The sequence below is a fragment of the Edaphobacter lichenicola genome, assembly GCF_014201315.1.
Taxonomy (GTDB): Bacteria; Acidobacteriota; Terriglobia; order Terriglobales; family Acidobacteriaceae; genus Edaphobacter; species Edaphobacter lichenicola_B.
This window is the reverse complement of sequence record NZ_JACHDY010000005.1, coordinates 173,014-230,684: the sequence shown is the minus strand read 5'-3', so window position 1 is coordinate 230,684 and position 57,671 is coordinate 173,014. Positions and strand designations below refer to the sequence as shown.

Here is a 57,671-nt window from a genome sequence, read left to right as displayed (position 1 = left end):
AGGCAGATCGCGAACCCACCGAGCTCCGTCTCGACGCCCTGGACAAACAGGCCCGCGCCGAGGGCAAGCCCACCACGCCCAACCGCGACTGGCACCCGAAATTCGACTCCTGGCGCCCCGCCGCACTCTACAACGCAATGGTCGCCCCCTTCACCCCGCTCCCCATCAAAGGCATCATCTGGTATCAGGGCGAGGCCAACTCCGCCCTCAACCGCGCCAGCCTCTACGACAAGGTCTTCCCTACCCTCATCGAGGACTGGCGCCAGCACTGGGCTCAGGGCAACTTCCCCTTCCTCTACGTGCAGATCTCCGCCTTCGCCAGCACGCCAAAGGAAGACTGGGGCGAACTCCGCGACGCCCAGCGCAAGACCCTCTCCCTGGTCAATACGGGCATGGCCGTCACCATCGACATCGGCAACGAACACAACGTCCACCCCGCCAACAAGCAGGCCGTCGGCGAGCGCCTCTCCCTGCTTGCCCGCCGCCTCGTCTACAACGAAGACCTCGCTGCCTCCGGCCCGCTCTTCCGCCTCGCCTACCCCGACAAGGGCGCGATGCACGTCTGGTTCGACAACGCCGCCGGCCTCCACACCAAAAACGGCGCACCCGAGGGCTTCGAGGTCGCCGGCGCTGACCGCATCTTCCTCCGCGCCAACGCCAAAATCAATCACGAGCCGAGCGGCGACAGCATCACCGTCTCCAACCCCTCCATCCCCAACCCGCAGTACGTCCGCTATGCGTGGCCCAACTTCCCCCAGGCCAACGTCTTCAACGGCGCGAATCTGCCCGCCTCTACCTTCACCTCGCTCGAACCACCCACTCACTAGCTGATCGTTCCTAACTGGTCATTGCGGCTGACCCAACACTCAGGATAAAGATCAGCACCCACCAGCCCACTACCACGGCCGCGGCCTTCCCACGGCTCACCTTCGCCACGATCGAGGTCCCAATCACCAGCAGAATCACATTCCAGATTCCGATCACATCGAAAAAACTAAGCGCGGTCTTCAGCCACGGAGCCGCGTCCGGCATAAAGTAGGCGGGATTCGTCCCCACAGCATTCTTCAGATTGAAGCTCTCCGTATTCCCGCCAAAGATAACCGTCACAATCGTCAGCAGCCCGCTCAACAGCCTCGGCAGCGAGGCGTACATCCATACACAGAACATCTGCCCAAACGTAGTCCGCGCTCCCAGCCCAAAGTTAAAGCTGGCCCAATTAATCAGGGCGCCAACCGCTGAGAGGAGCAGGATAATGACCGGCGTCGCATACGAGATATTTTTGGTAAACGACGCGATGCCGTGCATCCTGGCCGCACGCTGATCCTCGGGGAGGCTCTGCATCTGCTCCTCCTGCTTCGGGCTGTCGAGAATCATGTTCTCCGCCACGCGGCCGAAGCCTACCTGCCTGTCGATCGTGAAGGTCACCCCAATCGACACGATTACCGCCAGCAGAAACGGCAGCCACCAGCTCGTGCTCCGCAGAATATCGGTGAATGTCTTCGAGGGCGCGACAAACGTGTCCACCACGCGCTCCACCTGGCTCAACCCCGGCTGTCCCGACTGCGTCTCCACCGCCACCACGTCGTTCATAGACTCTCCTCGAACAAGTCTTCCGTCTGGCACAGCAAAATCAACTCTTGCAAACAATCTTCGGATTGTAGACCAGATTACAGGACCATCTGTCAGAAAACTTCAGCCCACACCGATCCATCACCGGTGCTTAGTTTCCAGTCCCCATAAGTTGAATATTGTCCGGTGAACTTGCAGCGTTCGTCATAATCTGTAGAGTCGCACTTCGCGCCCCGGAGGCGGTAGGGTCGAATGAGATCGTCAGTGTGCAGTTCGCACCGGCTGCCAGACTGCTTCCGCAACTGTTAGCTTCAATCGGGAAGTCGCCCACATTCGCACCCGAGAACGTCTCTCCAGAGATCGTGAGAATGGCGTCGCCTGAGTTGGTCAACGTCACCGTCTGAGGGATCGAGGTCGTGCCGATATCTCGCGCCGCAAACGTAAGCGAAGAACTCGACAATGAGACCGATCCGACACCCCCCGTTCCTTGGAGACTCATCGAGCTTTGTTCGTCGGTGACAAGATCTCTCACAGTGTAATTGGCCGATTCTGGACCCGTCTGGGAGGGCGTGAAGGTGACGGTCACCTGACATGGCGTCTGAGTAGCACATGTCCCGAACGATACGGCAAAATCGGTGCCCGGATAGGGAGAGCCAGAGGTATAGACAAAGGAAACTGGGTCGCCGTTTGGGGCAGATATTGCAATCGTCCGAGGCGCGCTCTGCACCCCTAATTTTGCAGGACTAAAGGTGATGCTGCCTGGAGTAACCGTGGGCGCCTGCGGATAGCCATAAATACTCGGCGGAATGGAGTTCGAGAATCCGGACGTAGCGTCTGTCACCGTAAGCGTGGCGCTATTGAAACCGAGGCGCGCAGGGGTGCCGGTAATGTTGAAGGTAGTTGTCCCAGTCGGACTGACTGTGACGCTCCCGGTAGAGTTCAAGACGAACGCACTCGCGTCTGGCCCGGTTATCGCTCCGGATAACGTCAGAACCGTACTCCCATTGTTAGTCACCACGTTGCGCCTCTCTCGGTTGCACGGTTGGGCAGGCATAGTCTCGACCGTCAAGATGCGAACAAGCCTGACCGCGCGGCCCAGAGCGGCAGCTATGCTCTGGTCTTAACATCCACCAAACCTGTCCCAAACCAGCAAATCACCGTGCCAATCCAGCGCCTTCGCGTGGTGTATCAGTTATCCTCCAACCGCTATACTGGAGAAGACTTCACAAAAGCTCAGCACCATGAGGGTTTTTCTTTTTCAACGCCCCCACCCCTATGGCTGGGAAAATTTAGCCGGCTCCGTTACCTCCCCACCGCCAGCTTGCCACCCGCGATCTGCACCATCTACGCTAGCCTCGAGAAGAATCAAGACAAACCATGACGATCCAACAAGAAGTCGAATCCATCCTCGCCGCCCTCGGCGTCCCCGCTGCCGCAACCACAAAAGGCGAGCTCACCGTCCGCACCCCCATCACCGGCGAGGTCATCGCGCAGGTCCCCACCATCACCGCCGAGGCTGCCCAAAAGGCCATCGCCCAGGCGCACGCCGCCTATCTCGAGTGGCGCAACGTCCCGGCCCCGCGGCGCGGCGAACTCATCCGCATTCTCGGCGAAGAACTCCGCGCCAACATCGAGCCCCTGGGCCGCCTCGTCACCATCGAAACCGGCAAGCTCCTCTCCGAAGGCCACGGCGAGGTCCAGGAGATGATCGACATCTGCACCTTCGCGGCTGGCCTCTCCCGTCAGCTCGCCGGACTCACCGTTCCCTCCGAACGCAGCAAGCATCGCATGATGGAGACCTGGCACCCACTCGGCGTCGTCGGCGTCATCTCCGCCTTCAACTTCCCCGTCGCCGTCTGGAGCTGGAACGCCGCCCTCGCGCTCGTCTGCGGGGACGCCGTCGTCTGGAAGCCCAGCGAAAAGACTCCCCTCACCGCCCTCGCCACGCAGGCCATCTTCGAGCGAGCTGCAAAGAAGTTTGGCAATATTCCGGCCGGCCTGGCGACCCTCCTCATCGGCGATGCAAAGGTCGGCGAACAACTGGTCGACAGCCCTCTCATCCCGCTCGTCTCCGCGACCGGATCGACCGCGATGGGCCGCGCCGTAGCCCCGAAGCTCGCCGCGCGCTTCGCCAAGGCCATCCTCGAACTGGGCGGCAACAACGCAGCCATCGTCGCCCCCACCGCGGATCTCGACCTTACCCTTCGCGCCATCGCCTTCTCCGCGATGGGCACCGCCGGCCAGCGCTGCACCACACTGCGTCGCCTCATCGTCCACGAGAGCGTCTACGACAAACTCGTCCCCCAGCTCAAGAAGGTCTACGGCTCGGTTGTCATCGGCGACCCCGGAGCGCAAGGCACCTTGGTGGGCCCACTCATCGACGAACGATCCTTCAACGCTATGCAGAAGTCGCTCGAAGAGGCCCGCAGCGCTGGCGCGACCATCACGGGAGGAGAACGCATCTTCACAGCGAACCCCGAGACAGCGAACCCCGAGGCCTTCTACGTTCGTCCCGCCCTCGTCGAGATCTCGTCACAGGCCGAGGTCGTAAAGCGCGAGACCTTCGCCCCCATCCTCTACGTCCTCAAGTACAGCGGCTTCGGCGACGCACTCGCCCTGCACAACGACGTGCCCCAGGGGCTCTCCTCGTCGATCTTCACGATGAACCTCCGCGAAGCTGAGCTCTTCCTCTCCGCCACGGGCTCCGACTGCGGCATCGCCAACGTCAACATCGGCACCTCCGGCGCGGAGATCGGCGGAGCCTTCGGCGGCGAGAAAGAAACCGGCGGCGGCCGCGAGTCAGGCTCCGACGCGTGGAAGCAGTACATGCGCCGCGCTACCAACACCATCAACTACGGAACAGATCTGCCCCTGGCGCAGGGAGTCAGCTTCGACATCAGCTAGCCGTTTGCGAATCGAGCTCAGGCCGCAAGTCCCAGCGTCGAGTTGATCGTCGCCAGTGCCGCCTTCTCCTCATCCGAGACCAGGGTGCCGCCGAAGCCGAGAAATCCGCCCTCCTTCGTAGCCTCCGCGGTCGCTTTGGCGACACCTGCCAGCCACTGCTTCACCTCGGTTGCTTCTTCAGGTGTGGCCTTCTGTGCCAGCAGATCGGAGGTCCGCTTCAGGATCTCGGTCGCCGCCGCCTGCACCTGAACGGGAGTTGCCCCAGCGGGCGGCTTCGGAATCGACATCTTCTGGGTCAGGTCTTGCGCAAGATCCTTCAACAACGGTGTCTGCGCGCTTCCTGCTGCCTGCAGAATCATCTTGCCTGCTGCGGTGGACTCCTGAACAAGGCCAATGGGGCCGCTGGGGCTGGCCGCCACAACCAGAATGCTCGCCATAAACGGAGAGGAACGCAAGAGGTCCCACTCATCAACGCTGAAATCCGCTCTAGTGCTCATAGAAAGTCCAGCTTTCCGCCCCTCGCATTACGCGGGATCTACCGCAAGGGGCTCATGGATTCCGACAGCAAAAAGATTGGCCCACCAATCGCTGCCGGACCTTGAGGCTATCGAGCCGTGTGACCCATGTCAATCGGGCAACGGTGAATTTAGGGAGAACAAAGACCGAGTTAGTGACCGGATTCGCCTTATTCCATTACCGCAACGATGTACGATGACTCCGAGGAAGGATTGCAACCAGACTGATGAATCGAAGCAAAAGACCAGCGTTTCTCTTCGCCATCTTCTTAGCCAGCACCCTCGCCGTTTCGGCTCAAACCGCGCCCGTCCGTCCCCGCATCCTCGGGATCTCGCACGTCGGATTCTTCGTCTCCGATCTTCCCAGGGCGCTCGACTTCTGGCACGGTCTTCTCGGTTACGACGAACCCTACGACCTTAAGAACCCCGACGGCACCATCCACATTGCCTTCATAAAAATCAACGATCATCAGCACGTCGAACTCTTCAACCAGCAGCCACCGGCAGGCTCAGGCCATCTCAGCCACATCGCCTTCGTAGTCTCGAACGCCGAGCAGATGCGTCGATACCTCGCCTCTCGCGGCGTTCCGGTTGGCAACAAGGTCAGCAAAGGCATGACCGGCGACCTGAACTTCGAGATCAAAGATACCGACGGCAATCTCGTCGAGTTCGTCGAACCCCAGCCGGACGGCATGGAAGCCCGTAACGCCGGCAAATTCCTGCCTGCAACACGCATCTCCGACTCTATCTACCACCTCGGCTTTCTCGTCGGCAGCAGCGAAAAGTCCATCAAGTTCTACGGCGACGTACTCGGCTTCCACGAGTTCTGGCGCGGCAGCTCCAACGGCACGCAACTAAGCTGGATCGACATGCAGGTGCCCGACGGCAACGACTACGTCGAGTTCATGCTCTATCGCGATCTTCCCGCACCCGACAAACGCGGTGGCCAGGAACACATCTCGCTTCTCGTGCCTGATGTTCAAAAGTCCATCGCGACCCTCGAGGCTCGCCCTGCCTTCCAGACCTACGGCAAGCCCATCGCTCCACACACCGGCGTCAACGGCAAACGCCAGGTCAACCTCTTCGACCCCGACGGCACCCGCGCCGAACTGATGGAGTCCGAGACCGCCAACGGCAAACCCGTTCCACCCTCCACCGCGCCACCACCGCGCTGACTCGCTGACTCGCTGACTCGCTGACTCGCAAAAAAAATAGCTGCAGCGGAAAGCGAGTCCGCCACAGCCATCTCTCTAACAAAAGCTACTTCGCAGCTGCAGCGACCTTGCCCGCCAACCGGCCATCCATATCCGCCAGCACATAGGCCACGACGGACAACATCGCTGCGTTCTTGCGAAACTCCTTCGGATCGACCTTATCCAGCGTGTCCGCCTCGGTGTGATGCCAGTCGAAGTAATGCAGATCCTCGGTCCGCGGAGCCAGCGCAGGGACGCCGTCGTCGGTGAGCGGCTCAATGTCTGATCCACCGCCGCCTGGCAGTACCCTGTCCGCACCGATCGGCCCCAGCAGCGAAGCGATATCCTGCAACGCCGCAAACGACTGCTGCTGATCCGGAGGCAGCTTGCTCAAATCAAACGGCGGCGCGCCCGGCATCAGCGACTCGAATCCGCCATACCCAATCCCCAGCGGCTTCTCCGCGCCTTCATCCATCTCGATCGCCGCCACCTGTTCGCCGATCTTCGGCCCAATCATCTTGCGATAAGCCTTGCCACCCGCCTCGCCGTTCTCTTCGTTCACCCAGAACACCAGACGGATCGTCCGCTTTGGCTTCAGCCCCAGCTTATGGATCAGCGTCACCGCCTGAAACGTTCCCATAATCCCCGACCCATCATCCTGCGCACCCTGGCCCACATCCCACGAGTCGATGTGTCCGCCAATCACCACTACCTGTTCCGGATGCTCGCTCCCCACAATCTCGCCCATCACATTGCCGGCCTTCACGTCAGCCTCCATATGCGCGTCCATCTGCAGATGCACCTTCACTGGCCCTTCTTTGCACAGCCGCTCGATCATCAACGCATCCTCGATCGAGATCGCCGCCGCCGGAATCTTCGTCACCTTCTCGTCGTAGTAGAGCGACCCCGTATGCGGCGTCTGCATCGCCAGCCCCGTAGCCGACCGCACCAGCACACCCACCGCGCCCTTCGCCGCAGCCTTCGACGGCCCAATCGCGCGATACATCACGTTCACCCCATAGCCATGCCAGCCCGGGTTGAACACGACAATCTTTCCCTTCACCTGCTCCGTCGACATCGCATCCAGCGCCTCAAAGCTCGGCACAAACACTGCCTCAGCCGTAATCCCGCCCTTCGGCGTGCCCACGCTCATGCCGAGCCCCAGCATATGCAGCGGCTTCGTCACCGGCGCAACGATCGCACCCGACTCCTCCCCCCGCACCCAATGCGGAACCATCACCGGCTGCACGGTCACATTCTCGAGGCCGGCCTTGCGCATTAGCTCCGCGCCCCATTCGACCGCCGTGTTCAGCTGCGGCGAACCACTCAACCGTTTGCCAATGTGATCGCACAGGTACGTCAGCGCCACATACCCATCATCGTCGGTCTCGCCAGCCTTCAAAATTCGATCGGCTTCCGCCTTGTACTTCGCCGCGAGTGGCCCATGGACAGCCTGCATCGACACCGGCGGCGGCGTATCCGGCGCGCCCATCTGCGCCACCCCCGACTGAACAAAAAACAGCGCAGCCCCCATACCAAAAGCGGCAAGACCTTTCATGCGAATCTCCTTTTATTTGCAACGGATTCATTGACCATAAAACCTCGCTCCTCCAAACACAAGGAGAGGAGCAACTCTGCAGCCGCCGAAGCCTGCCCAAAGCCGTCCATACACCGTCATCCCCATTCCCCGGCCGTCTCGCGTAGCATCTCAAGTACGAGCGCATGATCAACCTCCCCCGAACTCCCCGACCTCTGCTCTCCTTCTGCCTCGCCTGCACTCTCAGCGCAGCCGCTCCCATCGCCTCATCGCAGACTCTCGCCCGCCCCGGCTGGGTTGGCTCCGGCATCACCACCGACCTCTGGTGGAAGCGCGCCATCATCTATGAGATCAACCCCGCCGACTTCAGCCCCGCCGGAGACAATCCCCTCCACGGCATCGCTCATCGCCTCGACTACATCCACTCCCTCGGCACCGACGCCATCCTTCTCACGCATCTGCAGCCCGATCCCGCTCACGCCGAGACGATCGACCCCACCCTCGGCTCCCTCGACGAGTTCGACGATCTCCTCCGCGAAGCCAGCAGCCGTCATCTCCGTGTCCTGCTCGACCTCGACCCCGCCATACCTGCCGACGATCTGCCCAACGTCGCTCGCTTCTGGCTCAACCGCGGCGTCGCAGGCTTTCATATAAGCGGCACCAGCGAAGCCGCCCGCGAACAGGCTGCGACCCTCCGCACTACGACCGCAAGCTACCTCGGCCAGCGCATCCTGATTGTCGATGCGGACCCCAACTTGACCGCAACTGCCCAGCCTCAACCGCAGCCGCAGCCCGCCACGCGAGGCCGTCATCACGCACACTCCCGCTCGCGACGCCAATCGCACGCAACCACTCAGAACTCCACAGCACTCGACACCCAATCCCCGCAGCTCCTCCTCGACGACCGCCTCGGCGCCATCACCCCACTCAACGCCGCCGCCATCCGCCCCATCATCGATCGCCTCCAAGACATTCAGCAAGCCGGGCACAGTCTCCCGCTCCTGGCCACCGACGGCCCCGCCTTCACCCGCAGCATGAGCCGCTACGCCGACGGCCAACACGATCTCGCCATCGCGAAACTCCTCGCCACCCTCCTCTTCACCACCCGCGCCGAGTCGCTGCTCTACTACGGGCAGGAGCTAGGCGTCCGCGCCTCCTCTTCCTCCGACACAGCCATACCGCTGATCCTGTGGGACGCACCACCCCCTGAGAAACCCGCCCCCGTCACCGAAACCTACGTCCCGTACAAGCCCACCACCAGCGAGACCTACGTCCCCTACAAACCACCCACTAGCGAGACCCATGTCCCGTACAAGCCTCCCACTACCACGACCAGCGCTCCGCTCGACGCCACGCCGAACGCCGCTCTCGAGGACGCCGATCCCAACTCTCTCCTCAACTGGTATCGCCAGCTCAGCGCGCTCCATCACGGCAACTCCACCCTCGCTTTGGGCACCAGCTTCACCATCAACCGCGACGACCAGAACGTCCTGGTCCTGGTTCGCAGACCAAAGGTAGTCTCGGCTACCTCCCCGGTCATGGTTCTGCTCTTCAACCTCACCGCACAGCCTGTCCATCTCTCACTCAAAGACGACACAACAAAACTCGGCCTGCGCGGCAGCTTTCTCCGTACAGTGCTCCGCACAGACGACAGCATCGGCACCATGCATCTCGAGGAGATGACGCTCGCACCCTACGTCGCCTACATCGGCGAACTCCGCTACTAGAGGGTCGTTATGCTGACGTTCCCATCCGAGGCGCGAATGCTGAACGGAACGCCGCCACTATTCAAATGCCCGTGGAGATGATGACCCCTCGACTCCCTGCTGTCGTAGTGATCCATCGTCAGCGGAAGCGTGCAGTTCAGGTGTCCATCCCCTGTTGCCACATCCATATCGGCGGAGAGAGCCTGCGGCAGCCGGATAGAAACCCGCCCATCTGAACTCTTGATCTGTGAAGCGCTCGTAAGCTGCGACCCCGGAGAAAGCGTAAAGTCCAGGTTCCCGTCGCTCGTCTCCACCTGAACCGTCGTGAACTGCCCATCGATCTTCATACTGCCATCCGAACCTCGCGCATCAAGAGTGCCAACCACGTTATGAAGACTGACGCTCCCATCCGAGGCAACCAGGTGCACATCCCCTTTGATATTTTCGAGTTCGACCGATCCGTCGCCGGCATGGACTTGAACCTTGCCCGTCAGATCCTGCGCGGACAGATTACCGTCCACTACCCTCGCATCCAGATCCAGCTTTGCCGGAGTCTCCACCGTCACCTTCGTCCTCCGGCTCGCGTTCCATTGAATGCGAAAGGTGTGCGGCTTTTCTTTGATCGTGAAGGAGACATGATCGCCCTCCTGGTGCTCCTCGATGGAATAGTCGTTCAGATTCTGAGTGGACTCCACATGAACTCGGATCTCCTTGCAGTCACCGCAGGAGCGGATCTCAAGCCCGCTATCGCCCGTCTCCACCGTAAGCGAAGCAGCCCCTCCACCCACGGCATAGACCTTCTGCCAATCGTGCTCTGAGCTCTGAGCAAACACCGCAGAAGATGAGGAAGCAAGAACAATCGCCGCGGCTGTAGCGGCGAATCCGATGGAACGCGTAACGAAAGAGGACATAGTGATCTCCTGGCTGCAAGAAATGGCAAAGAGGAGTACGCGGACGAGGCCAGCACGGTTCCACGCCTGTGTGTTTCCATTTAAGTTAAGTTCTTTTTTGCGCTGTCATGCTGACCCTAATCAGCCGAGGGGGGGAAGAACTGTCACACCTGCCTGGCCTATCGCCTACGCCAACTCCCCAACCGACAGTCCAGCCCGCCGCACCGGCAGCAGCGTCTCGTATCCCGCATAGACCCGGTCAAACACCGCATCCCAGCTGCAACCCAGCGCATACTCTCTCGCCCTCAGCCGCATCCCATCCAGCCGTGCCCTGTCTCTCACCAGATCCGCAACTGCTGCCGCAAAGTGATCATCTTCCGTTACAAATCCCGTCTCGCCATCCCGCACGATAAACTTCGGCCCGCCGTCAGGAGTCACTACTGCAGGCACACCACTCGCCAGCGCCTCCAGCACCACATTCCCGAACGTATCCGTATGCGAAGGAAACACCAGCACATCCATATTCGCGTAAGCGTGTGCCAGCGCGGCCCCGCGCAACACGCCCGCAAACTCAGCCTCCGCCAGCTCCTGCCTCAGCTCCGCCTCGTCGCTGCCATGCCCGACGATCAGAAACTTCACGCCGCCCACTCCCATCGCCGCGAGCTCTCTCCGCACTCGCGCCAACAGCTTCACATTCTTCTCAATCGAGAGCCGCCCCACATATCCCAGCACCACCGTCCTGTCACTCTCCTCGCGCGTGCGGTGCGCCGGCGAAAACCACTCCGTATCCACGCCGCGCTGCATCAGGTAGCAGGGCCTTCCCGTCGTCCTCTCCAGCATGCGGCAGAGCTCTTCATTCGGCGCAAACAAAACCTTTGCCAACTGGTAAAACCGCGAAGTAGCCCACAGCGCACCCGCCTCCACCCCGCGCTCGGTCGTCGCACCCGCCCGCGACGACAGCCTGTCCGTCAACCACCCCATCCTTCGTGCCGCGTACTCATGCACATTCGTGTGCCACGACGCCGCCAGCGGAATCCCCAGCTCCCACGCGAAGTAAGCGCCAAACATCCCCAACTCACTCGGCCCCGTAATGTGAATCACATCCGGCTGAAAGCACTCCAACTGCCGCCGAATCGCTCCACCATGCCGCCAGAACAGCGTGTCGAACTCAAGATCCTTCTCCATTCGAACCGACGTGCGGCTCCGCCCCAGCTCCAGCGTCCTCAGCTCCCCTGCCTGCTCGAAGGCCCCCACCCGCCCGCCGGCGCGAACACAAAGAAACGGCAGCTCATGGCGCTCGGCATACGCCACAAAGTTGCGGCTCGTATGCGCGACCCCATTCACCTCATGGAACGAGTCCGGAAAGTAGGCAACACGCGGCACCCGCATCGCTTTAGACTACCTCTCGCGCTCCGCAGTCCGGAAAAATCTTACACAAGATAGAAAAGAAGAAAGACAACGCCGACCAAAGGGAGGCCCCATACCGATCGCCAATCAAGACCGGTATACAAGTCACGAAGTGACCGCCCTCCGCGTAGGAGGCCCGTCCGGCAGGACAACAACCCCTAGCCTCTAAGCATCCAGCTTAGCCAGCGTAGCCCGCATCTCCCCGCTGTCATTCCAAGCCATCCGAAGCCCGTTCGACACCGGCCCCGCACCCATGATTCGAACCATCACCAACACCGCCCGGAAGAATGCAGGAGCATGGCCTGTCGTCCACAGCCGCGTCATCGGCTGTATCACGCCCTCGGCATCCGGATGGTAGACCCGTTCATCCCACAATCTCGATCCCTCCGGAAACTCAGGGTAGTTCCGAATCGCATCCAGGGTCGACTGCAGAATCCTGTGCTTCCACGGCTCGGCATACTGCGGCATAAACAACACATGGCTCTCGCGCTCGCGCCTCACCTCGTAGACAAACTCATTGAAGCTCGTCGCCCGCGTCAGATTCACATTCGCATTCGGCTCAACGCCATGGCGGTCGCCGCCGCTGATCACCAGCTGATTCCACTTCCCGGCAAGCGTGGAGGTCTCGCGATTCTCCTTCCAGTCGCGCAGCCCATTCAGCTCCAGCGCATGAACGAATTGCCCATTCACCGCCAGAAACTCGTTCACCAGCACCTCATGCTTCTCCTTGCCCACGCGATACAGATCCCACAGCGGGTGGTTGAACACAATCAGTACTCCCGGCTGTTCATCGAGCTCCGCCAGCATCTCGGTCAGCAGCTTCGGCGCTCTCGTTACCACCGGAATCGCGGTAAAAGCAGCCATCCGCTCCATCCACTCCGCCCCAGTCGCGCTCGGCAGATTGTGGATCCCTAGGTGAAAGGCAGTCGCCCCGAACGGCACCGTCCACTCCACCGATACGGGAATATGTCGCGACGAGGGAACCGTCCGCAACAGCATCGGCGCGTTGATGTCGTCGTGATCGGTAATCGACACCAGCCCCTGAATCTGCAGCTTCTCTTCGATCTGCTTCCGCTCCAGATCGAACGCCAGACTCGGAGTCAACGGTGGCGTCCAATATGCCCGCGCATAGTCAGCATCGATTCCAGTCAGCCGCTTGCTCCTCTGCTCGCCCCACCGAATGATCGGCTGCAGAAAGCTCCATTCCTTCGACAGCTCCGAGATGAAATCCAGAGTCTCCTTCGACTGATTGGTATGGCTGTGCAGCGATACGCCCGTCGCAAAGCCCTTCGCCGCCTCCGGTTCCCGCCACAGATACGACACGCTTGACTGGCTCATCGGGTAACCCCCTCGGCTCTAGGCCCTCAGGCTGCTTACGAGTGCAGTATCGGGTCGCTATGTGACGAGGATGTAACTGCACCAACAATGCAGCTTCAAAATCCCTAAGCCCCGTATCTACAATGATTCCCCAAAGGTTGTAGTCTGCTCCTCAAGACGAATTCCGGAGCGTAAATCGCCCGGCTCGTCTGAACGGGGATCTCGCAATGGCCGCAGCCCATCGTTGTCTTTAGCACACGGAGCGCAACCAAAATCTAGTTCGGTTTACCGCTCGAACCTCTGTTCGATTGCGGCCGAGACCCCGACGACGGCTTCCCCGCCGGCCTCGACTGTGGAGCGGGCCGGCTCTGGTTGTTCGGTCGACTCTGTGTCGGCCGAGGCTGCGGCGCCGGTCTGCTCTGATTCGTGGGCCGCGGCTGTGTAGGCCGAGGCTGTGGCGTTGGTCGGTTCTGTTGCGGCGGACGGTTCTGTTGCGGCGGCCTGCCACCCTGCCCCGGCTGGGACGGGCGGCCCACACTCTGACCACCCCCTGGACGGCCTCCATTCCCCGGACGGCTTCCATTCGAACCACCAGGACGATTCCCCGGCGTAGTTCCAGGGCGATTCCCATTCGATCCGCCCGGTCTATATCCCGGAGTTCCAGGACGCGAACCTCCTGGCCGGCTCCCGGAATGCCCAGAGGTTGGGCGTCCCGGACGGTAACCTGGTTGACCATAACCGGGACGGCTGTATCCAGGCCGATTCGCCGACATCGGTGGCCGATAGTTCGACGGACGATATCCCCAGTTCCCGCCGTATCCCGGACGGTTACCGTATGGCACCGGCCGTGGACGATAATACGGCCGCGGCGGACGGTACCCGCCACGCCATCCACCCCACGGGCCATGGTTGTAGTAGATGCTGCGCCCGCCCCAGTTCCATCCCCAGCCACCCCAGCCCCATGGCTGGTTGTTCACCAGCAACGCACCAATCCCGATCCCCACCCCAAAGCCAATGAGCGATGCCGCCACCACAGTGCCAGTACTCGGCCCCACGTAAACCACCGTCGGGTCATACTGCGGGATATAGACCGTTTGCGGATTTGTCGGTTGAATCACATAAACCGGTTGCCCTGAATTCTGCTGCACCTCAACCTGCTGCTGTGGCGTGCTGCGCAACGCACCCGACGTGTAAGCCTGCGAACGCAACCGTTGAATCGATGCCGACACCTCCGCCTGATTCGACGAGACGGCACTCCCGATCGCAGCGTAGTCGTCGATGTTCTCGGCCATCATCTCGATCACCGAAGGAAAGCTGGTGAGAGCAATAAAGGCAGGGTCGAAACCGTTTTTCTGCGCCGCGTCCGTCAGCTCCGTTCCGCTCAGGTTCTTATTCAACGCCAGCCAGTTATCGACATCCAAGATCTCCTGAGGATTCGTTGAAGCCGTCGTAATCTGCGCCAGCAGCGAGTCAGGATAGAGCGCTATCGGCGCCAGCAACTGATCCAGTTCCGCAGGCGTAGGAGGTGGTGGCGGGGCCGCAGTCGCTTGAGCCAGAAGGGTCGCCCCGAAGCTCTGGAACATCAACACTGCGACGAGAAAAAGAGCGGCAGGAACACTTGGTTTCCGTTGCATGCATGACCTCGAGCAAAGATAGGTGCCGCGAACGATCGAACGAACTTCTTCCAGCTTCAGCCAGAACAAGATCCTATCAGAGCAGAGCAGCAGCCTCTCCTGACTCCCCTCCCGCACGTCGACCACACGCTGTCGTCAACCTCTGACGATCGGTGTGCAAGCATCCATCAGCGATCTGCCTTACCGCGTCTTCGCGATATCCGGCCCCATCAGCTCCTGCACGCTCGGCGCAGGATCGTCTGAATTCTGCTGCTTCTCCAGCCTCGCCTGCTCCCGTTCGTAGTCCGACTCGAGATGATTCTCCGTCAGCCCCGTCTTCAGCAGCTCGAACGCCTGCTCCGGCGTATCCGCAAACTCAAACAGCTCCAGGTCCGCCGTCGCAATCGCGCCCTTCTCCGCCAGCAGCTCCAGGTTGATCACATTCTTCCAGTAGCTCGACCCATAAATCACCACCGTGATCTTCTTCGCCAGCTTCCTGGTCTGCGCCAGCGTCAGCAGTTCGAACATCTCATCCAGCGTCCCAAAGCCGCCCGGAAAGACCACCAGCGCCTTCGCCAGATACGCGAACCAGTACTTCCTCATGAAGAAATAATGAAAGTCGAAGCTGAGTGCCGGCGTAATGTAAGGGTTCGGATGCTGCTCAAACGGCAGCTTGATATTCAACCCGATCGTCTTGCATCCAGCCTCATACGCCCCGCGATTGGCCGCCTCCATAATCCCCGAGCCACCGCCCGAGGTCACCACAAATCTGTGACGCCGCCCGGGCAGCGTCTTCGACCACGACGCGACCAACCCCGCCAGCCGCCGCGCGTCCTCATAGTAACGAGCCATCTCCACCGCAGCCTCAGCCAGCCGCAGCTTCTGCGCACTCGCCTCGCCGCTCGCTATCTCCTCAGGACTCGCCGGCTGAGCATCTTTAGGAGCTGGCTCGCTCGAACCCGTATTCGCCAGCAGCTCAAGCTCCGAGCTCGCCACATCCAGCGCGCGAAACCGCGCCGAGCCAAAGAACACCACCGTATCCTGAATCCGCTCCCGGCGAAATCGCGCCATCGGCTCCTGATACTCCGCCAGGATCCGCAGCATCCGCCCATCCGGCGAACTCAAAAACTCCGCATTCTCATACGCCAGCGGAGCCTGTTCCTGCGTCTCGGGCACCTTAGGGTTCATACTCTCTCACTCATTTTGAAGTCGCTCATCCCCGGTAGTCGCGGTAGTGCACCGCCTCGGAGATACCGATCCAGACATCCAACAGCCCCAGCCCGGAGATCATCCCCCGCACCGCGCCATTATGCAACACCGCCGCAAGCCACGGCCGCGCCAGAATAAACTCGTTCCGGTCCCATATCCGCGTCCACCACGGCAGCACCATCACCAGCACGCCCAGGTACACGCAGAACAGCACGAGCACAAACAGCGACAGCCGCTGCAGCCAAACCGGCGCTGATCTCTTTGCAGGCTCTCCCTGATTCACCGGCCGCTCTTCCACCGTCGGCTCAGGGTTCGGAAATAGTTGTGGCTGTCCGGACATCAAACTCCGCATCAAACGTTCTGCGCAAAAACCTCTTCTGCTCGAATAACTCTCAAGTCTGACACTAGCAGAGCGCTTCGTCCTTGTCTCTCCAACCGAAGCATCATCCCAGGCTCCCCCCAACCCACGTCGCTCATTTTGCGGGAGTTGGCAGCCCAGCCGGAGCCCGCGTATCGTGCGGAAAATCCAGCCGCAGATCATACGTCGAACGCGTTCCCGTCACCTTGATCGGCAGCTCCAACCCCGCACCATTCTTCTTCAGCAGCTTGTCGAACGGAGCCAGCAGCATACTCTTCCACCCTGTCGTCATCTGCGAGGCCGTCGCCTGCGTCCTCACCTTCCCATGAAACTCAAACGTGCTCGGAACCAGCAGCATCTGCCCGTCGGCCAGCATCTCCGCCCCAGGCATCTTGTAGTCCAGGTCCGTCACATCCAGCACCGCATTCGCAATCGAAAACTTTCCGCTCAGCGCCGACCCCACCACCTCCGCCTCCTGCGCATTCGCCTGCTTCGGCCTCCCCTGCGCTCTCATGCTCAGCGAGTCCATCTTCGCCTGCATCTCCGGATTGTTCAGCATCCCCTCCTTGATCGCGAACGTGCCCTGCGCCCTCATCTTGCGCGAAACACTCACCGGCCCCGCAGGATCGACGAAATGCACGTTCGCCGCAAGCGCCCCTCGCATCAGCGGCGGGTTCGACTTCAACGCAAGGCTCAAAATATCCTCAAGCCGCCCCCTCTCAATCACCACACTCAGGTCGGTATTATGACCCGGCACCCCCACCGCCCGCGTCACCGCCCCACGCGCCGTAATCTCGGTCCTGCCCAGCCGCGCCCGCACCGGATCCAGCCACGTATCCCCCGTCGTCCCATCCACCACCGCATGAAACTCCGTATGCAGCGGCACCGCATGATCGCTGATGTCCAGTCGAAAGTCCGGCGTCTCCGTCGTCCCATCCGCAGTCAAGTTCCCCAGCGTCCCGCCAAACTTCCCCGTCGAAGACAGTATCCCGCCCAGTCCATGAATCGAGGACAGGTCCGCATGAGTGAACTCGTAGTCCCCATCCAGTGGCGTATCCCGCGGATTGTCCCCCTGCCACGGCCCAAAGTGCCCCGTCGACCGCACCTCTCCCACCGGCTTCGGATTCACCAGCACCGCCGTATAGTTCAGCGGCTTCTTCGCACCCACGTCGGTCAACACCACGCTGCTGATGGCAAACTCCAGCGGCTTCTTCCCCGGCTTGCTCGTCTCCAGCGTCACCTTCGCGTCCGTGCACTCAATCCTGTCCACCACAATCCCCAGCGCCGACTGCCCCGACCGCTTCGGATCATCCGGCTCCCGGACACCGCGCTCTCCCTTCGGCGGAATATTCACCCGCAGCCCCTGGACCTTCACAGTCACCAGCCGCGTCGTAGGCCGCAGCAACTCGCGCCATCCCGCCCTGAACTCAAAGCGATCGACCTCCAGCATCGGCGGCGCATCGGGCCTCGCATCCGGCTTCGTCGGTCCCGCCAGGTAGAGAATCCGCAACCCTCCACCGGTCACAATCATCTCCCTGGTCATCGAAAGCTCAAGCCGATCCAGCTCCACCGGGCTGTGAAACCGCGCCGAGAGCGTCTCCACTACCTTCTTCCGCAGCATCGGCTGCATCTGCCTCAGCCCCCACTCCACCGCCAGCGCACCCGCAACCACCAGCACCGCAAAGCTCACTCCCACCCAGACGATCCACCGGCTCCGCCACCATCTCCGGCGCTCCGTCGATGCCGTCTCCATCACCTCATCCTTCAATACTCTCTCCTGACGCTTCCATGCTACCCGTCTCGCACCTTTTCCATTACGACACTGTCCTGCCGGACGGGCCGCTGCGCTAGGGTCCCCACAAACGAAGATCTGTTTGTGGGGACCCCAGTTCGGGCGATCACTTCGTGATGGGTATACCCCTTCGGTTGGCGCTCCCGTTGGTCGCGAGGGAAGATTGTGCCGACCAACGGGAGGACCACGCGAAGCTCTAAAAAGGCGTGTGAACGCCCGCCGCCCGCGCAGGGCGCCCGTCCGGCAGGACAGCTTCTTACTTCTTAGACGTTAGCCGAGTAACGTCCGTCTTGCTTAAGGGCACGGCTTCAGCCGTGCCGCAACAGCTTCGCTCGCATTGCGGCTTTAGCCGCTGAGGTCCGCATTTCATTTCGAAGTCATCACCCGCTAAATCCCCTCCGTGGTCCTCCATTGCGTCAACCGCTTCTCCCGCCCCTTCCACTCCTCGGACGAAAACAGCCTCGGCCCCACCTCGATCAGCCGCGGCATCATCTTGAACACCGCCACCCGGTTCCACGGCCCGCCATTGCGCATCCGAAAGCCCTTCTCATTCAGGTCGCTGACGATGCTTGCATACGAAAAGTCCTGCCCCAGCAGATCCATCATCAACATCAGCGTCTGGTTCTCCCTCGGTTCTACCTCCAGCCGCATGCAGTCCTCCGAGATCCGCAGCCCATAAGGAATCTCTTCCCCAAACGCGCCCTCCGTCGGAGCCTCCTGATCCGGCAACTCCCGCCTCCACTCCATCGACACCAGTTGCCATCCGGCAGCCGTCCGCTGCCTCATCATCTCCGGGCTAAACGGCCCCGAGACCACATCGCGAACCCTTTCGAAATAAGCCATCCCAGCCTCCGCAATCGAGAACTCTACCCAACAGAACCTGCAATTCCCCTACCAAAACTGACGCCAGGCGAGAAAACGGCAACTGTTGTGCCGACGGGACATAACTAAACCCCGACCCAAAAACCTCGCGCCCTCTGCTGTCCGGTCCCGCAAATCGCTGTTCGCTTTCGGACGACACCGTCTGTTCCCGAGGCGGTCATGCTATCGCTCTCAACGCACCCCCTGAAGCTGCGCCCGTTGAATCTTCGCCCGAACATCCTCCCCACGAAAGATCGGCGACGAGCAAGCCTGCGCCGTACAAAGAAAAAGCGCAGCCCGCTTCAACGGAGGATACGTTACGCTGGTCGGCAGCGGCGCCGGGTCTGCCGGATCGCGTATCTCAATCAACTCATGCGACGTAATCGAGCGCAGCGCAGCCGCATGCAGCGCCATCACCTCCGCACTCGCAGCCGCACCCACCACCGTGACGTGAATCGGAGCCTCCGTCATATCCTCATTCGCAAGCAACACCCCAGCCGACAGCGGCTGCAGCGCAACCGACTCCGCCGCCAGAAACCGCATCGCCTCCGCAGCAGTAGCTCGAAACCGCTCATCCCCCGAAGCAACCGCAAGCGCCGAAGCAAACCTGACCAGCGCAACATTCTCGTCCCGATCAGGATGCGGCCGATACGCAGCATCCGTAGCCTTCTGTGCCGTAACAAATCCCCCACCCGCCACAGCCGGCGCAAAGTGTGCCGCAACATACTGCGCCGCCGCAGCCGCAGCCTTCAAATCCCCGCGATCCCCCGTAACGTTATAGAGCGCCAGAAAAGCCTGCCCCATCGCCAGCGTATCGCCAAGATAAGGGCCCGCAGCATCAACGTCATCGTGCCGAAAACCATCCCCGGGCAAACTGCGATGCACAACGATCCAGGCCGCCGCACGCTGAGCCTGCGCCAACGCCGACCCATCCCCGCTCGCAGCATAGTAGTCGCACAGCGCCGCGATCATCCACCCATTCTCGCGAGCGTACACATGCGTATCCACCCGCGGAATCCCCTGCGCCCTCCGCCCTGCATCCGAAAGTTTGAAGTAAGCCTCATTCTCCTGCCCATCATGCAGATCCGCATCCTGCGAAACAAAAAACACACCCGCCGAAGGAGCCATCAGAAAGTTTGTAACGTAACCATGCACAGACTGCGCCGCACTCAAATCCTCCGGACTCTGCGTCTGTGCAAAGGCGAGCGAGTACTCCCGCAGCGCGTCCGCCTGAATCGAGATCAGCTTCTCGAAGTGCGGCTCCGTCCAATGCCGCCCAACAGAGTACTGATACATCCCACCCCACACCGGGTCCAGCAGGTTCGTCGCATCATGCAGCGTATCCGCCGCCCGCTTCGCATACTCCGCATTCCCCCGCCCACCCTGCCGCATCGCATACTCCACCGACTCTTCATCCAGATACTTATGAACAAACCCCCACCCGCCAATCGGCTTGTCATACTGCTTCTCATACTGCGCCTCAATCCGCGCCAGCAGCGCCGGCCTGATCGCCGAATCCGAAGCCGGCCGAAACACAGCCTCCCTCTCGATGCTCGGCCCCGGCGAAGGATCATCAATAATCGCCTGCAGCATCGACGACATCAGCCGCGGCGGCAGATATCCCTGCCGCTTCACAATCTCCGACCCATTCGCTGCAAACACCACCGTAGCGGGCCATCCATAGTCCTGATACCGATTCGAGATGTCCGGCCGCGAGTCCTGATCCACCTTCACCAGCACATACTTCTGATTCAGCAGCCGCACCACCGCAGGATCGCGATACGTCACCTCATCCATCACATGGCACCAGTGGCACCAAACCGCCTCCAGGTCCAGCAGCACAAACTTATGCTCCGCCCGCGCCTGCGCAAACGCCGCATCCGACCACGGCTGCCAATGCAAAGCTACCGGCGCCGCAGGAGCCGAAGCCCAACCCGAACCAGTAAGCGCCATCAATGAGAGTAGGACCGCCGAGCGTAATCGCATAGTCACTCCAAGTACGCACCACAGCCCTCAAGCGGATTCTTCGGGCGCCCTGCGCGGCAGGACACACGCGTTTCCCCACACAATGAGAAAATAGAAACAAATGCTCCAACTCTCAGCAGCCGGCAAACGCTTCGGCCAAAAACTCCTCTTCGAAGACGCGAACTGGCTCATCAATCCAGACGAGCGCACCGGTCTGGTCGGCGGCAACGGCACCGGCAAATCCACCCTCCTCAAGATCATCGGCGGCATCGAGTCCCTCGACTACGGCACCATCACCCGCAACAAAGGCGTCACCCTCGGCTACCTCCCGCAGGACGGCCTCGCCCTCCGCGGCCGCACCGTCTTCAGCGAGTGCCTCTCCGTCTTCGACCACCTCCACGAGCTCGAACGCGAGTCCATCGCCCTCACCACCACACTCTCCGAGGCCGACCCAAAATCGAAAGAGTACGCCACCGCAGCCGAACGCTACTCCGACATCGCCGACCAGCTCCACGTCCACGACATCTACAACCTCGACTCGCAAGTTGGCGCAGTCCTCGGCGGCCTCGGCTTCTCCAAAGAAGACTGGGACCGCAACACCGAAGAGTTCTCCGGCGGCTGGCAGATGCGTATCGCACTAGCCAAGCTCCTCCTGCAAAAACCGTCTCTGCTCTTACTCGACGAGCCCACCAACCACCTCGACATCGAATCCCGCAACTGGCTCGAAACCTACCTCCACGACTACCCCAACGCCTACATCCTCATCTCGCACGACCGCTACTTCCTCGACGTCACCGTCAACAAGACCGTCGAACTCTGGAACAAGCGCATGCACACCTACCACGGCAACTACGAGAAGTACGTCGCGCAAAAAGAAGAGCGACGCACCCAGCTCATGAACGCGTACAAAAATCAGCGCGACCGCATCGACGCCCTCGAAGCCTTCATCAGCCGCTTCCGCTACCAGGCCACCAAGGCCAAGCAGGTCCAGTCCCGCATCAAAGAACTCGAAAAGATCGAGCGCATCGAGGTTCCCGAAGATGAGTCCACCATCCACTTCTCCATCCCGCAGCCCCCGGCCAGCGGCCGCACCGTCCTCGAAGTCAACAACCTCAAAAAGATCTACCCCACCCCAACCGGCGGCGAAAAACTAATCCTCGACGACCTCAGCTTTACCATCGAACGCGGCGACCGCATCGCCCTCGTCGGCGCGAACGGCGCAGGAAAATCCACCCTCATCCGCCTCCTCAGCCGTCAGGAAGCCGCCACCGCAGGCACCATCCGCGAAGGCCACAACGTCCTCTCAGACTTCTTCGCGCAGGACCAGTACAAAGTCCTCGACCCCGCCGCCGGCATGCTCGACGACATCAGCGGAGCCGCCCCCAAGGTCCCCGTCGTCGAACTCCGCTCCCTCCTCGGCTGCTTCATGTTCTCCGGCGACGACGTCTTCAAAAAACTCGGCGTCCTCTCGGGCGGCGAACGCAACCGCTACGCCATGGCCAAGATGCTCGTATCGCCCTCGAACTTCCTACTCTTGGACGAGCCCACCAACCACCTCGACCTCCGCGCCAAAGACGTTTTGCTGGACGCCATTCGAAACTTTACCGGCACCGTCCTCTTCGTCTCGCACGACCGCTACTTCATCGACGGCCTCGCCACCCGCGTCTTCGAAGTAGAAGACCGCCGCCTCCACATCTACCCCGGCAACTACGAGGACTACCTCTGGCGCAAACAGGGAGGCCCCGAAAAAGTAACCGAACAGATTACAAACTCCATCGCCCCAACCCGACCCGGCACAAATCCGGGTGCCCCATCCTTCACGTCTTTTGTGAAGGGTGGGTTATCGAGCGAAGCTCGACCGCTCTCTCCCGAACCCGGCACAGAACCGGGTGCCCCAGGTCTCGATTCTGAGACCTGGGATTCCGCAGCGGCCACAACGCCCGCCGTCCCCGCCATCCCAATCAAGCGCCTCAACCCCATCAAGCTCAAGCAGCTCGAAGACCGCCTCCACCACGCCGAAGAAGAGATCCCACGCCTCGAATCCCTCATCGCCGCCGCCGAAGCCCGTCTCGGCAGCTTCACCTCCGCCGATCAATCCCAACGAGACGCCGCCGAACTGGACGCACTCCGCGCAAAGCGCGCAACCCTCCTGGCCGAGTGGGAAGAACTCTCCCTGACCCTCGAGGAGCAGCAAACTGCCTAACCCAGGTCATCGGGGCGAGCAAGCATACAATTGCAGGACGGGGAGACCGATATGATTTATCGAAAGATCAACATGGAACTGATCGTCATCGAAGATGAAGCCGAGGCGGTAGTCGAACAGTTGAACGCGGCCCTCGATCGCCTTGAAGAACGGCACGCGATCTTCGGCGGGGAGATCGAAACAGCTGCTATCGAGCACCCCGGGACGCGAAGGAGATCGGCATTCACACACACTATGGCTGCGGGTGAGACGGCGGCTTCCGCCGTCAGGATGGCAGGTGGAAAGGTCGTCGACGCGCTCCGGAAAGTGATCTGACCGAAGTTCCAGCCAACTCCGCACAGCTCGCACAGCCCGCCTCGTACCTCCTCAAAAATTGGGTCACCTTCTCCATCAAGCTCATTAGGCTCCAGGATTCGTTCAGAAGGCCCTGAATACAGGCTTGAGTGGTCCTTCAGTCTGTAACGCGGGCGTCCTTCAACTCACCATTGTTTAGTGACCTGGAGCCGGAGCGTACGCGGCCAATATCCGGCCTCCGAGCGAACACACCCAACGGAACTACAAGGAGCGATATATGGCATGGCTAACGGAGCAGCAGTTACTCGCATTGACACCAGCCCAGCTAAAGACGTACGCGGGCACTCTGCAAACGGCTCTCAAAGCTAAAGAGAGCGTGATTGATGGCCTTATCGACCTGACGAGCACAGAATTCGCGAATCCGAATTCAGTACCTCCAAACATCGCACGAGGCCAAATTCAACTCGGTCAGGATATTGCCGCTGTAAGGGACGACTTCACAATCCCGGTGCTGGCGCTCTCTCATGTTGTTGGTAGCGCGACGATTCCTCCATTTCCCGAGAAAATCGGAAACCCTTTCGACGCAACCTTCCTCAGAGAAACCCTGATCGGTCTTCAAAGCTTTACTGCGTGACCTACGATCTGAGTTGCTAATGCGATCTCGGGCCTTCGCCTTATCGGGAACACCTTCCGCGGAAACCCGTAAGGAAACCATCCGGTATATGCTTCTCTAGTTCCCGGAGGCAAAGAATGGTTCTTCGCAAAGCACTTTTAATTCCATTCGTTCTTCTCTGTATCGGCGAGTCTTCAACCCTGCGCGCCCAGTCCACTCTCGCCGCAACCCCTCCCATGGGCTGGAACAGTTGGAACCACTTCGCGGAACACGTCACCGACGCCGACGTGCGCACCGCAGCCGATCTCATGGTCTCCACCGGCATGCGTGACGCCGGCTACGTCTACGTCAACGTGGACGACACCTGGCAGGGCACCCGCGACGCCAACGGCGAGCTCCATCCCAACAGTCGCTTCCCCGACATGAAGAAGCTCGGCGACTACATCCACTCCAAGGGTCTCAAGTTCGGGATCTACTCGTCGCCCGGGCCGAAGACCTGCGGAGGCTACGAAGGCAGTCTCGGACACGAGGTTCAGGACGCACAGATGTATGCTCGCTGGGGCGTCGACTTCCTCAAGTACGACCTCTGCTCCATGCAGGATCCCATGCGCGAGCTCACCGCAAAGAACAACGGCAATACCGACGCAGCCTTCAAAATGATGATCGACGCCTTTCGCAAGATGGGTGACGCCCTCAAAGCGACCAACCGGCCCATCCTGTACAGCCTCTGCCAGTACGGCATCGCTGAACCCTGGAAGTGGGGGCCTGGCGTTGGCGCACAGATGTGGCGAACCACTGACGACATCAACGACACCTGGGGCCGCATGACCATCATTGGCCTTGAACAAGCTGATCTCGCCCCGTTCGCCGGATCCGGCCACTGGAACGATCCCGACATGCTCGAGGTCGGCAACGGCCACATGACTACAGACGAGTATCGAACCCACATGAGCCTCTGGGCTCTCCTCGCCGCGCCTCTCCTAGCCGGAAACGATCTTAGCAAGATGTCACCGGACGACAAGAGCATCCTCCTCAACAAGGAGGCAATCGCCATCGATCAGGACTCCCTCGGCAAACAAGCCACTCGGCTCTACCAGCGAGGAGACTTCTCTGTCTGGACCAAACCTCTTGCCGACGGAAGAGTTGCTGTCGGCATGTTCAACACTGCTCTCGACTCCCGCGACGTAGCTCTCGATCTCAACCAGATCGGCTTCGCTCAAGGAGCGACTCTCCACGACGTCTGGGAGAACAAGGACCTCGGCAGACGAACGGGCATCTACTCTCGCAACATCTCCAAGCACGGAGTCGCGCTACTCATTCTCAGCAGATAGCATCAACCCTCTGGCGGCGGTCAGTTTTTGAGATCGCCGCACTAGACTTTCTCGTGCAATTCGTCCTCGAAAAATACATTTAGACTTTTCGAAAGAAGTTGGCGCATCTTTCGCCACCACAAAACTGCGTGCTAATTCACCACGTTTACCACGCAGTTCACCACGTTCCCACCACCCAAAAACCACGCTTTGCGCCCACTTTTTCGCAAAACCCCACCAAAAACCACGCCAAAAAAATTATCTCCCCTCGCGCAGACGAGCCGCCAGCCTCTCCGGCAACCCCGCCATCAGGATCCTCCCCTGAGCCGCCGTCAGGTCATACGGCACGCGATGATAAATAATCTCCCGCGCCTCAAGGTCATACACCACAAACGCTGCCCGCCAATCCGAATCCCGCGGCTGGCCCACCGACCCCGGATTAATCAGATGCCGCGTCCCCTCTGGAATCAACATCTTCCAGCTCTCTACCGCGTTCCTCGTGCGGAAGTGCGTCTTGACCTCGTGCCATTCATGCTCCTTCTGCGAGAACCCACCCTGCAGATGCGTATGCCCAAAGAACGTAATCGCCGTAGCCGCCTGCTGCAGCGGAGCCCACGCATCCCGCATGCTCAAGATGTACTGATCCTCATTCAGCGGCGACCCATGCACGCAAGTCACATCCGGCTGCTCAGGAACCACTGGCCCCTGCGGCATCGCCTTCAGCCACGCCAGATTTTCTCCAGTCAATTCAGCCTTAGTCCACTCCGCAGCCGCTCTAGCCACAGGATTAAACCCCACCGCCGACGTCAACCCACAGCACACCCGGTCATGGTTTCCGCGCACATTCACCTGTGCCTTCGCCCGCATCAGCGCTACAACCTCATTCGGACTTCCCCCATATCCCACCACATCGCCCAGGTTCCACAGCACGTCATACGGCTCTGCCGCGGCAAGAACTGCGTTCAATGCTTCGAGGTTCCCGTGAATATCTGACATAACCAGCGCGCGCATACGGTCAAAAGGGCCCTAAACGACATAAGGCACAATTCTCAAGTCTATAGACATTCACTCGTTCAGGGAAATCACCCGGCTCCCGCGCGACCAATCACCGCTCAAACCGAAGCCAGTGGCTGTGACCGGTCCGTCTTCATCGTCGGAGCCGAAGCCAGCAGTCTGCGCGTATAAGCATGCTGTGGCTCCAGAAAAAGCCTCCTCGCCTCCGCCTGCTCCACAATCACGCCATGCTGCATTACCGCCACACGATCGGCCACCTGCGACACCACCGCCAGATCGTGTGAGATGAACAACATCGCCAGTCGATGCTCCTGCCTCAACGCCTTCAACAGCTCCAGAATCTGCGCCTGCACCGTCACATCCAACGCCGTCGTCGGCTCATCCGCGATCAGCAACCGTGGCCGATTCACAATCGCCATCGCGATCAAAATCCTCTGCCGCTGGCCCCCGGAAAACTGGTGCGGATAGTCCTTGGCCCTCAGCTCAACCTCCAGTAGACCAACCTCGTCCATCGCTTCCAAAACCCGCGCCCTCACCGCTCTCCGCCCGATCTCCGGATGATGCGCCGCGACCGCCTCTGCAATCTGCGCCCCCACCGGCATCACCGGATTCAGCGCCGTCATCGGCTCCTGAAAGATCATCGCGATCTCGCGACCCCGCCGCCGCCGCATCGCCTCCTCAGGCAGCGCAAGCAGCTCCTCCTCATCGAACCGAATCGCCCCACTCACTCGCGCGCTCTCCGGCAACAGCCGCAGCACCGCCAGCGAAGTCGCCGACTTTCCCGACCCCGACTCCCCCACCAACCCGAGTGTTTCGCCGGCATTGATCTCGAACGAGATACCTTTTACAGCCTCATGCCGCCCAAAGCCGACCGTAAGATCCTTCACGTCAAGCAGCATCGCAGAACCCATACCCTGCATGGTATCCAACATCCTCATCAACCGTGCCTCAACCCTCAAAAAGCCAGCCGCGCAACCGGGGTAGGACTTTGAGCCACAAATAGCGTCTAATCTCGATGACAGCCCTATGAGATTCAACCCCCATCGCGTCCTCCTCTTCACCGCTTTGCTCCTTTGCGGCCCCGCTTCCTGGGCCCAGATGCACAAGGTCGCCAAGCCCGAACAGGTCGTCCGCGCGGTCGGCGTCTACGAGTGGACCGGCGACTTCGCCAAGCCAAACGCCAGCCGCCTCATCCCCGTCTCTCTCTTCATCGACGGCAAGCTTGAAGACGCCGGCATCTACGTCGCCCGCCCCGTACCCTTCGCCCTCCTCAGCGGAAACGTCTACGAACTCCAAACTGCAGGCATCGACAAGGGTTATCTCGATCTCGCCTACGCAAAGCATCTGCAGGCCGTCGAGGCCACCGGCGATCTCGCCTACGACGACGGCTGGTTCGGCTACGGCAGCGTCAAGCCGCTGGCCGCACCAAAGAAAGCCGCAGCCCTCAAGCCCTCGAAGACACTCCCCGTCCTCACCGGCTCCAAAGGCGACACCAGCCATCACACCGACGCCAAAACCAACACAGACTCAACTACAACGAGCGACGATCCGAATCGCCCAACCATGAAGCGCCGATCCGACAGCTCCACCACCGACACCTCCAGCTCAAGCACTCCCACTTCAACGACCTCTACGACTTCCACGGACGACCCCGATCGTCCCACGATGAAGCGTAGATCCGACAGTGCCGATAGCTCGACCACGGACACCTCGACCGCATCGACCGGCAGCACTCCCGCAGACGACCCGGACCGTCCCACCATGAAGCGCAGATCGGACAGCACTGACGCCTCGGCCACAACATCCACCACGTCAAACACACCTGCCGACGATCCCGACCGCCCAACCATGAGCCGTAGAACCTCTGGGACATCCGACACCACCACCGCAGACACCGGATCGACCACCGCCAGCACCTCAACTCCATCCGACGACCCCGACCGTCCGACCTTGAAGCGCCACTCCGCCGAAGACGCGAGGAGAGCGCACGACACCAACTCCGTTATCGGCACCGGCTCGCTCAACGACGACCCCAACCGTCCCAACCTCCATCGCGGTAAGCCCACCAGCGCCATGACCGAGACCGATCTTCCAAAGCTAGTCGGCATCCCCCAAAATCTGCACCAGATGGTTGCTGTCTCCGATGCAGCCACCCGAGATCCTCACGCCTTCACGCTTGAGTGGGAGGACGCCGCCCAGCATGCAGCCATTCTCTCCAAGATGCAGGCCATGGCCCAGGCCCAACTCGCCTCATACAACGCAATGGGCACCAAACCTGCCGCAACACCTCCGGCCCCAACAGTAAAGAAGACACCAACCACCACGCGGACCCGCCGAGCCACCTCCGCCGCTCCACCATCCGTCCTTCTGTCTGACGAAGAGTTGAAGGCCTACACCCTCAGCTACGGCGGTGCCGCCACCTACGTCTACTCCGCTCATACCGCGGGCACGGGAGCAGCGCTGCGCTACGTCACCATCGTCGCGCAGGACAATGGCCTCGGCGAACTCAGACCCGCCATTCAGAGCGTGACCGACGCAGCCCACCTCGACCGCACGCCGCTCATGCGCTTCGTCGACGTAGTCGATGCCGAGGCCAGCAACCGCGCCAGCCTGCTCTTCGAACTACGCAGCCAGAACGCACGCCAGTTCGGCCTCTACCGCGTCATCGCCTCACACTCCGAGCAGATCTTCCTCACCGGCACAACGCAATAACGCTCTCCCTGCGCCGGTTCGTCTGCTTTGAACTCACCGCCCCCGCGTAGTAGTGTCTTAGACAGCAGCGCCTTTGAAACGCAGGAGGTTCGTATGCACCGTCTCTCCGCCGCCCTCTTTCTTCTAGCAGCAACCGCCTCGCTCGCACAGTCTCCCACCATCTCCGGCAGCAAGCCCGACGCCTCCGCAGTCGTACTCCGAAGCATCCCCGCCGGAACGGACTGCCCCATCAGCTTCCGGGCCAACCGCCAGTCAACCGCTCAAATCCTCTCTGCAAATAACGCTGACAAGAACAGCCCAGCACTGGGCTTGCATCTCACTCTCGATCACCCCGCCGCTCCTGCCATCGAGAGCATTGAAGTCACCGTCTACGGTGTCTCTCCAAGAGGCCGCATCGTTCCCACAGACTTCCAGTCCACCGACACAAACACGCGCGACACCGTCTCAAAGTCATTCCTGCTGCAACGTTCGGCCAATGACAACACCCTAAGCAACGCCGATGTCTGGATGCATCAGGTAGGCGCGCTACGCTGGGTCGACCTCAATGAGGTCCGCTACACCAACGGCACCACCTGGCGTCCATCCGGCTCAGAAAAATGTCGAGCCGTTCCCAGCAACGTGGTCCTCGTGGCCAGCGTTAAAAAAAGTAATTAGCAGTTGTCACAACGGAATGTTGCCATGCTTCTTGGCAGGGTTCTTATCCCGCTTGGTCGCCAGCATGTCCAGAGCGGAGTTCAGCCGTCGACGCGTCTCACTAGGCCTGATCACAGCATCGATGTATCCCCGCTCTGCCGCAACATAGGGATTCGCAAACCGCTCACGAAACTCCTCCACTTTATCCTTGCGAGCCTCAGCGAGAACCGCGAGCTTCTCCTCTTCGGTAAACGCCTTTCCCTGCGGCCACATCGCCTCAGCCCGACGCACGGTCAAATCAAGTTCACGCTTGTAAACTATATTCACCGCACCCTCAGGCCCCATCACCGCGATCTCCGCCGTAGGCCACGCCAGGTTCAAGTCCGTTCGCAGATGCTTCGAGCTCATCACGCAGTACGCCCCGCCATAGGCCTTGCGCGTAATCACCGTAAGCTTCGGAACCGTAGCCTCCGCGAACGCATATAGCAACTTCGCTCCATGACGAATAATGCCGCCATGCTCCTGCTGAATCCCCGGCATAAACCCGGGCACATCTTCAAACGTGATCAGCGGAATATTGAACGCATCGCAGAACCGCACAAACCGCGCGCCCTTCACACTCGCATTGATATCCAACACCCCCGCAAGAAACGCCGGCTGATTCGCAACAATCCCCACTGGCCGCCCAGCCATGCGCGCGAAACCCACCACAAAATTTCTCGCAAAGTGCTCCTGCACCTGAAAGAAGTAGCCATCATCCACCACACGCGAGATCACATCCACCATGTCGTACGGCTGGTTGCTCTCCTCAGGAATAATCGTGTCGAGTGCAGCATCCGCACGCGCCGGATCATCCTGCGTCGGCCTTCTTGGCGCGTCGTCGAGATTGTTCGACGGCAGAAAGCTCAACAGCTCCCGCACCGTAGCCAGGCACTCCTGGTCGTCATGCGCCATAAAGTGCGCCACGCCCGAGATCTCGTTATGCGTCACCGCCCCCCCGAGCGCCTCCTTGGTCACATCCTCGTGCGTCACTGTCTTGATCACGTCCGGCCCGGTCACGAACATGTAGCTCGTCTTCTCGGTCATCACCGTAAAGTCAGTAATCGCCGGCGAGTACACCGCGCCACCCGCACAAGGCCCCAGAATAGCCGAGATCTGCGGCACAACGCCGCTCGCCAGCGTGTTCCGCAAAAAGATATCCGTATACCCGGCCAGCGAAACCACGCCCTCCTGAATGCGCGCGCCACCCGAGTCATTCAGTCCAACCACCGGCGCGCCCACGCGCATCGCCATATCCATAATCTTCACGATCTTCGCGGCATTCGCCTCCGACAGCGACCCACCAAACACCGTAAAGTCCTGCGCAAACACGAACACCACGCGCCCATGCACCCGCCCGTAGCCGGTAATGAATCCATCGCCGGGAACACGCTGCTCGGCCATGCCAAAGTCTGTAGCACGGTGCGTGACGAATTTATCCGTCTCCTCGAACGTGCCCTCATCCAGCAGAAATTCGATCCGCTCCCTCGCCGAAAGCTTGCCTGATTTACGCTCGCGCTCCCGCCGCTCCTCGCCCCCGCCCTCTTCGGCGATGGCGTGGCGAGCGGCAAGCTCTGCCAGTTTGCGTTGATGATTGAGGGACTTCGCCACAGGAACGTCTGCTTGAACGGGATGCTCGGCTGCTGCCATAGAACCGAATTCTAGCAGCGCACCACGGTAACAGTCCTGCCACTTTCATAGCATTCCATGTCTCCGCGCTCCAGCCGCGCCTACAATCAACATCAAACGCTGCAGGAGGTGCCGAAATGTTCCGATCCAACAACTGCGTCGCCATCCATCTTGAAGACATTACGGCAGCCGAAAACTTCTACACCAACGTGATGAAGTTCAAGCTGTTGACCCGGTCCGACGGCTCCCTCGAATACGACACCGGCCACTTCCTCCTGTACGTCAACCGCGACCTGAACACCCAGCCGCCCATCCCCAGCTTCACGGTCGAAGACATCAGCGCCGCAAAGCAATCCCTGCTGGAGAACGGCTGCGAGATCCTCCGCGAAGACCAGAACTCCCTCTACTTCCGCGACCCCTTCGGCATCACCTACGACATCATCCAAGGCAACGCGCGAAAAGCAAATAAAAGGCGAATATAATTTCCAGTACGAGCCGTGTCCGCCCCCCTCCAACCCGACCGCTTTCACTTCCTCCACATCGACCTCAACAGCTTCTTCGCGTCGGTTGAGCAGCAGCTGCACCCCGAATATCGCGGCCGTCCCCTGGCAGTGGTCCCCACTATGGCCGACACCACCTCCTGCATCGCTGCCAGCTACGAGGCCAAAGCCCTCGGCATCAAAACCGGCACCCAGGTAGGCGAAGCAAAAAAAATCTGTCCCGACATCATCCTCATCGCCGGCAACCACGCCGATTACGCGAAGTACTCCCACGAGATCGCCCAGGCCGTCGAACTCGCCTGCCCCGTCTCCCACACCCCCTCCATCGACGAGATGGTCTGCGAGCTCATCGGCCGCGAGCAGGAGCCGCCACGCGCCCGCAAGATCGCCCTCGAGATCAAGCAGTCCATCTACAAGAACGTAGGCGAAGCCCTCCGCTGCTCCATCGGCATGGCGCCCAACCGCTACCTCGCAAAGATCGCCAGCGACATGCAGAAGCCCGACGGGTTGATTGGACTTTTACCATCGCAACTGCCGAGAGCCATCGCGCACCTCGACCTCCGCGATCTCCCCGGCGTAGGCGCACGCACCGAAGTCCGCCTCAACGCCAAGGGCATCACCACCATGGAGCAGCTCCTCGCCCTCGACCGCAACGGCATGCACAAGCTCTGGGACTCCGTCTGGGGCGACCGCCTCTACCACTGGCTCCGTGGTGCCAACACCGGCGACGACGGCGCTCCCGTTTCCACCGGCATCCAGAAGTCTCTTGGCCACTCCCACGTCCTCGCACCCGAATTTCGCTCCCACGAAGGCTCCTGGGCCGTCGCGCACAAACTCCTGCACAAAGCCGCCATGCGCCTGCGAATGGAGAAGTTCTACACCAACTCCCTCACCGTCTCCATCCGCTTCGCCCTCACGAAAGAGCAGACGGCGCACATCAAATCGAAGCGCCACACCAGCGGCATCAAGCACTCCGGATGGGCGATGGAGGCTCGCTTCCGCGAGTGCCAGGACACCCTCACCCTCCTGGAAGCCCTACGAGGCGTCTGGGCCCAGCGCCCCCAAGGCGGGCACTTCACCAAGCCCTTCTTCGTCGGCGTCACCCTCCGCAACCTCATCCCCGAAGACGAACATCAACCCGAGCTCTTCGCCGACCCCAACAACCGCGCCGACCTCTCCGCCACCATGGACAAGCTCAACCTGAAGTACGGCCACACCACGCTCCACTTCGCCGGCATGCTTCCCGCCCGCGAATCCGCGCCCACCCGCATCGCCTTCACCCAGATCCCAGTCCAGTACGGCGTCGACTACATGTAGCCGAAACGATCACCAAAAGAAACGCGCCGAAGGCGCGTCAGCCTCGATGGCAGATCGCGCCGTGCGCGCAGCACGCCTTTGAGCACTTAACTGGTCGAAATCAACTCTCGAGTTCAACCGCACCCGCCGCCCACTCCTGCTTCTTAGCCGTAGTGATCAACACCACGCTGACCAAAACAAACGCAGTCCCCAAAACAGTCCGCAGTCCAAGCCCTTCGCCACCCAAAAAATATCCCAGTACCACCGCCACCACCGGATTCACATAAGCATAAGTCCCAACCTTCGTTGGCGACTCATGGTGAATCAGCCAGACATAAGCCGTAAACCCAACAATGGATCCCGCAACAATCAGGTACAGCAAAGCAAACCAAGCCCCACGCGAGACGCTCCCCGGATGAAACCCGCGAAACTCCCCCAACCCAGCCGCCACAACAGCGAGCAGTAATCCGCCGGTAAGCATCTGCGCACCCGAGCTCATCACCTTCAACTCCGGCAGCGGCAGCACACGCGACAGCACCGAAGCCACTGCCCAACTCAGTGATCCCACAATCAGCGCCGCCGCGCCAGTAGTCTCAATCGCAGCCCCACCAAGATTCAGCGAGTGGCTCATCAAAACCGCCACCCCACCAACGCCGATCAGCAGCGCAAACGCCAGACGAACCGTAAGCCTCTGCGTTCGCAGAAACACAATCTCCGACAGAGCCATAAATACAGGAATCGTCGCCATCATCACTGCCGCAATCCCCGAAGGCACACGCTGCTCCGCCCAAAACAAAAGTCCATAGTCGAACACGAAGATCAGCAGAGCAATCAGCGATATAGATCCCCACTGCCGTCTATCGGGCAAGCGTTCTCCCTTCGCGATCATCCACCCAAACAGCACAAGCCCCGCAACAATAAACCGCATCGCCGCAAACAGAAAAGGAGGAACCTCATGCACGCCGATGCGAATCGCAAGAAACGTCGATCCCCACACAAAATAGATAATCGCGAAAGCCAACAAGGTCTTCCACGCGGGACGGTCGGTAGCGGCTTCCATTGCCCATTTCTACCACACGCCAACGCCTAGAACTGTCAGCAGCCTTCTCTGCCACACTCCTCTCCTCCGCAGGAACACGGCGTCGCCTCGCCAAACGCCATTCGCACCCTCCACGAACAGAGCCTCAGCCCATCTCAGGTACTCTCCTCGCCACCCAGAACATGACATCTGTCACCTCCAACTCCTGACGTCCCACACTACTATCGCCGCGCAATCCATCGCATCATCGTCCTGTAATCCAACACAGGAGACCGATCATGCCGCTGACCGCCATCGCCTACGAGACCGAAGCCCGGCCCACCAACGGACCTCAAATTGCGTCGAAACAGCCCATCGCCAACCTCACCGGCGTCACCAAACGCTACGGCAACGCACTCGCGCTCGACCGTTTAAACCTCGCCCTGCATCCCGGCGAGATCGTCGCGCTCCTCGGCCCCAACGGCGCGGGCAAATCCACCGCCATCAAGCTCCTCCTCGGCCTCATCGCTCCCACCTCCGGCTCCACCCGTGTCTTCGGCAGCGATCCCCGAGAAGCCGCCACCCGCACCCGCGTCGGCGCCATGCTTCAGATCTCGCGCATCACCGAGATGCTCAAAGTCCGCGAACACCTCGACCTCTTCCGCAGCTACTACCCCAACCCTCTGCCCATGCCCGACATTCTCCGCATCGCCCAGCTCCATGGCATCGAAGACCGTCTCTTCGGCCAGCTCAGCGGCGGTCAGAAGCAGCGCGTCCTCTTCGCCCTCGCCCTCTGCGGCAACCCCTCCCTCATCTTCCTCGACGAACCCACCGTCGGCATGGACATCGAGGCCCGCCGCGGCCTCTGGGCAGAAATCCGTATCCTCTCCGCGCTCGGAAAAACTGTCCTGCTCACCACGCACTACCTCGAAGAGGCGGACGCCCTCGCTGATCGCATCATCGTCATCAACAAAGGCCGCGTCATCTGCGAAGGCACGCCCGCAGAGATCAAACGCAACAGCGGTGGTCGCAGAATCCGCTGCCGCACAAGTCTTCCCAGCGAACTACTGCAATCCCTTCCCACCGTAACCAGCGTCGAGCGCAACGGAGAAGCAACCACCGTCACCGCAGTCAACGCAGAAAACGTAGTCCGCGAGATGCTTCTGCGCGACGAATCCCTCAGCGGCCTCGAGATCGCAAGTCCAGCCCTCGAAGATGCCTTCCTCGCGCTCACAAAAAATTAAAAACCTGTCATCCTGAGCGAAGCGAAGGATCCCTGTATTTGCAGTTCGTCCTTCGCCCCGCACTACATCGAAACAAGGAGACTCCAATGTACCCCGCCGCCATCCTCCAGCCCGCCACAACCAACGTCCCCGACATCTGCCGCAAAGAATCAAAGTACGAGTTCGTAAAACTCCTCCGCACCCGTTCCTTCTCACTCGCAACCATTGGCTTTCCCGTCATGTTCTACATCATCTTCGGCCTCGCCAATCGCCACTCCTTCGACGGCAGCGTTCACATGGCCAAGTACATGCTCGCCGGCTATGCCTGCTTCGGCCTCATCGGCTCGGCGCTCTTCGGCATCGGGGTCGGCCTCTCCTCCGATCTCGCCGCCGGCTGGCTCGAGCTCAAACGCGCAAGCCCCATGCCCGTCTCCGCCTATCTCTTCGCCAAGTGCGCTGCCGCAGTCGCCTTCGGCCTCATCATCGTCACCATCCTCTCCCTTATCGGCATCGCCTTCGGAGACGTCCACCTCTCCCCGATCGAACTCGCCGAGATGCTCGGCATGACGATCTGCGGCTCCATCAGCTTCGCCAGCATGGGCCTCCTCCTCGCCCTTATCGTTCCAGCAAACGCCGCCCCCGGCATCATCAACCTCATCTATCTCCCCATGTCCTTCCTCAGCGGCCTCTGGATTCCCATCAAGTTCCTGCCCCACTGGCTGCAGGGCATCGCGCCTCTTCTACCCACCTATCACCTCTCTCAACTCATGCTCAGCATCTTCCACTACAACGACACCATGTCGCTCATCACCCACTGGAACGCCCTCATCGGCTTCACCCTCTTGATGCTCGGAATCAGCCGTCTCCTCTTCCATCGAAAAGAGCAGAACGCATAACCAGCAACGCGGTACACTTTCCGCATCAGACGAGAAGGGCACGCCGATGATCTTTGGCGCACACGTAGTCGTATACAGCACCGATGCATCCGCCGACCGCGCCTTCCTGCGCGACATCCTCGGGCTCGCCTCCGTGGACGCCGGTCATGGATGGCTGATCTTCGCGCTGCCTCCCGCTGAGATCGCCGTTCATCCAGCCGAAGCGAATGACCGGCACGAACTCTATTTCATTTGTAACGATCTCAGTGCGGAGATCTCGGCGCTCACCGAAAAAGCCGTCAAGTGTTCGCAAGTCAAGGAAGAAAGATGGGGTTCGATCGTCAGCGTTCAACTTCCTGGAGGAGGCAAGATCGGCCTCTATCAGCCCAACCATCCAACCGTTTTCAATGACCCATCCGACTGACTCATTACCGCAATCTGCAGGACGGCAAACTCATTGAACTGGACAACTAATGAAATCTCCCGACGTCATCTCGAAGAAGCATGAACGGAATATGGCCTGGCTCTGGCTCGCCTACTCCAGCTTTCTCTTTATCGATCCGATCCTTGAGCCCAGCCGTCACCTATGGGCTGGCACCCTCACCGTTTTCGCACTCTTTGTAGCCATCTTCGCCGCCTATGTCAGCCCTAAGAATGAGGGTAGACCAACTCGCTACTGGTTGATCGCCGCTACATTTCTCCTAGGCCTCGCAACCTTTCCGTGGAACGGTGGCGGATCCACCTTCTTCGTCTACACCGCAGCCTTTCTGCCATTCGTTCTCAAATCCACTCGCCGCATCCTCTCACTCTTCTTCGTCGAATCGCTCTTCATCGTTGCTGAAGGTTATCTCTTCAACACCCGTGGCCACCTCCTTTACATCGGCTGGCCCAATGTCTTTGTTGCTATCTTTCTTCTCCTCCTCATCGGGGGCGGCAACATCCTCTTCGCCGAACAGAGACGCGCCGAGTGCAAGCTCCGCAAGGCGCAGGAAGAAAATGTCGCATTGGCAGCCGTCGCCGAACGCGAACGCATTGCCCGCGACCTCCATGACGTTCTCGGCCATACCCTCTCCGTCATCGTCTTAAAATCCGAGCTCGCCGGCCGCCTCGTCGAACTCGATCCGCAACGCGCAGCCAAGGAGATGGCCGACGTCGAACGAACGGCGCGCACCGCTCTCTCCGAAGTCCGTGAAGCCATCGGCGGCTATCGCTCCCGTGGACTCACCGCCGAGATGGAGCAAGCCCGCAACACCCTGCAAGCCGCAGGCGTAGCCCTGGCCTGCGAATCCCCCGTCCCACAACTCAACGCAACCGAAGAGACCGTCCTCTGTCTCGCCGTCCGCGAAGCTGTAACTAACATCGTGCGCCACGCCCAGGCCACCCACTGCAGCATGCGCTTCACACGATCTGACGATGGCTACCACTCTCTCCTCATCGCCGATAACGGCGCTCACCCCAAGCTCTGCGAAGGCAACGGTCTCCGCGGAATGCGCGAGCGCGTCCAGTCTCTCGGAGGCCGCCTCTCCATCACAACCAACCCCGGCGTCTCCCTTCTCATCGAGCTCCCGGAGTCAACACCGGACTCTATACAAGCCCCCAGCGTGGTCGTATGAGTCCATCCATTCGCGTCATCCTCGCCGAAGATCAGGCCATGGTGTTGGGCGCTCTCTCCGCCCTTCTCGAGCTCGAAGCCGACATCTCCGTCATCGCCACCACCGCGAACGGCCGCGACGCCTTCGAAGCCGTAGGCCGCATGAAACCCGACGTCCTCGTCACCGATATCGAGATGCCCCACATGACTGGCCTCGAACTAGCCGCAAACCTGCGCACCAACCACCCCAGCGTCCGGACCATCATCCTCACCACCTTCGCCCGTCCCGGCTACCTGCGCCGGGCACTCGACGCCGGAGCCCGCGGCTACCTCCTCAAAGATCGCCCCGCCAAAGAGCTCGCCGACGCCGTTCGCCGCGTCCATCGAGGTATGCGTGTCGTCGACCCCGCACTCGCCGCCGAAGCCTGGAACGCCGAACTCGATCCCCTCACCGACCGCGAACGCCAGATCCTCCAGCGCGCTGGCGACGGCCGCAGCAGCACCGAGATAGCCACTGAACTTCACCTCTCCGAAGGTACCGTTCGCAACTACCTCTCCGAAGCCATCGCCAAGCTGGGTGCCTCCAATCGCGTCGACGCCGCTCGCATCGCCCGCACCAAAGGCTGGCTATAACTTCTCACCACACAGGCAACCAATTCCTCAGAAGACCTCAGCACCCTCTCCTGCATCCCACCTAATTGAACGCATTGAAACAATGCCAAGCAAAGAGATGAAGTAAGGAGACCTTTGAATGAAGAGCCAAACCATCCGCACTACCATCCGCACCACAGCCCTCTGCAGCGCAGTTGCCTTCCTCGCCACCAGCTGCAACAAAAAAGCCGACAACACCCTCAACTACACCAGCGCCATCAATAGCTACTACTCCGCCCACCCCGCCTGTCTCTGGTCCGACCCCGTCAAATTCCCAGTGCAGGCTGACACCTCCAACAACAGCAAGACCTCCAACTACGACGCCCTCGTCGATCAGGGCCTCCTCGTCCGCACTACCGCTGAAAAGAAAGTCCTCATCATCGCCAGCAAGCAGGTCAACAACTACGACCTCTCCGACAAGGGCCGCGCCGCCTGGACCGCCGACACCACCCAACCTGGCTACGGAAACTTCTGCTACGGCCATCGCAAAGTCTCCAGCATCGACAGCTCCACCCCCACCACCAGCGACCCCGGCGCCACGACTCAGGTCTCCTACCACTACAACATCCCCGACGCGGCCGCCTGGGCCACCGCCCCCGAGACCCAAAACGCCTACCCACAACTCCAGACCGAACTGGCAGCCCCTCAAAACGCCCAGGCCACCCTCACAAACACCAGCAACGGTTGGCAGGTCTCCTCAGCGAAGTCCGCCAGCACCGCTTCGAGCAACGACGGCAAGATCGTCGAATAATCGCGCAACAAATAATGGGCCGGCAGAGAATCTCCCTCTACCGGCCCATTCGCACTTATCGCCTCTACTGATCATCCTCCGCATCACGCGGACCGCTGCGTATCGCCGTCATCGCCGCAGCATATGACTTCATCTCGTACTCATGCGGCGGTATATTCCCCGCAAGATTCTTCACGAAATAATCCCACCGTCGCCGGGTCATGTACTGACTTGCCTCGCCATACCCATGCGCGACATTTGGAATAATCAGCAGATCAAAGTCCTTATTCGCCTTGATCAGCGCGTCCACGACCAGCAGCGTGTTATTCAGCGGCACATTGTTGTCCGTCGAACCGTGCGCCAGCAGCAGATGCCCCTTCAGATTCTTCGCCACATACTGATTCGCCTGGCTGTCATAGTTCGTCGTCCCGTCGGCATTCTTCACCAGCAGCCCGTTCCATTTCTCCGCCCAGTCATCCTCATAGTCCCTCTGGTCGTGATTCCCACTCTCCGCAATCCCAACCTTGAAGAAGTCCGGGTAATGAAACATCGCCGCAGCCGTAGCATTCCCGCCGCCCGAGTGCCCATACATCCCCACCTTATCGATATCGATCCACGGATGCTTAGCCGCCAGCTCCTTCATCCCCGCCACCTGATCCGGAATCGTATTGTCCCCCAGGTCGCCGAAGTAAAACTCATGAAACGCCTTCGACCGAAACGGCGTTCCCATCCCATCGATGCACACGACAACAAACCCAAGCTCCGCCAGCGACTGCCAATCCCGATGTGCCGCCGAAAAGCCGCGCCCACCACATGATCCCGTCTGCGGCCCCGGATAAACACTATTCACAATCGGATACTTCTTCGACGCATCGATGTTCGTCGGCTTGAACATGTAACCGTACAAGTCCGTCTTCCCATCCCGCGCCTTCACCACAATCGGCACCGGCGGCACCCATCCATAAGCCACCAGCTTCGAGATATCCTGCTTCGCCACCTCGACTACAACTTTGCCGCTCTCATCCCGCACCACCGCCGTCTGTGGCTCGGTCGCGGTCGAGTACACATCGACAAAGTACCTCCCATCCTGCGACACCGTCACCGCATGATCCGCATTCTCCGGCGTCAGCAGCTTCATATCCTTCCCATCAAACTTCACGCTATAGAAGTGTGAAAAATAGGGGTCGCGCCCAGGCTCCTTGCCCACCCCAAGAAAATAAATCGTGCGCGTCTTCTCATCTACCTGTAGCACCTGGGTCACATTCCCATCGCCACGCGTAATCTTATTCTTCAAATTGCCCGTCGCGGCATCGTACAAATACATCTGCCCCCAGCCGTCTCGCTCGCTGAACCACAACAGCTCGTTTGTCTTCGAAAGATACTTCCAGTTCACCTTGTCATTGCCACTCTCGAAGAACTTCGTCGCAGTCTCGCCCATCACATCCAGCACTTCGCCAGTCGAAGCATCCGCGATCCTCATCCACTCCTGCTTGTGATCTCGCGACGTCGAAACAAACGCCAGTGTCTTACCATCTGCGCTCCACTGCACATCATCCCATCCGCTCCCTCCGCGGCAGCTAATGTCATCGCACAGGGTAGACCGGTGCTGATCCGGCGGCATCTTCAACCGAATCACCTTCGCCGCCTTTCCGTCACCTGGCATATCGATGATCACGCGCTCGATCATCGTTACATCTTTGTCCCCCACCAGCGGATACTTCCATACCTTCAACTCCGGATGACCATTCGTCACCGGAACCATATACATTTCGCCCGTCTTCCTCTGGTCCTGCTGAAACGTAGCAATCATCTTTCCATCAGGTGACCACACCAGGACCGCGTTATCGCTCATCGTCCAACCGGCGTTATCGGTCGCGTACCCATAGTCCTTCACTCCATCGGTGGTCAGCTGAGTCTCCTTGCCCGTAGCCACATCGCGCACCCAAAGATTCCAGTCGCGGATAAACGCTTCCTTCGTCTTATCCGGTGCAAGAACTCCGTGAATCTTGTTTGCCGCCTGCTCCCCGCCAGCCGCGACAACCTCTGTGCAAACACCCGCGCCGCTCAGGTCGCAACGAAACTTCCGCGAACCACTCCCCACGACAACCGTCTTGTCTCCATTTGAAAACTCAATCTCGGAGATCATCAGATGCCACGCATCCGCCTTCATCTTGCCGTCCGTCGCACTCGTCAACGCTGCCGCAAGCTTCGCCTGATCGAACGCAGGCGCCTTCGTGCCCTTCGTCGGATCGACCACGATAAACGTGATCCCGTCCGGCCCATTGTCGCGATACCAGAAACGTCCATCCGCCATCCACGTAGGCCGCGCCACGCCGTGATACACCAGCGAGTTCACGTTGTACCCCATAAACTTCTCCGCTTGTGCGTAGTCTTCGGTCGTCAACTGTTTCCCCTGCGTCCATCCGCTTACCGTCAAAGATCCAACCAATGCCGCTACTGCAGCCGTCTTACGCACGACCATGCCTGCCGCCTCCTGATATCTCACATCGTTCAACCTACATGAACTTCATGCGCAAAGGATAATGTCCGTCTTCTAACCACGCACCCGCCACAACACCTGCCGCAAGATCCCCATCCACACCGGCACATCACTCGCCGTCACCCCCATCCGCAAAACCAGCCGCCGAATCTGAGCCTCATCGCAGTTCGCAGGATGCCGCTTCGTATATCCAGTCGTCTCCAGCACCTCGGTCAACAGAGCCATCAGCCGCTCCATCTCGATTACGTTAGGCGCCTCATCCGCCCCACCCCCGGCAACCGAACCCTTCCCCCGCACTAACTCATACAAGCAAACCGCCACCGCCTGCCCAAGATTCATCGAAGGATGCCGGATCTCCTTCTGCTCCTCCATCGGAATCGTCAGCAGCCAATGACAGTGGCTCAGCTCCTCGTTGCTAAGCCCTGTCTTCTCCGAGCCAAACAGCACCGCGACCCGTCCCCTACCCGCCAACGCTAAACCAATCTTCTCTCCAGCATCGGCAAGCGCGTGCAAAGGATGCTGCAGCGTACGCTCCCCCACTGCCGTCGTCCCCACCACCACCGTGCAATCCGCGACCGCCTCGGCAACGCTGACACACGCCTCGGCCCCTGCCAGCACCCCAGACGCATCCACCGCCGATCGCGCCGTCTCAAACGGCACCGCATACTCATTCACAATCCGCAGATGGCGAAAGCCAAAGTCGTGCATCGCCCTCGCAACCGCTCCGATGTTGTTCGGATTGCGCGCCCGTACCAGCACCACAACGACTCTGTCCCGCTGTTCACCTACCATCCTTAAGATTCTAGGCGCACAAAAAAGCGGCCGGCTAAATATCCGCCGACCACTTCCTCTTCGTCGCTACAAACTACTTCCGCTCGTGTGCCTCTGCATGCGGATGCTCCTGCGTGTTCGCGTTGTGCTTGTCGTTGTAGATCGATCTGCTGACGTTATTCTGCCGCTGGTTGATCTGCTGATGCTCCTGCGCGGTCAGATGTCCGCCGTTTGCAGCACGGTCAGCCGCAGCCTGATGATTGATGCTCGCCTCCCTGTGCTCCAGGTTGCCCGTCTCATGAGCGGTAAGCTGACCGGACTGCACACCCTGCCCAATACGCTGCTGCTGGTTCGCAGCACGCACGCCAGGCCGCGAGAACGCTGCATTCTGAGGATGACCGCCATTGACCGACGCGAAGTTGCTGCGGTCAGCATGTGCCATCTGCATATGACTCTGCTGCTCCCCCGTCGGTGCAATGTGGTTCTCCCGTGCGAACCCAGCCTCCTGCGCCGAAGGACGAGCCTGGATGCCACCGGTCCCGCCATTGAAGCTCGTACGGTTGTAGACCGTCGTGTGGTTGATCACCGTATTGTCGATATACGTATTGTGGATCACCGTCCGATTCACATTGACGACCGCGGTGTTATACGCAAAGCTGTTGCCAACCCAGCGGCCGCCGCCAAAACCAACGCCGCCATAACCGAATCCATAGTTCACGCCACCGTAGAAGCCCACGTGCGGCCCCCAGTAACCAGCGTGGAAGAGGTAAGCCCCACCGCCCCATCCCCAGTAGCCCGGCGTCCACAGCAGTCCAACCTGCGGCGGCCGAACCCAAACACCAGGGACCCAGTAGTAGCCCTCATCGCCATACGCCCAATAGCCGGGATTCCAAAGATATCCATCGCCGGGACAGATCGGCTGCGTATAAACCGGCAACACCGGCGGCGCAATGCCCACCGAAATAAAGACTCCTGCAAAAGACGCTGCGGGCAAAAGCGCAAGAGCCGCGCCCACCACAAACTTACGGACTAAGTTAGTCAATCTCATACATCCATCCTTTGGTTGGCCTCACGGCACCTTGGCCGCGGCACTCAAGTTGTTGAATAGCCTGAAATCTCAACCAGCCATTCGCTCTTTACCCTCCGTACAAACACGCGACCTCGGCGGAAGTTCCGCACAATGTACGGTAGGCTCCCGCGAAATCCGCAAGATATCCCTCGATGGTTGTACGAATACACGCGCGAAGAAGTGCGGGGGCATCTCGCGTTGCATGCAAACAAGTTTTATTTCTATCGGCGGTTCATTCCAAGCAGACTAAGAAAGAAGCTGCCGAATATCGCTTCCACCCCCAGCATGAAACAGGTCGCCGAAGGCAGAGTGAGACGCAACATGCGCTGGGGCGAGAGGTTTCCGAATCCCGCACTGTGCCAGATGTGGATGGCATAGCCAAGAATTCCGAGACCAGCCAGTAGAAGTACAGCTCCAAACAGCAACCCCACTTCGAGATTAATGTAATTAAAGATGCGCTCGAACTTTGGATTCGGCGGCAGAAATCCCTCCTGCGTGCCGAAGACCCGCGCGCTGACCGCGAAGACGGAGATGTGAGCTCCGATAAGAACGAGGCCGAGCGCATAGGTAAGAGTGTCGACGTCGAAGGTCCATCGCCCCACGGTCTGTGGGCCTGGAATGAGCCAGAGCGAAAGGATGATCCCGACGAAGAAGGTGACGACGCCTGGAATCAAAAAGAGCCACCGGGGGCTGAAGAGAAGAAGAAAGCGAAGATGACGCCAGCCATCGCGCCAGGATCGCAGGTGAGGCGGGCGGCTGCGCCCATCGGGCGAGAGTGTGGTGGGAACCTCCGTCATACGGAGACCGGCGAGGGAGGACTTTACCACCATCTCCGAGGCGAACTCCATGCCTGTAGTGCGCAGGTTGAGTGCGAGGATGGGATCGCGGCGGAAGGCGCGCAGTCCGCAATGGAAGTCGCGAACCGGGATGCGGAAGAAGATGCGACCGATCGAGGAGAGAACCGGATTGCCGAGGTAGCGATGAAGCGGCGGCATGGCTCCGGGCTCAATGGTGCCCGAGAAGCGGTTGCCCATGACGAGGTCGTAGCCTTCGTCGAGCTTTGGCAGGAAGCGGGGAAGATGTTCGAAGTGGTAGCTGGCGTCGGCGTCGGCCATCAGGATGTACTTGCCGCGGGCAGCCTCAATCCCGGCGATGAGTGCTGCCCCGTAGCCGCGAGTGGGCACATTGACGACGCGAGCACCTTCATCGGTGGCGATCTTTTGTGAGCCGTCGGTGCTGCCATTGTCGGCGACGACAACCTCGCCGGCAACGTTGTTATCGCGGAGAGCGGCGACCGCCTGGCGAACGCAGAAGGCGAGCGTCTCTGCCTCGTTAAGACATGGCATAAGGATAGTTACCGTCAGATCGCTCATTGTTTGCATGTACCAGAGTGATGATATGGGACTAGCGGCGTCAGGGGTGAAGGTTTTCCGTAGTAGTCGCCGTAGGAAGGTTAAGAGGAAGAACGTAAAAAGGGGAGCTGTCCAGCTCATGCCAGCCCGCCGAGATCGGATTCGTGCCGGTCATGAGGCCAGGGGTGAAGTAGCCAATGAGTACCTTGTCGCCCTGACGACGCACGACGTCGATGGCCTCGTCGCGGTTGGGCATAGCAGCAAAGGAGGGATAGAGAGGCGTGGTTGGCACATAGATCTCGGTGAGGACGCGGACACCAGCCAGTCGCGCCCAATAAGGATCGTAGAGGCAGGCGGTGGTTCCGATGCACGCGACGGTATCGCCAGGGCCTACGCCCATGTCATTGAGTGCGTGGGCAGCCCCGAAGATGCTGGGGCTGTACCACCCGGCAGGCAGCCCGGCGAAGGGGAGTTCCCGACGAAGCTCTCCGACCGTCCGAGCGGACTCGCCGACAGCCAAAATCGCAAGCAGAACCACGGCTGCCGAGGCTGCGGTGCGCGTGGCAGATGCTTCAACGCCAGTCGAAAGACGGAGTGCCGCGAAGAGAGGCAACAGGATCGCGAGAAGGCCGACGGTGATGTAGCGATCCTCGATGTTCACCATGCCGTAGATGCCGAGGACACCAAGGCCGAGCAGAAATGGTGCGACCCAGAAAGCATTGGAGGAGGGTTGCCAGTCTCGGGACAGGCACCCTCCCATAAGCAGAAGAAGAACGAGAAGGAGCCAAGCCTCGGGGTGATTCGCAATGTACCGAATAATGCGCACGATGCACTGGCCCACAACGACGATCTCGATGCGCGGGTTCATGTGCGCCTTCACCTGGTCGTTCCAGAACGAGTTGTCGAACCAGTCGGGATAGGTGCCATAGGGAAGCTGACGATAGCTGAAGATGCCCGGCGATTGGAGTAACTGTTTTTCTGGATGTTTGAGATGAACCTCAGATGCACCGAAGAGTGACGTCTGGTTAGGCTGGAGATGCATCTTTTCTGTGCCGCTGATGAACCACGCGTAGTTGAGAGTGCCGGAGTCCCCGAAGTCGAAGCGTCCCTTTTGCCTGGAGAGCGCGGCAATAAATGGACCCGCAATCACCAAGAAGCAGACCAATGCGAGAAGACTTGCCGCTGCGATCCTGCTGGCAGAATGCCGCTGCCAGAAAGCGCGAAAGAGAATCAGCGCAATGATGCAGAGGAGAGTGAACAGGAAGGCGAAGGATTTGGTGAGGTAAGCAAGGCCGAGGAAGATGCCCATCAGCGCGGCGTAACGCAGCTGGCTCGATGCGAGATGTTTCAACAGCGCGGCCAGGCCGAGAAGCAGGAAGGCCTGAAGGAGCGCATCAGGACGAACCTTGCCCATGCTGAGTTCGCGCTGGGTCGAGATGACAAGTAGTCCTACACCGAGGTAGCGCAGGGTGTAGCGGTCTAAAACAAAAGATGCAGGAAGGAATGATCCGGCGTTTGGTGAAGCCGTCGAGTCTTCGCGGAGGTCGCGAAGTTGGATAAGAGCGTCTGTGAAAGCGACGATGGCCAGCATCTCCAGCAGGAACACGCCGAAGTTAACCATGTAGTAGGCGTGAAGCTCGGTGAAGCGAGTGGCGTGGAAGACGACGTGGCCGAGGGCGAGAGCAGCAGGATAGAGTGGGTTCCAGTAGCCGTTGACGACGCCGTGCCAATTGTGAGCGCGGATGAGGTCCCCGATGTCCATGTAGGAGACGGCGTCGCCATCGATCTGGTAGGGATCGTAGAGCGCGTAGCCGAAGGTTACGAGGGCGGCAAGAAAACAGTAGATGGGCCAGAGGCGACGCAGCCAGTAAGGAAGACGGTTAGGCTCCGACAAGGGGAGTGTCATGCGGCGGGGAGATCCTCCGTGTTGATAACCATCATCGCAGATGATCCCTATGGAACGGCTGCTACTTCGGAGGCGGTATGCAAAGTAAAACGGGCGGCAGCTCACGCCGTCGCCCGCTAAGTTTTCCTTGCCTGAGGGTTGTTACATATCCTTGACGCCGTCGACGAAGGCCTTCAGCTTGCGGCTGCGGCTGGGGTGACGGAGCTTGCGGAGTGCCTTGGCCTCTATCTGACGGATACGCTCGCGGGTGACCTGGAAGGACTGGCCAACCTCTTCGAGCGTATGCTCGGAACCGTCTTCGAGGCCGAACCGCATCTTGATCACACGCTCTTCGCGCGGAGTCAGGGTGCGCAGCACCTGCGAGGTGTACTCCTTCAGGTTGACGCTGATGACAGCGTCCGCCGGTGAGACGGCCATGCGGTCTTCGATGAAGTCTCCAAGGTGCGAGTCTTCTTCTTCTCCGATAGGAGTCTCAAGCGAGATGGGCTCCTGCGCGATCTTCAGAACCTTGCGGACCTTCGCGACAGGGATGTCCATACGGCGGGCGATCTCTTCCGACGACGCCTCGCGGCCAAGCTCCTGCACCAGTTGACGCGAGGTGCGGATGAGCTTGTTGATTGTCTCGATCATGTGGACCGGTATGCGGATGGTGCGAGCCTGGTCCGCAATGGCGCGGGTAATGGCCTGACGGATCCACCACGTGGCGTAGGTCGAGAATTTGTAACCACGACGGTACTCAAACTTATCAACAGCCTTCATGAGGCCGATATTGCCCTCCTGAATGAGGTCGAGGAACTGTAGGCCGCGGTTCGTGTACTTCTTCGCGATCGAAACAACGAGGCGAAGATTGGCCTCGATGAGCTCCCGCTTGGCGCGCTCAGCGTCCATGTCTCCCTGGATCATCTCGCGCTGCGTGCGCTTCAGATCGACCAGCGAGATGCCTGCATCGGCTTCGACACGTTCGAGATCGGTGCGGCAGTTCTTCTGCTGGCGGCGATACTCCTTGCGCAGCTCTTCGGACTTCGAGGCCTCGTGCTTGGCCTCAAGGGTCTTGATCTGGCGCTCGAGGGTGCGCATGGCGTCAACGGTCTTGTTGACCTTGTCGAGCAGGCGCTTCTTTTCGCCATTCGTGTACTTCAGCTCGCGAACAATACGGTTGATATAAACGTGTTCGCGGCCGATAAGCCAGCGGGTCTTACGGGTCTCCCTGGCCTTGGCCTTGGCGTCTTTGCCCGCAGGCGCTTCGAGCTTTTCTTCGAGGGCGTGGAGCTTCTTCTGGTGCTTGACGATGACGTCGATACGGCCGGCAGTGGCGCGGACGCGAGCCTGCAAAATCTCTTCCGTAAGCTCTTCTTCATCGAAGGTAACGACTTCCTTGATGTTGCGAACACCGCGGCGCAGGTCTTCGCCGAGCCCGACGATCTCGCGAATGACAATAGGCGAGCGCGAAATAGCCTTCATGACGCGAAGCTGGCCGCGTTCAATGCGCTTGGCGATCTCGACTTCGCCCTCACGGGTAAGCAGGGGAACGGTGCCCATCTCGCGGAGGTACATACGGACAGGGTCGTTGGTCTTCTCGAGCGTGCCGGGCGACAAGTCGAGCTCTACGTCGTCGGACTCTTCGCCGGCCTCAGGTTCGTACTTGTCGCGGCCACTGGCGCGCTCTTCCCCCGAGAGCACGTCGATGCCCTGCGTGTTGATGGTGGTGAGAAGGTCATCGAGATCGTCGGGGGTGGTAATATCTCCAGGCAGCAGGTCGTTGACCTCGCCATAGGTGAGATATCCCTTCTCTTTCCCGGTGTCGATGAGCTTGTCTATATCGTCTTCGTACTTGTCGATTTCTTCAGCCACGGCTGTGCGCACTCCTGCAAAAGATTCTGATAATTGGGATGCCGCTGGTAGTAATTGTGATATTCAGGCGGACTTGTCCCTTGGTTGTAACGTAATGGGCAGGGAGCAGATTGCGGTTTAGACCGCGTTGGCAAGCCCGATTGACCCTATAGAGGGTCTGGGCATTCGAAGGCACACTTCCCCAGCGAATCACAGGATACCACAATAGTTAGACGCATTCCGAGGAAAAAAGATTCGGCGGAGCCGTGCGAAGTGGCTCGCCCTTCATGCCGTTCTGGTGACTTGGACAACGGCGCAGGTGAATATCTTTCCCGGCAGAACCATAGTCATGGTGGCAATGGCTGCAACGCAAGTGGTAGATGGTCTGGCCGGGGAAGGACTCCGAAGGAAATCCAGTCCGGGAGATGACAATCTGACCATGCTTATTCCTGTATCCAGGGGTAGTGCTCTGAAAATTGGTCATCTCTCCAAGAGAACAGCATGTTTGGCGAACCAGGCGGTCAGCTCGTCCTCGCTCAGGGAGCCGTCGGCTAGGTGCAGAAAGGTGAAGTAGACGTCTTCTTTGGAGGCTTCCAGGTCCCAGCCGTTTCGATCTAAAAATGTCAGCGAAACCACCAGGGGGGTGCGTTTGTTGCCGTCGACAAATGCGTGATTGCGTGCGATTCCAAAGGCATTGGAGGCGGCGAGACGAAAAATATCGGGTGCATCCGCATACGCTAAGACGTTTCGCGGCTTGGCGAGCGCGGAGTCAAGCAAAGTTTCGTCGCGGATGCCATCCGAGCCGCCGTGCTCGGCGAGTTGCTCCTGATGCATCGCAAGCACGGCTTTTTTTGAAATCCAAAGTGGCTCTTCCATTACTCCGCTAACTTCCTGAGGACATCACGATTCTTTCGCATGATTCGTCTCGCAGACTCCATCTCATCAGCAAAATTCTGATCGTATGCAGTGAGTTTAATGCCGTCAGGAGTGTCAAGGAAATACAGGCTATCGCCCTTTTCTACGTTCAACTTAGCGAGAATCTCCTTAGGCAGAACGATTCCGACTGAATTGCCGATTGTGGTAATTTTTACTGCGTTAGCCATGGCGCATCTCCATGCGTTTATTATAACTCACGTTATAACCGAGAGAAGTTTTTTATTAGCTTTCAAAGCCGGGTCTGGAACGGCGGATTCGGGCAAGAAGCGAGGCCGGTCGCAGCGACGGCGGATAGTGGAGCATGCTGGCCAGGAAAGCCGGCAGGGTATCGCGAGCGATCCGCAGGCAGGCAGGCACAACGTACAGGTTCATGACGATCTCGGAGATCAGGAGCGAGGCAGCCGCTCCATAGAGGCCGTAGGCTCCCGCCAGCACGTAGCACAGGACGCAGGCGACACTAGTGCCGAGAATGTAGTAGGTGGCAAGCCGCTGATGCTGATTGGTGGAGGTCATCAGGGTGCCGCAGGTGGACCACAGGGCGTACAGAACGACGATGACGAGAAGAATGCTGAGCAGCGGCCGGCTCGGCGGCACGTGGCCACCCGTCCAGTGAACCAGGAACCACGGCCCGAAGCTCAGCATCACCAGAACCAGCACCAGCGCCACGATAAGGGCCAGCTGGCAGGCGCGGCGGAGGAGCGTGCGAGTCAGCTCATAGTTTCCCGCCCCGAAGGCGATCGACATCTCGGGCTCGAAGGTGTTGTTGACCATCTGGACCATCTGCAGCGCAACCCGCGAGACGGTGCGGGCCGTGCTGAAGATAACCACCTCGGTGGGCCCCAGCGCATAGCCGACAGCAAGCAGGCTGCCCTGAAGGCTGAGGGCATTGCCCAGGGGAAATCCCATAAAGGCGAAGGCCGGACGGGCCAGCTTGCGAATCTCGGCGAAGCTGGCATGTTGCCACCCGTACTCAATCCAGGGAATGTCGCGGCGCACCAAAATGCAGAAAAATAGGGTGATGGCCACGTTGACCGAGGCAAAGACCAACGCCGTCGTACGTGCTCCCGCGCCCAGCGTGACCGCACCGATCATGCAGCCAAAGGCGAACAGGGAAAACATATTCTTGAGGAAGGTGCCGTAGGGATAACGGCCAACTGCCCGGTAGGCCGACTGCAGCAGTTGCTCCAACTGACCGAGCAGCACGGAGACCCCAAGGTAGAAGATGATCCACTTGGTATCGGACTCCCCCAGCGTGGTGAGCCTTAGCAGGCGGGAGGCAGGAAGATAGTAGAGGGTTCCCGAGAGCAGGACGATCGTCGCCGTGCAGATGAGGGCAATAAGCCACCAGCAGCTCTGGAAGACGCGGAGCGCAGCGGCACGGTCATCGCGCGCCACCAACATGGTCATCTCATTGCCCGCAACCGAGCCGAAGCCGGCGTTGCTGAAGCTGAGATACGCAGGGATGGAGTTGACGATCATCCATTCGCCATAGAGCGGTACGCTCCAGAAGTGGAGGAAGACCGGAATCTGAACGAACTGAATCACGGTAGTGGAGAGTTTCCCTACCCAGTTGGTCAGGAAGCCGAGCATCAGCCTTCGCTTTGTGGACCCGTCCATAGTCATGACTGAGTGTTGTTCCTGGTGGTTTCCCGGTGGTTCCCTGATTGTTTTCTGGATACAGAGCAAGTCTACTTTCTTCTCGCCCGCTGATTTGAAGGATGTTCCTCAGAAACGAGGAAGAGGCGTCATTACTCTTTCAGCCTTCGGTCAATTTGAATCTTTTCCGCGGTCAGCTTGGTGTCATCGTCGCCCCGGCGGTGAGCTTCGGCGATGAGGGTCCGAAGCTCGCGCTGGCGGCGTTCGAGCTGACGGTATTTGAGCGTTTCGAGCGTGTTGTTTACGCGCTCCGTCATGGATTGCGCATTGGCCGAGGCGCTATCGGGGTCTTCTGTCTCCTGAAGAGTGCGGGCCAAAAGAACTCGGCTGGGCTCGTCGGGTGCGGCATCGAGCGGGTTAGACGGAACCGGGGCGTTGGCAAGGGACTCGAGTAATCCAGCAGAGGGAAGACTCTCATACCACTCAGGATGTTGGATGAGTTGTTCAGCAGCCAGAGTGCGAGCCGGGTCACCCTCGGGGAGAACGAGAGCGCGGAGAAGCACCCGCTCGGTCTCGCTCGCAGGGTCGTGCGCATGGGAGCGAACGCTCTCCACGCGTTGTGCGGCAGCCTGTTTCAGCTCCTGACGCAGGATCGCAGAGTCTATGCCAAGTTTTTGTGCAGCGTCCGCAGCGAACTCGTCGCGCTGAATGCGATTCGGCATGCGACGAATATGTGGAAGGAGGAAGTTGATAGCCTTCACCTTGGCGTCGGAGGTCCGCCCCGGGAAGAGGTGGCGGGCGCGGTCGATGAGGAAATCGGAATGACGTATGGCGGCGCGCAATGATGTCGCGTAATACCCGAAGGTTTGGTATTTTGTAATGCCCTGCTCGCGGATGAAGCGGTCAGGGTCGAGGCCGCCCTCGAGGGTGACGACTTTGACAACGAAGCCCTCTTCGATAAGCAGGCCGATGGACTTCTCTGCGGCCATTGCGCCGGCGGCGTCGGGGTCGAAGTTGACGATGACGTTTTTGGTGAAGCGGCCGAGGAGACGGATCTGCATCTCGGTAAAGGCGGTGCCGGAGGTGGCGATGACGTTGTGGACGCCGGCCATGAAGACAGAGATGCAGTCCATCTGGCCTTCGACGAGGAGCGCGAAGTCATTGGCGCGGATCTCGGCCTTGGCTTTGTCCAGGTTGAACAGGACCTGGCCCTTGCTGTAGAGCGGGGTCTCGGGGGAGTTGAGATACTTCGCGATGGGGCGGCCCTTTTCGTCTTCCGCGTCGAGTGCCCGTGCAGTAAAGGCGATGGTCTTCCCCTGCTCATTGGCGATTGGGAACGTGATGCGCTTGCGGAATCGCGCGTAGAGCTGGCCCTGGCCGCCATCGCTCTGTTCTTTGGCACTGAACAGGCCGCTCGCCCGCAGGACTTCGTCCGTGAAGTGCTTCGCAAGCTGCTCGCGCATGTGGTTGAAGTCGTCAGGCGCGTAGCCGATCCGGAACTTCGCAATGGTCTCGACCGTAACGCCCCGTCCAGTCAGGTATTCGCGGGCGCGAGCGGCCTCAGGAGCTTTCAGCGCTGCTTCAAAGTACTGCGTGGCTGCTTCGTGAACGTCGATAAGCTGCCGGCGAAGGCCGACCTCGCGGGCCTCCTCAGGAGAGCTGAACTCACGCTTGGGCAGCGGAATGCCGCACTTGGTGGCTACCACGCGAATAGCCTCGGGGAAGCTGATGTTCTCCAGCTTCATCACGAAGGTGAAGACGTCGCCCTTTTCGTGGCATCCAAAACAATAGAAGTAGCCGTGAGTTGCGTTGACGGAGAAAGATCCCGTCTTCTCCTTGTGAAACGGGCACAGGCCGGTATAGTTCTGGGCGCCGGATTTGCGCAGCTTGATGTAGTCGCCGATGATCCGGACGATATCGGCCTGTTGCTTGACGGTTTGTGCGAAGTTGTCAGACATACGTGCAGCGAGGGCGTTCTAACCGACGTCCTGAACGGATACGGATGAGGAATCTCTTTTTGTCGCCCTTATAAGAGTTTAGACGGAGAAAAATCAGCGGAGAGGATCTTTGCTCAACGCAAAAGAAAAGGCTCCGTAAGGAGCCCCTCTTTTCTTGCCTTCGCAGCTTGCCGCGGCGCTAAACGCCGGAGTTGTGCTTCACCGCAGCCTCATATCCAGCAGTAAAGTTCGAGCGGTACTCCTCGCGAGCCGCTCCCTTGACCGGAGGATGAACATACAGGTGAGACGACTTCGCATCGATCTTACGCTTCGCCGTCATGTCCAGTTGAGCCGCTTCCACTCCATCACGGTAGGCCGACTGCGCCTGCTCGGTGCCTGGAGGAGGCGTATTCCAGCTGCGGCTCTCGGTCGTTGGTGCCTGGTTTGCCTGGGCGTGCGCGAAAAATGTTGCACCGCTCATAAGTGCCACTGCAAACAGTGGTGTTGCTATTCGAGTTAGGTTCTTCATCATGTTTCCTCTTTCCTTCAGGCGAATAGATGCACCCGAAGGCCAGAGGGAAGTTACCATAACCCAATAATTAGTAGCAAATTCACGAAGAATCGCTGCGTAATCCCTTTCAACGCCGGATATTTTCAACACTACATATTCGACCACTACATATTGGTGTGGCCGCCGCGCATATCCTCATTGAACGTAGGCTTGATGAACGCCAGCGCATGCGCCAGTTCGGCGGCATACTGCGCACGATGTCCCATCAAAGCCTCGGTCGGTGTGGCATACTCGGTATCCGCCGCCAGGTGAATCAGCCCCTCGCCCGCCAGTGCCGCTGCCGTCTTCTTCAGCTCCTCCACGGTAGAGTTCAAATACTGCGCATCCCGCGGATCCAGCAGCCACACCGGCTGTCCGCCGCCCAGCACGCCCGACAGCCAGAACACCTTCGCCGCCAGATACTCCTGCCGCTGCCCCTCGGTCGTGTCGTTGAAGTTGAATCGCTTCTTCCACGGACTATAAAACCGCGTCGTCACCGGAACCGGCTGCCGATTCCCGCTCTTCACCAGCTCCAGCTGCCCCTGATCCATCGTCTTTCGCACCGCGTTGTAGATAAATCCTTCGGCAAACGGCTGCTCCGGAGCCTTCACGATCTCCGCAAACGTCACCGTCATCGACGCCGCCACCTTCGCATGCAGCGGACTTCCCTCGCCATCCTGCAGATGAACCTCGCCATGCACCAGAAACGTATCCGCACCCGAGGTCGACGCATGGAACGGCCACGTAAACTTCTCAAAGCTCAAAGGCAACCCATGCAGCGTCAGGTAGTAGTCCTGCTGCGGATTCTTCAACCGCTTCGCCGTCTCCCCCAGATAAACCCCAACCTCCGCCAGCATATCCGCCCGGCTGAAATCAAACTTGTCGCTCAGCTCCAGCACCTGCGTCTTCATCACTGGAGTGGAGATGCCAGGAAGCTCGCTATGCGTCGGCACTTGCGTCTTCGAGTGATCCGCAACCAGCGCCAGCATGAACCGCGTCGTCGGGTTTCCTGAAAAGTCCTGCCCTACTGCGCTTGAAACCACCACCAGTCCAGCCGCCTTCGCCGCTGCCTCAACCTGTCCAGCCAATACCTCTTGCGTTCCCATTGCCATCTGCCTCAATCGTCCTTTGCGTTTTGCGTATCTGTTCTATTTTACGGGTTTCGGTTATAAATCGCTGCATTGCTGTCCTGCCGGACGGGCCTCCTGCGCGAAGAGCAGTCACTTCGTGACGCGTGTACCCGCCCAGGTAGGATTGGCTGTATAGAGCCTCCCCCTAGTCGGAGCGATCTTTCCCTCCGACCAACGGGAGGACCAACACCTTTCCCTCGGCACGACAAGGTATACACCCCACGAAGTGGGCGCCCCGTGCGTAGCGGGCCCGTCCGGCAGGACAACTGCATCCGATATCCCATGAAAGCCGCTATCCTCCACTCCGCCAACCAGCCGCTCCGAATCGAAGACGTCCCCACGCCCGTCGCCACCGCGGGCAATCTCCTCCTCCGAGTCCTCGCCTGCGGAGTCTGCCGCACCGACCTTCACATCTTCGAAGGCGATCTTCCCCTCATCCAACAACCGCTCATCCCCGGCCACCAGATCGTCGGCGAAATCATCGACGGCGCAACCCCCGACCGTCCCCACGGCATGCGCGTCGGAGTCTCCTGGATCGGCGGAACCGACGGCACCTGTCCCTTCTGCCGTCGCGGCGAAGAGAACCTCTGCGACAACCCCGTCTTCACCGGCTACACCATCAACGGCGGCTATGCCGAGTACGTTCTCGTCCGCTCCGACTTCACCTACCCGCTCCCGGACGCCCTCGACGACACCCACGTCGCGCCCCTCCTCTGCGCCGGCATCATCGGCTTTCGCAGCCTTCGCGTCGCGGGCACTCAGCCCGGAGAGCGCGTCGGACTATTCGGCTTCGGCGCCTCAGCCAGCCAGGCAATCGAAGTCCTCCGCCACTGGAGCTGCGAGGTCTACGTCTCCACCCGGGGCGAATCCCATCGCGCTCAAGCCTCGTCTCTCGGCGCAACCTGGGTCGGAACAGAAGACGACAAACCGCCCGTCCAACTTGACCGCGCCATCACCTTCGCACCCAGCGGAGCCGTCGTCGTCAGCGCACTCTCCAGCCTCCGCAAAGGCGGTATCGTCGCCATCAACGCCATCCACCTCGACCAGATGCCCGCCTTCGACTACGACAAGCTCCTCTGGGGCGAGCGCCAGATCCGCAGTGTCGCCAACATGACCCGCCAGGACGCTCTCGACTTCCTGCAACTAGCGGCCGAAATCGGCATCCGCCCCCAGGTTCAGGTCTTCCCCCTCGACCGCGCCGACGAAGCCCTCCAAGCCGTCAAACACGAAACCTCCAACGGCCCCTGCGTCATCGTGCCCTAACTAACTATCCGCGCTCTTTCACCGCCGGATGAGTACCGCAGTGCCGACAAATCCGATCCGTAGCCCACCCTTTGGGTAACCACCGAGTCCCCTACCATCGTCAGATCAAGCTCACGGCAACTCACGCCCACGGCAACATCTAAAAACCTGTCAAGCCCTAACCCATCCCATCCCTCACCGAATCAACAACATCTTCGTGGCGTATCAGTTACCCCTAAGCCGCTAAACTAGAAGTAGCAGATCTAAATCAAACGTTAGCGCCAAATATAGTCGGGAAGGAACTCGCACCTCCAGGTCCAAAGCTAAAGTATCTAAATCGAATACTTTGCACACTTTTGACAGGGGGGGAGGGGATACCACACATGGAAACCAGAACGAATCTCGCCAACCTCGCCACTGAAGCGCGCAACCCGCGAACCGAACACATCGACGAGCTTCCCACTCTGGAGATGCTCCACCTCATCAACGAGGAGGACGCGAGCGTCGCCACCGCCATAGCTGCCGTCCTTCCGCACATCGCCCAGGCCATCGACGCCATCGCCCACCGCTTTGAAGCAGGCGGCCGCCTCTTCTACATCGGCGCAGGCACCAGCGGCCGTCTAGGCGTACTCGACGCCAGCGAGTGTCCTCCAACCTTCTCGGTTCCGCCGACCCTCTTCCAGGGAATCATCGCCGGTGGTGACAGCGCCCTCCGCAAGTCCAGCGAACAATCCGAAGACTCTCCGGAACAAGGGGCCGCAGACCTCGCCGCTCACGCACTCACCGCTAACGACACCGTCCTCGGCATAGCCGCCAGCGGACGCACTCCCTACGTCCTTGGAGCCCTCACGCTCGCTCGCCAACTAGGCGCCCTCACCATCTCCCTCACCTGCGTCCCCAACTCCGCGATGGCCGAAGTTGCGGAGATCTCCATCGCTCCCATCACCGGGCCCGAGATCCTGACCGGCAGCACGCGTATGAAGGCCGGCACCGCCACCAAGCTGGTCCTCAACATGATCTCCACCGGCGTCATGATCAGGACGGGCGCAGTCTACGGCAACCTCATGGTCAACATGCAGACCTCCAACGTCAAACTCGTCGACCGCGCCCAGCGCATCATCATGGCCGCCACCGGCATCGATCAACCCACCGCCACCGCCCTCCTCGAAAAAGCCGGCACCATCAAAACCGCTATTGTCATGCAGAAGCTCTCCATCGACCGCCCCGCCGCCGAAGCAAAACTGAAAGCCCACCACGGCAATCTCTCCGCGCTCCTGAATCGGAAGCCCTAACTCGCACCAGATTTCCCGTGAGGCAGCGGTAGACTGAGGCTATGAAGACCGGCCGCGTGATGGCGTTGGACGTGGGAAAGATTCGTGTGGGCGTCGCGCTCTCCGACCCGCTCGGATACACCGCGCAGCCCCTGTTAACGCTGTGGCGCAAGACCCGGGGCGAAGATCTGCGCAGCCTGCTACGCCTGATTCGCAAGCATGAGGTAGTAAAGATCGTGGTAGGCAATCCGCTGCATATGTCAGGTGAGGTAAGCCCCTGGGCCGTGAAGGTGCATGAGTTCGCCGAAGAGTTGCAAAAGCGCTCCGGCCTTCCCGTCGAGCTCTGGGATGAACGCCTCAGCTCGGTCGCAGCACACGAGATCCTTAATGAAGCCGGACACGGCCGCCGCGAGC

Annotated in this window: 50 protein-coding genes (2 of these 50 only partly in view); 21 read left to right on the top strand and 29 right to left on the bottom strand. The window is 60.0% G+C overall.

Annotated features, from left to right (window positions below; genetic code table 11):
• A protein-coding gene (locus HDF09_RS16365) for a sialate O-acetylesterase (protein WP_183768270.1) crosses the window boundary here: on the top strand, positions 1-827 show its 3' portion. It extends 700 nt beyond the left edge of the window; 827 of the gene's 1,527 nt are visible here — the last part of the coding sequence; the start codon falls outside the window, past its left edge; the stop codon is at positions 825-827.
• Positions 828-837: 10 nt separating this feature from the next.
• On the opposite strand, the gene HDF09_RS16360 is transcribed toward HDF09_RS16365, so the two are convergent.
• Together HDF09_RS16360 and HDF09_RS16355 are read right to left on the bottom strand one after the other, a co-directional pair.
• Positions 838-1,590, bottom strand: coding sequence for a Yip1 family protein (locus tag HDF09_RS16360; RefSeq protein ID WP_183768268.1), 753 nt, complete (start codon positions 1,588-1,590; stop codon positions 838-840).
• Between the two features lie 130 nt (positions 1,591-1,720).
• Positions 1,721-2,623 carry a choice-of-anchor D domain-containing protein gene (locus HDF09_RS16355; protein ID WP_260181392.1) on the bottom strand — a complete coding sequence of 301 codons (903 nt, stop codon included), beginning with the start codon at positions 2,621-2,623 and terminating at the stop codon, positions 1,721-1,723.
• 323 nt (positions 2,624-2,946) lie between these two features.
• Here HDF09_RS16355 and amaB point away from each other — a divergent pair, with 323 nt between their 5' ends.
• Positions 2,947-4,473: an L-piperidine-6-carboxylate dehydrogenase gene (amaB, locus tag HDF09_RS16350; RefSeq protein ID WP_183768264.1), complete on the top strand. Its 1,527-nt coding sequence runs from the start codon at positions 2,947-2,949 to the stop codon at positions 4,471-4,473.
• Between the two features lie 17 nt (positions 4,474-4,490).
• On the opposite strand, the gene HDF09_RS16345 is transcribed toward amaB, so the two are convergent.
• Positions 4,491-4,970, bottom strand: a complete 480-nt coding sequence (locus HDF09_RS16345) for a hypothetical protein (RefSeq protein WP_183768262.1) — start codon at positions 4,968-4,970, stop codon at positions 4,491-4,493.
• Between the two features lie 245 nt (positions 4,971-5,215).
• On the opposite strand from HDF09_RS16345, the gene HDF09_RS16340 reads away from it, so the two are divergent.
• A complete protein-coding gene (locus tag HDF09_RS16340; protein WP_183768260.1) occupies positions 5,216-6,163 on the top strand; it encodes a VOC family protein in 948 nt (315 codons plus the stop codon).
• An 85-nt stretch (positions 6,164-6,248) separates the two neighbouring features.
• On the opposite strand, the gene HDF09_RS16335 is transcribed toward HDF09_RS16340, so the two are convergent.
• A complete protein-coding gene (locus HDF09_RS16335) occupies positions 6,249-7,739 on the bottom strand; it encodes a M20/M25/M40 family metallo-hydrolase (RefSeq protein ID WP_260181391.1) in 1,491 nt (496 codons plus the stop codon).
• 164 nt (positions 7,740-7,903) lie between these two features.
• Here HDF09_RS16335 and HDF09_RS16330 point away from each other — a divergent pair, with 164 nt between their 5' ends.
• Complete coding sequence (locus HDF09_RS16330; protein WP_183768258.1) at positions 7,904-9,445, top strand: alpha-amylase family glycosyl hydrolase; 1,542 nt, start codon at positions 7,904-7,906, stop codon at positions 9,443-9,445.
• On the opposite strand, the gene HDF09_RS16325 is transcribed toward HDF09_RS16330, so the two are convergent.
• The 9 genes from HDF09_RS16325 to HDF09_RS16285 all read right to left on the bottom strand — a co-directional run bounded on the left by HDF09_RS16325 (position 9,442) and on the right by HDF09_RS16285 (position 20,857).
• Positions 9,442-10,335 carry a DUF4097 family beta strand repeat-containing protein gene (locus HDF09_RS16325; protein WP_183768256.1) on the bottom strand — a complete coding sequence of 298 codons (894 nt, stop codon included), beginning with the start codon at positions 10,333-10,335 and terminating at the stop codon, positions 9,442-9,444. The two genes, HDF09_RS16330 and HDF09_RS16325, sit on opposite strands and share 4 nt — an antisense overlap.
• Positions 10,336-10,500: 165 nt before the next feature.
• Positions 10,501-11,703, bottom strand: coding sequence for a glycosyltransferase (locus HDF09_RS16320; RefSeq protein WP_183768254.1), 1,203 nt, complete (start codon positions 11,701-11,703; stop codon positions 10,501-10,503).
• Positions 11,704-11,886: 183 nt separating this feature from the next.
• On the bottom strand, positions 11,887-13,059 hold the full coding sequence (locus tag HDF09_RS16315; RefSeq protein WP_260181389.1) for a hypothetical protein: 1,173 nt from the start codon (positions 13,057-13,059) through the stop codon (positions 11,887-11,889).
• A gap of 254 nt (positions 13,060-13,313) precedes the next feature.
• On the bottom strand, positions 13,314-14,672 hold the full coding sequence (locus HDF09_RS16310) for a DUF3300 domain-containing protein (RefSeq protein ID WP_183768252.1): 1,359 nt from the start codon (positions 14,670-14,672) through the stop codon (positions 13,314-13,316).
• Positions 14,673-14,852: 180 nt separating this feature from the next.
• On the bottom strand, positions 14,853-15,839 hold the full coding sequence (locus HDF09_RS16305) for an LOG family protein (protein WP_183768250.1): 987 nt from the start codon (positions 15,837-15,839) through the stop codon (positions 14,853-14,855).
• A 25-nt stretch (positions 15,840-15,864) separates the two neighbouring features.
• On the bottom strand, positions 15,865-16,212 hold the full coding sequence (locus tag HDF09_RS16300; RefSeq protein WP_260181388.1) for a hypothetical protein: 348 nt from the start codon (positions 16,210-16,212) through the stop codon (positions 15,865-15,867).
• A gap of 121 nt (positions 16,213-16,333) precedes the next feature.
• The gene (locus HDF09_RS16295; protein ID WP_183768248.1) at positions 16,334-17,986 is read right to left on the bottom strand and encodes an AsmA family protein; all 1,653 of its coding nucleotides are present in this window, start codon (positions 17,984-17,986) and stop codon (positions 16,334-16,336) included.
• Between the two features lie 411 nt (positions 17,987-18,397).
• A complete protein-coding gene (locus tag HDF09_RS16290; protein WP_183768246.1) occupies positions 18,398-18,853 on the bottom strand; it encodes a recombinase family protein in 456 nt (151 codons plus the stop codon).
• A 210-nt stretch (positions 18,854-19,063) separates the two neighbouring features.
• Positions 19,064-20,857 carry a DUF255 domain-containing protein gene (locus tag HDF09_RS16285; RefSeq protein ID WP_183768244.1) on the bottom strand — a complete coding sequence of 598 codons (1,794 nt, stop codon included), beginning with the start codon at positions 20,855-20,857 and terminating at the stop codon, positions 19,064-19,066.
• Between the two features lie 100 nt (positions 20,858-20,957).
• Between HDF09_RS16285 and HDF09_RS16280 the strand changes: the two genes are divergently transcribed.
• The 4 genes from HDF09_RS16280 (at position 20,958) to HDF09_RS16265 (ending at position 25,277) form a co-directional block, all read left to right on the top strand.
• Positions 20,958-23,039: an ABC-F family ATP-binding cassette domain-containing protein gene (locus HDF09_RS16280; protein WP_183768242.1), complete on the top strand. Its 2,082-nt coding sequence runs from the start codon at positions 20,958-20,960 to the stop codon at positions 23,037-23,039.
• Positions 23,040-23,090: 51 nt separating this feature from the next.
• Positions 23,091-23,354, top strand: coding sequence for a hypothetical protein (locus HDF09_RS16275; RefSeq protein ID WP_183768240.1), 264 nt, complete (start codon positions 23,091-23,093; stop codon positions 23,352-23,354).
• Between the two features lie 256 nt (positions 23,355-23,610).
• Positions 23,611-23,967, top strand: coding sequence for a hypothetical protein (locus HDF09_RS16270; RefSeq protein WP_183768238.1), 357 nt, complete (start codon positions 23,611-23,613; stop codon positions 23,965-23,967).
• A 116-nt stretch (positions 23,968-24,083) separates the two neighbouring features.
• Entirely contained in the window at positions 24,084-25,277 is a 1,194-nt protein-coding gene (locus tag HDF09_RS16265; protein WP_183768236.1) for a glycoside hydrolase family 27 protein, read from the top strand.
• Positions 25,278-25,514: 237 nt separating this feature from the next.
• Here HDF09_RS16265 and HDF09_RS16260 read toward each other — a convergent pair whose 3' ends face one another.
• Positions 25,515-26,267, bottom strand: coding sequence for a metallophosphoesterase family protein (locus HDF09_RS16260; protein WP_183768234.1), 753 nt, complete (start codon positions 26,265-26,267; stop codon positions 25,515-25,517).
• A 101-nt stretch (positions 26,268-26,368) separates the two neighbouring features.
• Complete coding sequence (locus HDF09_RS16255; protein WP_260181387.1) at positions 26,369-27,208, bottom strand: ATP-binding cassette domain-containing protein; 840 nt, start codon at positions 27,206-27,208, stop codon at positions 26,369-26,371.
• A gap of 88 nt (positions 27,209-27,296) precedes the next feature.
• On the opposite strand from HDF09_RS16255, the gene HDF09_RS16250 reads away from it, so the two are divergent.
• Together HDF09_RS16250 and HDF09_RS16245 are read left to right on the top strand one after the other, a co-directional pair.
• The gene (locus HDF09_RS16250) at positions 27,297-28,982 is read left to right on the top strand and encodes a hypothetical protein (protein WP_183768232.1); all 1,686 of its coding nucleotides are present in this window, start codon (positions 27,297-27,299) and stop codon (positions 28,980-28,982) included.
• A gap of 93 nt (positions 28,983-29,075) precedes the next feature.
• Entirely contained in the window at positions 29,076-29,636 is a 561-nt protein-coding gene (locus tag HDF09_RS16245; protein WP_183768230.1) for a hypothetical protein, read from the top strand.
• A gap of 6 nt (positions 29,637-29,642) precedes the next feature.
• On the opposite strand, the gene HDF09_RS16240 is transcribed toward HDF09_RS16245, so the two are convergent.
• Entirely contained in the window at positions 29,643-31,304 is a 1,662-nt protein-coding gene (locus HDF09_RS16240; protein ID WP_183768228.1) for an acyl-CoA carboxylase subunit beta, read from the bottom strand.
• Between the two features lie 116 nt (positions 31,305-31,420).
• On the opposite strand from HDF09_RS16240, the gene HDF09_RS16235 reads away from it, so the two are divergent.
• Both HDF09_RS16235 and HDF09_RS16230 read left to right on the top strand, forming a co-directional pair.
• Complete coding sequence (locus HDF09_RS16235; protein WP_183768226.1) at positions 31,421-31,765, top strand: VOC family protein; 345 nt, start codon at positions 31,421-31,423, stop codon at positions 31,763-31,765.
• A gap of 15 nt (positions 31,766-31,780) precedes the next feature.
• The gene (locus tag HDF09_RS16230; protein WP_183768224.1) at positions 31,781-33,100 is read left to right on the top strand and encodes a DNA polymerase Y family protein; all 1,320 of its coding nucleotides are present in this window, start codon (positions 31,781-31,783) and stop codon (positions 33,098-33,100) included.
• 100 nt (positions 33,101-33,200) lie between these two features.
• Here HDF09_RS16230 and HDF09_RS16225 read toward each other — a convergent pair whose 3' ends face one another.
• Positions 33,201-34,139, bottom strand: coding sequence for an EamA family transporter (locus HDF09_RS16225; protein WP_183768222.1), 939 nt, complete (start codon positions 34,137-34,139; stop codon positions 33,201-33,203).
• Between the two features lie 257 nt (positions 34,140-34,396).
• Between HDF09_RS16225 and HDF09_RS16220 the strand changes: the two genes are divergently transcribed.
• From HDF09_RS16220 to HDF09_RS16195, 6 genes are all read left to right on the top strand, one after another.
• Positions 34,397-35,341, top strand: coding sequence for an ABC transporter ATP-binding protein (locus HDF09_RS16220; RefSeq protein ID WP_183768220.1), 945 nt, complete (start codon positions 34,397-34,399; stop codon positions 35,339-35,341).
• Between the two features lie 86 nt (positions 35,342-35,427).
• Positions 35,428-36,216: an ABC transporter permease gene (locus tag HDF09_RS16215; RefSeq protein WP_183768218.1), complete on the top strand. Its 789-nt coding sequence runs from the start codon at positions 35,428-35,430 to the stop codon at positions 36,214-36,216.
• A gap of 46 nt (positions 36,217-36,262) precedes the next feature.
• A complete protein-coding gene (locus HDF09_RS16210) occupies positions 36,263-36,619 on the top strand; it encodes a VOC family protein (protein ID WP_183768216.1) in 357 nt (118 codons plus the stop codon).
• Positions 36,620-36,668: 49 nt separating this feature from the next.
• Entirely contained in the window at positions 36,669-37,808 is a 1,140-nt protein-coding gene (locus HDF09_RS16205; protein WP_183768214.1) for a sensor histidine kinase, read from the top strand.
• Positions 37,805-38,419, top strand: a complete 615-nt coding sequence (locus HDF09_RS16200; protein ID WP_183768212.1) for a response regulator transcription factor — start codon at positions 37,805-37,807, stop codon at positions 38,417-38,419. The genes HDF09_RS16205 and HDF09_RS16200 overlap by 4 nt, the downstream gene beginning before the upstream one ends.
• A gap of 118 nt (positions 38,420-38,537) precedes the next feature.
• Positions 38,538-39,188, top strand: coding sequence for a hypothetical protein (locus HDF09_RS16195; RefSeq protein ID WP_221270181.1), 651 nt, complete (start codon positions 38,538-38,540; stop codon positions 39,186-39,188).
• A gap of 64 nt (positions 39,189-39,252) precedes the next feature.
• On the opposite strand, the gene HDF09_RS16190 is transcribed toward HDF09_RS16195, so the two are convergent.
• The 12 genes from HDF09_RS16190 to HDF09_RS16135 all read right to left on the bottom strand — a co-directional run bounded on the left by HDF09_RS16190 (position 39,253) and on the right by HDF09_RS16135 (position 54,726).
• Positions 39,253-41,649, bottom strand: a complete 2,397-nt coding sequence (locus HDF09_RS16190; RefSeq protein WP_183768211.1) for a S9 family peptidase — start codon at positions 41,647-41,649, stop codon at positions 39,253-39,255.
• 72 nt (positions 41,650-41,721) lie between these two features.
• On the bottom strand, positions 41,722-42,459 hold the full coding sequence (locus tag HDF09_RS16185; RefSeq protein ID WP_183768209.1) for an RNA methyltransferase: 738 nt from the start codon (positions 42,457-42,459) through the stop codon (positions 41,722-41,724).
• A 73-nt stretch (positions 42,460-42,532) separates the two neighbouring features.
• Positions 42,533-43,486, bottom strand: coding sequence for a YXWGXW repeat-containing protein (locus HDF09_RS16180; protein WP_183768207.1), 954 nt, complete (start codon positions 43,484-43,486; stop codon positions 42,533-42,535).
• Between the two features lie 242 nt (positions 43,487-43,728).
• Entirely contained in the window at positions 43,729-44,853 is a 1,125-nt protein-coding gene (locus tag HDF09_RS16175; RefSeq protein ID WP_260181385.1) for a glycosyltransferase family 2 protein, read from the bottom strand.
• 67 nt (positions 44,854-44,920) lie between these two features.
• Entirely contained in the window at positions 44,921-46,765 is a 1,845-nt protein-coding gene (locus HDF09_RS16170) for a glycosyltransferase family 39 protein (protein WP_183768203.1), read from the bottom strand.
• A 141-nt stretch (positions 46,766-46,906) separates the two neighbouring features.
• The gene (rpoD, locus tag HDF09_RS21175; protein WP_183768201.1) at positions 46,907-48,616 is read right to left on the bottom strand and encodes an RNA polymerase sigma factor RpoD; all 1,710 of its coding nucleotides are present in this window, start codon (positions 48,614-48,616) and stop codon (positions 46,907-46,909) included.
• Positions 48,617-49,075: 459 nt separating this feature from the next.
• Entirely contained in the window at positions 49,076-49,471 is a 396-nt protein-coding gene (locus tag HDF09_RS16160) for a type II toxin-antitoxin system death-on-curing family toxin (protein WP_183768199.1), read from the bottom strand.
• Positions 49,471-49,698, bottom strand: coding sequence for an AbrB/MazE/SpoVT family DNA-binding domain-containing protein (locus HDF09_RS16155; protein ID WP_183768197.1), 228 nt, complete (start codon positions 49,696-49,698; stop codon positions 49,471-49,473). The genes HDF09_RS16160 and HDF09_RS16155 overlap by 1 nt, the downstream gene beginning before the upstream one ends.
• A gap of 55 nt (positions 49,699-49,753) precedes the next feature.
• Entirely contained in the window at positions 49,754-51,154 is a 1,401-nt protein-coding gene (locus tag HDF09_RS16150; protein WP_183768195.1) for a lipopolysaccharide biosynthesis protein, read from the bottom strand.
• Between the two features lie 125 nt (positions 51,155-51,279).
• Positions 51,280-53,085, bottom strand: a complete 1,806-nt coding sequence (gene dnaG, locus HDF09_RS16145) for a DNA primase (protein WP_183768193.1) — start codon at positions 53,083-53,085, stop codon at positions 51,280-51,282.
• 178 nt (positions 53,086-53,263) lie between these two features.
• On the bottom strand, positions 53,264-53,596 hold the full coding sequence (locus HDF09_RS16140) for a hypothetical protein (protein WP_260181383.1): 333 nt from the start codon (positions 53,594-53,596) through the stop codon (positions 53,264-53,266).
• Between the two features lie 143 nt (positions 53,597-53,739).
• The gene (locus tag HDF09_RS16135) at positions 53,740-54,726 is read right to left on the bottom strand and encodes a hypothetical protein (protein ID WP_183768191.1); all 987 of its coding nucleotides are present in this window, start codon (positions 54,724-54,726) and stop codon (positions 53,740-53,742) included.
• Between the two features lie 300 nt (positions 54,727-55,026).
• Here HDF09_RS16135 and HDF09_RS16130 point away from each other — a divergent pair, with 300 nt between their 5' ends.
• The 3 genes from HDF09_RS16130 to ruvX form a co-directional block, all read left to right on the top strand.
• Positions 55,027-56,007, top strand: coding sequence for a zinc-dependent alcohol dehydrogenase family protein (locus tag HDF09_RS16130; RefSeq protein ID WP_183768189.1), 981 nt, complete (start codon positions 55,027-55,029; stop codon positions 56,005-56,007).
• A gap of 362 nt (positions 56,008-56,369) precedes the next feature.
• Positions 56,370-57,278 carry an N-acetylmuramic acid 6-phosphate etherase gene (gene murQ / locus HDF09_RS16125; protein WP_183768187.1) on the top strand — a complete coding sequence of 303 codons (909 nt, stop codon included), beginning with the start codon at positions 56,370-56,372 and terminating at the stop codon, positions 57,276-57,278.
• 41 nt (positions 57,279-57,319) lie between these two features.
• Positions 57,320-57,671, top strand: the 5' portion of a protein-coding gene (gene ruvX / locus HDF09_RS16120) for a Holliday junction resolvase RuvX (RefSeq protein WP_183768185.1). 143 nt of this gene lie beyond the right edge of the window; only the first 352 of its 495 coding nucleotides appear in the window; it begins with the start codon at positions 57,320-57,322; the stop codon falls past the right edge of the window.

Coding starts and splice junctions, on each gene's coding strand:
- HDF09_RS16195 (WP_221270181.1), top strand. CDS start 38,538: ATGAAGAGCCAAACCATCCGCACTACCATCCGCACCACAGCCCTCTGC.
- HDF09_RS16220 (WP_183768220.1), top strand. CDS start 34,397: ATGCCGCTGACCGCCATCGCCTACGAGACCGAAGCCCGGCCCACCAAC.
- HDF09_RS16235 (WP_183768226.1), top strand. CDS start 31,421: ATGTTCCGATCCAACAACTGCGTCGCCATCCATCTTGAAGACATTACG.
- HDF09_RS16315 (WP_260181389.1), bottom strand. CDS start 13,059: ATGAGCCAGTCAAGCGTGTCGTATCTGTGGCGGGAACCGGAGGCGGCG.
- HDF09_RS16240 (WP_183768228.1), bottom strand. CDS start 31,304: ATGGCAGCAGCCGAGCATCCCGTTCAAGCAGACGTTCCTGTGGCGAAG.
- HDF09_RS16280 (WP_183768242.1), top strand. CDS start 20,958: ATGCTCCAACTCTCAGCAGCCGGCAAACGCTTCGGCCAAAAACTCCTC.
- HDF09_RS16185 (WP_183768209.1), bottom strand. CDS start 42,459: ATGGTAGGTGAACAGCGGGACAGAGTCGTTGTGGTGCTGGTACGGGCG.
- HDF09_RS16305 (WP_183768250.1), bottom strand. CDS start 15,839: ATGAACCCTAAGGTGCCCGAGACGCAGGAACAGGCTCCGCTGGCGTAT.
- HDF09_RS16180 (WP_183768207.1), bottom strand. CDS start 43,486: ATGAGATTGACTAACTTAGTCCGTAAGTTTGTGGTGGGCGCGGCTCTT.
- amaB (WP_183768264.1), top strand. CDS start 2,947: ATGACGATCCAACAAGAAGTCGAATCCATCCTCGCCGCCCTCGGCGTC.
- HDF09_RS16355 (WP_260181392.1), bottom strand. CDS start 2,623: ATGCCTGCCCAACCGTGCAACCGAGAGAGGCGCAACGTGGTGACTAAC.
- HDF09_RS16290 (WP_183768246.1), bottom strand. CDS start 18,853: ATGGCTTATTTCGAAAGGGTTCGCGATGTGGTCTCGGGGCCGTTTAGC.
- HDF09_RS16325 (WP_183768256.1), bottom strand. CDS start 10,335: ATGTCCTCTTTCGTTACGCGTTCCATCGGATTCGCCGCTACAGCCGCG.
- HDF09_RS16205 (WP_183768214.1), top strand. CDS start 36,669: ATGAAATCTCCCGACGTCATCTCGAAGAAGCATGAACGGAATATGGCC.
- HDF09_RS16255 (WP_260181387.1), bottom strand. CDS start 27,208: ATGAGGATGTTGGATACCATGCAGGGTATGGGTTCTGCGATGCTGCTT.
- HDF09_RS16190 (WP_183768211.1), bottom strand. CDS start 41,649: ATGGTCGTGCGTAAGACGGCTGCAGTAGCGGCATTGGTTGGATCTTTG.
- HDF09_RS16170 (WP_183768203.1), bottom strand. CDS start 46,765: ATGACACTCCCCTTGTCGGAGCCTAACCGTCTTCCTTACTGGCTGCGT.
- HDF09_RS16330 (WP_183768258.1), top strand. CDS start 7,904: ATGATCAACCTCCCCCGAACTCCCCGACCTCTGCTCTCCTTCTGCCTC.
- HDF09_RS16200 (WP_183768212.1), top strand. CDS start 37,805: ATGAGTCCATCCATTCGCGTCATCCTCGCCGAAGATCAGGCCATGGTG.
- HDF09_RS16340 (WP_183768260.1), top strand. CDS start 5,216: ATGAATCGAAGCAAAAGACCAGCGTTTCTCTTCGCCATCTTCTTAGCC.
- HDF09_RS16130 (WP_183768189.1), top strand. CDS start 55,027: ATGAAAGCCGCTATCCTCCACTCCGCCAACCAGCCGCTCCGAATCGAA.
- murQ (WP_183768187.1), top strand. CDS start 56,370: ATGGAAACCAGAACGAATCTCGCCAACCTCGCCACTGAAGCGCGCAAC.
- HDF09_RS16265 (WP_183768236.1), top strand. CDS start 24,084: ATGGTTCTTCGCAAAGCACTTTTAATTCCATTCGTTCTTCTCTGTATC.
- HDF09_RS16210 (WP_183768216.1), top strand. CDS start 36,263: ATGATCTTTGGCGCACACGTAGTCGTATACAGCACCGATGCATCCGCC.
- HDF09_RS16360 (WP_183768268.1), bottom strand. CDS start 1,590: ATGAACGACGTGGTGGCGGTGGAGACGCAGTCGGGACAGCCGGGGTTG.
- HDF09_RS16160 (WP_183768199.1), bottom strand. CDS start 49,471: ATGGAAGAGCCACTTTGGATTTCAAAAAAAGCCGTGCTTGCGATGCAT.
- HDF09_RS16275 (WP_183768240.1), top strand. CDS start 23,091: ATGATTTATCGAAAGATCAACATGGAACTGATCGTCATCGAAGATGAA.
- HDF09_RS16270 (WP_183768238.1), top strand. CDS start 23,611: ATGGCATGGCTAACGGAGCAGCAGTTACTCGCATTGACACCAGCCCAG.
- HDF09_RS16135 (WP_183768191.1), bottom strand. CDS start 54,726: ATGGCAATGGGAACGCAAGAGGTATTGGCTGGACAGGTTGAGGCAGCG.
- HDF09_RS16225 (WP_183768222.1), bottom strand. CDS start 34,139: ATGGAAGCCGCTACCGACCGTCCCGCGTGGAAGACCTTGTTGGCTTTC.
- HDF09_RS16345 (WP_183768262.1), bottom strand. CDS start 4,970: ATGAGCACTAGAGCGGATTTCAGCGTTGATGAGTGGGACCTCTTGCGT.
- HDF09_RS16285 (WP_183768244.1), bottom strand. CDS start 20,857: ATGCGATTACGCTCGGCGGTCCTACTCTCATTGATGGCGCTTACTGGT.
- HDF09_RS16335 (WP_260181391.1), bottom strand. CDS start 7,739: ATGAAAGGTCTTGCCGCTTTTGGTATGGGGGCTGCGCTGTTTTTTGTT.
- dnaG (WP_183768193.1), bottom strand. CDS start 53,085: ATGTCTGACAACTTCGCACAAACCGTCAAGCAACAGGCCGATATCGTC.
- HDF09_RS16245 (WP_183768230.1), top strand. CDS start 29,076: ATGCACCGTCTCTCCGCCGCCCTCTTTCTTCTAGCAGCAACCGCCTCG.
- HDF09_RS16300 (WP_260181388.1), bottom strand. CDS start 16,212: ATGCGGAGTTTGATGTCCGGACAGCCACAACTATTTCCGAACCCTGAG.
- HDF09_RS16140 (WP_260181383.1), bottom strand. CDS start 53,596: ATGATGAAGAACCTAACTCGAATAGCAACACCACTGTTTGCAGTGGCA.
- HDF09_RS16150 (WP_183768195.1), bottom strand. CDS start 51,154: ATGACTATGGACGGGTCCACAAAGCGAAGGCTGATGCTCGGCTTCCTG.
- HDF09_RS16260 (WP_183768234.1), bottom strand. CDS start 26,267: ATGCGCGCGCTGGTTATGTCAGATATTCACGGGAACCTCGAAGCATTG.
- HDF09_RS16175 (WP_260181385.1), bottom strand. CDS start 44,853: ATGCCATGTCTTAACGAGGCAGAGACGCTCGCCTTCTGCGTTCGCCAG.
- HDF09_RS16155 (WP_183768197.1), bottom strand. CDS start 49,698: ATGGCTAACGCAGTAAAAATTACCACAATCGGCAATTCAGTCGGAATC.
- HDF09_RS16215 (WP_183768218.1), top strand. CDS start 35,428: ATGTACCCCGCCGCCATCCTCCAGCCCGCCACAACCAACGTCCCCGAC.
- HDF09_RS16320 (WP_183768254.1), bottom strand. CDS start 11,703: ATGCGGGTGCCGCGTGTTGCCTACTTTCCGGACTCGTTCCATGAGGTG.
- HDF09_RS16250 (WP_183768232.1), top strand. CDS start 27,297: ATGAGATTCAACCCCCATCGCGTCCTCCTCTTCACCGCTTTGCTCCTT.
- HDF09_RS16310 (WP_183768252.1), bottom strand. CDS start 14,672: ATGCAACGGAAACCAAGTGTTCCTGCCGCTCTTTTTCTCGTCGCAGTG.